This is a genomic window from Deinococcus koreensis, assembly GCF_002901445.1.
In the GTDB taxonomy this organism is placed as follows: domain Bacteria; phylum Deinococcota; class Deinococci; order Deinococcales; family Deinococcaceae; genus Deinococcus; species Deinococcus koreensis.
Map to the genome: position 1 here is coordinate 2,200,059 of NZ_PPPD01000001.1, position 54,957 is coordinate 2,255,015.

Sequence of the window (54,957 nt, forward strand, 5' to 3'; positions counted from 1 at the left end):
CGGCGCTGGTGGGTTCGTCCAGTAGCAGGACGCTGGGGCGGGCCAGCAGCGTGCGGGCAATCGAGAGGCGCTGGCGCTGGCCGCCTGAGAGCTTCACGCCGCGCTCGCCCACCACGGTGTCCAGTCCGTCCGGCAGCGCCCGCACGAACGCGAGCGCGTGGGCGGCGCGCAGGGCGTCCTCGACCTCAGCGTCTGTGGCGGCCGGCCGGGCGTAGCGGACATTGTGGGCCACCGTGTCGTGGAACAGGAAGGTGTCCTGCGCCATCACGGCCGCGTGCTGGCGCAGGCTGCCCAGGGTCAGGGCGCGCACATCCAGACCGTCCAAGCGCACGCTGCCCTGTTGCGGGTCGTGGCTGCGGGTGACCAGCCCCAGCAGCGTGCTCTTGCCCGCGCCGGATTCGCCCAGCAGGGCCACGCGCTGCCCGGCGGGGATGTGCAGCGTCAGATTCTGCAGGATCGGCCGGGCGGGGTCATAGCCGAAAGTCACGTGCTCGAAGGCGATCTCGCCGCGTACCGGGCTGGGCAGCGGGCGGGCGCCGGGGCCCTCCTGCACGCTCACGGGCGCGTCCAGCACCTCGAACACGCGCCGACCACTGGCCTGGGCGCGCTGCAGTAGGTCGCCGATGTTGACCAGATCGTCGATGGGGCCATAGAAATAGCGGCCGTAGCCCCGGTAGGCCAGCAGGCCGCCCAGCGTGAACTGTCCGGCCAGGATCAGCCACGCGCCGCCGCCCAGCATGATCACGTTGCCCAGGTTGCCCACGAAGCGCGCCCGTGGAAAGGCCCGGTTGCGGATGGTCACGGCCTTCACGCCCTCCTCGTAGAGCTGCTGGCCCAGCGCCCCGATGCGGGCGGTCTCGTCGCTCTCGCGGGCGAAGCCCTGCACGACCCTTATTCCGGCCAGGCGGTCGCCGATCAGGGCACTCAGGTCGCCCAGCCGCTCGCGCGCCGCGCGGTAGGCGGGCTGCACGGTGCGCCCGTAGCGCCACAGCATCGCGCCCACGGCGAGCATCGGCAGGGTGGTCAGCACGCCCAGCAACGGCTGCAGCGCGATGAAGATGCCCACCACGCCCAGAACCCGCAGCGCGTTCGCCAGAACGGCGTCGGTGCCGCGCACCAGCACGTCTTGCAGGGCGTCCACGTCGCCGGTCACGCGGGCGATCAGGTCGCCGCTGCGCTGGGACTCGAAATAGGCCGCCGACTGCCCCTGCAATTTGCGGTACAGGGCCAGTCGCAGGTCGCGCGTGAACGCCTGTCCGGCGCGTTCCAGCAGCAGGCCGCGCCACGCGCTCAGGAGTTGCTGTATGCCGAACACGCCCACCAGCAGCGCCAGGTGCCCCCCGATGAAGGCCCAGTCCCCAGCCGGCAGCCCCTGATCGACCACCCGGATCCACACCAGCGGCGGGTACAGCTCGGCGGCCACGCTGCCCAGCAGCAGCGCCAGCCCCAGCCCGACCGTGCGGCGGTAGGGGGTCAGCAGGCCGTACAGGCGGCGCAGGGGGGTGGGAGGAGAGGACGGCGCGGGCATCCCCCGGAGCGTAGAGCGCCCATCACGGTGCCGCGTGGGGAAGACCCACTATCCTGCCCGCATGACTGCCGCCGACCCCCAGCCCGACCAGCGCGTCCCCGTGATCGTCGTGGGCGGCTTCCTGGGGGCCGGCAAGACCACGCTGGTCAACCACCTGATCCGCAGCCTGCCGCACCGCCTGGGCATCATCGTGAACGAGTTCGGCGCGCAGGGCGTGGACGGCGCCCTGATCGAACGCTTGCAGGACGACGTGACCGAGCTGACCGCCGGCTGCCTCTGCTGCACCGGCCGGGACGACCTGCTGCGCGCCCTGGTGACCATCGCCATGCGCGAGCAGAAGCCCGACGCCGTGGTGGTCGAACTCTCCGGTGTGGCCGACCCGACCCCGGTGCTGACGACCCTGCTGGAACGCTCGGTGCGTGCCGCCTTCCGCGTGACCACCCTGGTCGCCGTGGTGGACGCCCGACACGCCCTGCAGACCCTGCGCGAGCACCCCGAGGCCGCGCGGCAGCTCGCCTACGCCAACGTGGTGGTGCTGAACAAGACCGATCAGGCCGATCCGGGGCTGCTGGAGCACGCTTCAGGGGTGCTGCGCGGCGTGAATCCGCTGGCCGAGATCAAGCGGGTGGAGCGCGGCCAGATCGACGCGGACGCCCTGCTGGCGCGCGACGATTTCGACCCACGGGTGCTGGACGGCGTGGACGAGAGGGCCGCGCACACGCCGGGGCTGACCTCCTTCACGCTGCGCGCGGGGCGGCCGCTCGATCCCTACCGCTGGCAGCGCTTCATGACGGACTTCCTGCTCTCGCGCCCGGCCGAGGTGCTGCGCGCCAAGGGCTTTCTCGATCTGCACGGCTACCCGCAGCGGATTCTCTTCCAGGCCGTGCGCGACCTGTTCACCACCGACGCCTGGGAGGAAGGAAACGGCCACAGCGAACTGGTGGTCATCGGGCGCGGGCTCGACCGGGCGGAGTTCGAGTCCGCCTGGGAAGGGTGCCTGATCCCCGACCCCGCCGAACTGATCCCGGACTGAGGGGCAGGGGCATGAATGCACCTGAACCTGCTTCCCACGCGGTCTGGACGGGGTGCGGGTAGGGTGGCCGCATCACAGGAGGCCCTTCATGTCCAGCCCTGCCACCCTCACCCTGCCCCAGCGTCGTCCGCCCCACGACCCACCCGCTCACGTCGTCGAGGACGCCCTGAGCAATCACGACGGGCTGGAGACGGTGGCCGACACCCTCCAGGGGCTGCTCCGGGGCGCCGAGGCCCACCTGCCCGCTGGCGTGATGAACGCCCTGCACGGCGAGTGGCTGGGCCACCCCATCCATCCGATCCTGGTGCACCTGCCGCTGGGGGGCTGGATGGTGGCGGCGGCGCTGGACTTCCTGCCGACCCGTCAGCCGGGGGGCAACGAGGCCGCCGCCGACCTCGCCCTGACCCTGGGCACGCTGGGGGCGGTCGGCACGATTGCCACCGGCTGGGCCGACTGGAGCACCACGCGTGGCGAGGCCCGCCGCACCGGGCTGATCCACGGCGCGCTGAACGAGACCGCCTTCGTCCTGAACGTCGGCTCCATCCTGGCGCGGCGGCGCGGGCGGCGGGGGCTGGGGAAGGCACTGTCCGGGGCGGCGCTGGGGCTGGCGGTCGCGGGCGGCTTCCTGGGCGGCGAACTGGTATACCGGCACGGGCTGGGCGTGGGGCGCACGATGGCCTGGCCTCAGGGATAATCTGCGCCCTGTGACCCTGCACCCCGACCTCTATCTGCCCAGTCCCGAGGAATTCGATGGGCTCAGCCCCCAGGCCCGCGCCGAGCGCCTGAACGGCCCCCACGGCGGCGGGCTGGACGGCACGCTGGGCCAGCGGCTGGGCATCACCTGGCTGAGGATCGAGCGGGACCGCCTGAGCGCGCGGATGCCCGTCGAGGGGAACCGTCAGCCCTCCGGGCGCCTGCACGGGGGCGCCAGCCTGGCACTGGCCGAGGAACTGGCGAGCATGGGCTCGTGGATCAATCTGGACGTCCGCAAGCAGGTGGCGGTCGGCGTGGATCTGAGCGGAACCCATGTGCGGGGGGCCCTGGGCGGCTCCGTGACCGGCGAGGCCACGCTGGCCTACCGGGGCCGCACCGTGATGGTCTGGACGGTGGAGATCCGCGATGAGCGCGGGCGCGTGACCAGCCTCGCGCGCTGCACCTGCAACGTGATCTCCACCGGCGGCTGAGTTCGGCAGGCTCAGCGGCAGAGGCCCACCCAGCGCCAGAAACCCAGCGCTGGAGCCCCAGTGCTAGAGCCCCAGCGCGCGGCTGAAACTCTCGGCGGCGCGCAGCTTCATGTCCTCGACCGCGCTCCAGTTGGGGGCCGTGCGGCGCAGCGCCTCGTCGGTCACGGCGGCGGGGTTCAGGTCGGTCGGGTGGGTGGGTGCCCCGGCGTCGTCGGCGAAGCCCTGCACCTTGGGGTCGTAGGCCACGGCGGAAAAGGGCGTGCCGGCCGCCGCCGCCAGGATGACGGCGTGCAGCCGCACCCCGATCACGTATCCGCTCTGGGCGATGGTGTCCAGGGCCAGCTGCGGGTCGCGGGTGCTGATCACCTCGTCGGCGCCCAGGGCGTGCGCGGCCGCGTCGTCGTGATCCGGCATGAAGCTCAGGGCGGTGACCTGCCGGCCCTCGGCCTGCAGGGTGCGGGTCACGGTCTTCAGGTGCCCGGTGGCGTCCGTCACGTCGCCGCGCGGAGCGATGACGACGCGGTGCGGGTTGCGGCTCAGGCCGGGCGTGGGCTCCAGCAGCAGGGCCGGGTCGCCGCCCAGTTCGCCGTGGATGCCCAGGCCCCGCAGGGTGTCCAGGCTGGTCTGGTCGCGCACGATCACCAGCGTGCCGCGCAGCGCGCCCGCCACCTTGCGCCCGCCCGCCGCGCTCAGCGGCCCGACGCTCTGGTTGAACACGACCACCCGTTTGCCCAGGAAGCGCGCGAGCCGGATCACGCTCAGGTAGTAGGTCAGCGTGCGGGCGCTGGTCTTGTCCTGCAGCAGCCCGCCGCCGCCCGAGAGGACGACCTGCGAGCGCAGCACGGCACCCAGCAGCGCGCGGGGTTCCATGCGCTGGGCGCTCTCGCAGCCGTAGAGCGCCGCACTCTCCTGGGGCGTGTTCGAGAGCAGCAGCGGCCTGACCTGCAGCTTCTTCAGCTCCCGCGTGATGGCCAGCGCGATGGCCTCGTCGCCGGTGTTGCCGAAGCCGTAATACCCGCTGACGGCCACCCTCATGCCCCGGCCTGCCTGCCGGCACCGGGGGCGCGGCGGGGAGCATTCCACAGCTTCAGGCCGAACTTCAGCGCCTCGATGGCGAGCAGGCCGAGCAGCAGGCCCAGGCCCAGGCCCAGGAAGCAGCGCGCGGCGCTGACCAGCAGCGGCGTATGGAAGTGCGAGAAGGTGTTCAGGATGCTCGACTGGCCCACCACCCCGCCCAGGATCAGCAGGCCGCTGAAGTAGCCCGGCAGCCGGCCACTGAGGCCCAGCAGCGCCAGCGGATGCGACGCCACCTCCTTGAAGCGCGGCCGGATGATCGAATCCTGCACGTCGCGGCGCAGCGAGGCCTCGAACTCGGTCACGGAGCCGCCCGTGGAGTTGCCCCGGCGCTCGAAGACCAGCGCCAGCAGCGCGAAGCCCAGCCCCATCACGGCCACGTCGCCCAGCCGGATCGGCGCCGCGTAGATGTCGGAGACCGTCTTGCGGATGTCCTGGCGGGGCAGGAAGCTGGCGGCGACCAGCAGCAGCGGCAGCAGCAGGGTCAGGCCCACGCCCCGGAACGGTTCCAGGCCCAGCGTGCTCTCGCGGCTGGCCCCCAGCGCCGAGACGAACAGCACGCCCACCAGACTGAGCCCGGTGGCCAGGAACCAGTCGCTGACCCGGTGGCGGCGCAGTACCAGTCCCAGCGCCGGGAAGGTCACGGCGGCGATCAGGGCCGCGCCCGAGAAGGGACTGCCGAAATTGAGCCCGAAGGCCAGCAGCCCGGTCACGCCCGCCGCCGCCAGCCCCAGGCGCGCCAGCGGGAAGCTCAGGCCCAGCAGCAGCAGCGCCGCCAGCGGCCCGATCATGCTCAGGGCCTTCAGCAAGGGGCTAGGATTGAAAAGCGCCACCTGAGGCGTGCCGATCTTCACGCCCGATCTCGTCAGCAGCGACCCGGCGCGGCCCAGCATGGCCTCGGTCTCGTTGATGGTCGGGTAGGGGCGCAGGTACATCAGCCGCATCCCGCGCTCGCGGCCCGCTAGGTTGTACTTGCTCGCCACGTCCAGCGGGTCGAGCTGGTTCTGCCAGCTCGGCGCCAGCGCGAACAGCCGGGCCCCGCCGTGCGCGACCACCAGCTGATCGAGCCCCTTCTGGATGTTGCCCTCAATGATCGCCGGCATCCGGTTGCCCAGCGCGGTGTTCACCTGCGCGAGCAGTTCCGGGGTGCGGGCGCCGATCACCTCGTCGCCGGTGAAGGCCACGAAGGGCACGTCCGGCCAGTCGGCGCCCACCTTCGCCTGCGGCACGGCCTCGTCCTGGTAGGGGCGGTAGACCAGCACCAGGCCCTGCTTCCTGAACTCGGCGATCTGCGCCGCGTTCGGGCCGGCGGGCAGGTAGCTGGGATCCGTGGGCCACTCGATCCATTTCTGGCCGCCCACGCTGACCTCACGGGTCGGGATGGTGTAGCGGGTTCGCAGGGCCGCCGTCACGTCCGCCTCCACCGCGCGCATGTACACCGCGTTGGGCTTCACGCCTGCGCCGGGGAAATCGGCCGCCAGATCGGCGCCGTTCTTCAGGTACAGCTCCCCGCGCTGCTGCAGGCTGGCGATGGTGTCCTCGTAGACGGCCACGCCGTTCACCCCGAGTTTCTTGTAGCGGTCGAGCAGGGCCTGCGGCTCCAGCCCGTAGCGCCGCGCCTGGGTCACCAGCGCCGGGTAGTCCATGACCAGCGCCGCCGTCTTCTGCGACTGCTCGTACTGCACGCGTGCGGCGGCCAGCAGCAGCGCCGGGATCAGCGACAGCGCGATCAATCCCAGCAGCGCCCGTGTCCAGGGATGACGGGTGGAGGGCGGCACTGTCGTGGAGGGCACCGTGGCGGACAGGGGTGGGCCGGCGGGGGAGGGGTCGCCCACGCCGGTCACCGGACGGGAGGAGAGTGGATCAGTCACAGGGCACATCCTAAGGGCGCGGTGTGGGAAGGGGGGCCAGTGGGGAAGCCGGGGCCAGGGGGTGTGCCCGGCCCGGCGGCCGGTTCAGGGTAGGGTCACCGGGCGCCCGGGCTCGTCCATCCAAAGGTGGGGGCCACGGCGGCGGGCGCTCTTAAACCGTGGTGCGGATGCGGGCGCTCAGCATGTCCAGCGCGGGCTCGTTCATGCCGCCGTGCGGAATGATCACGTCGGCGTAGCGCTTGGTGGGCTCCACGAAGCTCAGGTGCATGGGGCGCACGAAGTCCAGGTACTGCTGGATGACGCTCTCGGGCGTGCGGCCGCGCTCCTGGGTGTCGCGCTGCAGGCGGCGGATAAAGCGCACGTCGGCGTCGGCGTCCACGAAGACCTTGAGGTGCATCCGGCCGCGCAGGGCCTCGTCGTACAGGGCGAAGAAGCCCTCCAGCACCACCACGTGCCCCGGCAGGATGGTGGTCGTCTGGGCCGAGCGCGTGTGCCGGGTGAAGTCGTACTCGGGCATGTCGATCGGCACGCCCGAGAGCAGCGCGTCCACGTGCTCGCGCAGCAGCGCCCAGTCGAAGGCCGCCGGGTGGTCGTAGTTGGTGGTCAGCCGGGTCTCGAAGGGGATGTCGGACTGGTCGCGGTAGTAGTTGTCCTGGTTGAGCACCGCCACGCCCTGAGACCCCACGGTCTCGATCACGCGGCGGGTCACGGTGGTCTTGCCGCTGCCCGAGCCGCCGGCCACGCCGATCACGAAGGGCGCGCGGGCAGTGGTCTGTGCCCCGGCCTCCGGCATCAGGCGTGCCCCAGGGAGCCGATCAGGTCGATGCGGCGCTCGGCCATGCGGCGGGCCACCAGATGCGGCACCTTGTCGTACTGCTCGGCCACCTGCACCACCCGGGTCACGATCTGGTAGACCCGTTCGGCGGCCTGGTTCATGTCCGCGCCGGTCGCGGCCGCGATCAGGCCCGCCGAATTGATGGCGAAGTCCGGCATGTACACGATCCCCGCCTCCTTGACGGCCGCCTCGCCCCGGCGGGTCAGCGGGTGGTGCTCGCCCCCGGCGATCAGGCGGCACTGCAGCCGCGGCACCGAGTCGCTGGGAATGGAGTGGCCGAAGCCGCAGGGCGCCAGGATGTCACAGGGCGTGTCCAGCAGTTCGCTGCAGCCCACGACCTGCGCGCCGTCCAGCTCGTTCGCCAGCGCTTCGGCCCGCTCCAGGCGCGAGTCCGCGATGGTCAGCCGGGCGCCCTCGCGGTGCAGGTGCTGGGCCAGCGTGCGGCCCACCGCGCCCACCCCCAGGATCGCCACCCGTACGCCCCGCATGCTCTCCGAGCCCAGCGCGAAGCGGGCGGCGGCCTTCATGCCCCGGTAGACCCCGTAGCCGGTCACCGAACTGGTGTCGGTGTGCATCCCCAGCGTGGCGGGCGTCTCCTGCGCCAGGAACGAGATGTCGGCCGGGGTCACGCCGATGTCCTCGGTGAGCACCACGCGCGTGGCCAGCGGGCGCACCTGGCGGCCCAGCGCGCGGAACAGCGCCTCGCGGGCGTGCGGGTCGTCCACGCCGGCCTCCGGCATCATCAGCACGCAGGCGCCGCCGCCGTAGTTCAGCCCGGCCAGCGCGGCTTTCAGGGTCAGGCTCTCGGACAGCGCCAGCGCGCCGCGCACCGCCAGCTCCTCTTCCTGTTCACGGAGTCTCACGCCGGCGATGGCCGGCCCGAGGACGGTCGAATGGATGGCCATGGCGGCCCGCAGGCCGCTGGGCGCATGGTGAAGCAGGGTCAGGGCCTCGTGCCCGCGCGTCTGCATCTCCTCAAGTATCAGCATCAGGACTCCTGTCGGCCTCGCCGGGGTTCGGCGGGCGCACACGTCTAGGGAGGCTACCACCAGACCCGGTGGCATATGGCCTCCGGGCGCCTATCCGGGACTGCGGCCCGCCTGCGACCCACGGAACGGGCGGCCTCCGCCTTGAAAGAACGCTGTCATAGGCGCCGCGTCAGGCTGCAGCCAGACACGGCTTGGTGTTCGGCGCCTACATCTTCGAATCACGAGGGTGCGCGAAAGGGGAATGGAATGGAACGGATTGCTCCGCTGGCCAAGATTCTGGCAGAGGCGAACGGGATTGACTGGCAGACCCTCAGGGGTTCGGGCGAAGGCGGCATGGTCGTCGAGCAGGACATCCTGAATTACCTCTCGCGCATCATGAGCGGGGAGGAGGAGCCGCCGTCCACCCCGGTCGACGTGCCGCCCGCCGACTGGAACGGCGACGTGAACGCCATGCCCGACCTGAGCGGCATGAGCTCCGAGCAGCTCAGCCGCGCGGGCGTGGACTCCGATATGGCGGCGCTGCTGAACCAGGCCCGGCCCCCGGTGTCCCCTGAAGTGCCGTCCACTCCGGCCACGCCCGAACTGGACGCCGAGGACATGGACTTCGAGCTGGACGACGATGTGACTGGAGAGATGCCCGGCGAGGCAGCTGCGCCCGCCGCGCCGATGGCCCCCGTGGCCGCCACGCCGGCCATGCCCACCTGGGACTTCAGTGCGCCCGCACCGCAGGCTGCGGCCCCGACGGCTGCTCCCTCCATGCCGGCCGCCCCGATGCCCGAGGTGCCGATGCCTGACCTCCAGATGCCGGCGGCCACGGCGCCCGTCGCGGCGGCTGGTGTCGCGGCGGCCGGTGCCGGGCTGGGCAGCCTGCTCTCGCGCCTGTACCAGCAGACCCCGGCGCCGGCCGCGCCCCTGGAACCCGCGGAATCGGCCCCGGCCCACAGCGAGACCGCCCACAGCGAAAGTGCCCACAGCGAAAGCGCCAGCCCGGACGAGGCCGCTGCAGACGCCGGCGCCTTCTCCTCCGAGGAGGCCCATTCCGGCGCGCCCCACTCCAGCTTTGAAGTCTCTGACCACACGGACGACGCCCAGGAGCAGCCCGCCCTGGCCGCCGAGCCCGTGGTGATGGACACGCCCGCCATTGAGGCCGGTACCGTAGAGGCCACCACCGGCGAGACCAGCACCGCTGAAGCCAGCACCGGGCCCGACGAGCGGCCCGCGCCGGAGCCGGTCGCGGCGGCCGAGGAGCCCGAGGCCCCCGCCGAACCCCAGGCCCAGACGGCGCCCCAGGACGCCCAGGCCGAGCCCGCCCCCGAGGCTGAAGCGGCCACTGCTGCTCCCGCCCCCGCCGCCCAAGCCTCCGGCGCGGTGTGGTTCGGCACCTACCTGCGCCGCTCTGTGGACTTCGGCGCCGCCAGCGCCCTGCATGGCCAGCTGAGCCGCGCGCTGGGTCAGGACGTGCCGCTGGCCTTCCTGGTGGCCCGCGCCGTCCAGCGCCACGCCGCCGCCCTGGGCCTGAGCTCGGTCGCCCTGCACGACAACGCCCAGAACCGTGCCCGCAGTGTGGCCGGCGAGCATCTGCGCGCCGCAGTGGACGCCCTGGCCCACACCTACGAGGGCACGCCCGATCTGCTGGTCGTCGATGCCGGGGCGCTGGATCTGGATGACCTGCACTACCCGCACACCGTGACCCTCAGCGTGGGCCGCGTGCATGACGGACGCGCCGCCCTGACCCTCAACGGCCCGGTGGACGCCGCCCAGGGCGCCCGCTTCCTGGCCGATCTGGACGCCACCCTGCGAGAGCCGATCCTGCTGGTGCTGTAACCCCTGTAACCCACTTCTACAACCGAAAGGGGCGCTCCGAATGGGCGCCCCTTCCTGTCGTGAGGTGTGCTTCAGGCCCCGCTGCTCAGATTGGCCTTCTCCCACTCGTAGAACTCGGGTTTGTAGAACTCCAGCCGCACCTTCTTGTATTCCTTGGTGGAGTACAGGATGGCGTGCGGGGTACCCGGTGCCACCTCCTGCTCGATGGCCGCGATCTTGCCGAAGGCTTCTTCCTTGCTGCGGCCGTGCACCATGGTGAAGATCGTGTAGGGCCACTCGGGGTAGGTGGGGCGCAGGTAGCAGTGCGAGACCGCCTTGAAGCCGGCCATCTGCCGCCCGACCTCGGCCACGTCGCCCTCGGGTACGGCCCATACGCCCATGGCGTTGAAGGTGAAGCCCGCCTTCTGGTGGCGGAACACAGCCGACACCCGCCGCAGCGCGCCCGCCGCCTTCATCTTCACGGCGTGCTCGGCGACCTCCTCAATGCTCAGGCCCAGGGCCGCGCAGGCCTGGGCGTAGGGCTCCTCGGTGACTGGCAGGTCTTTCTGGAACTCGGTCACGAAGGCGCGGTCGAGGTCAGTCACGGCGTAGCCGATGTTGCGCTGCTCGCTGGTGTACTGCGGAGCGGCCTTGGCGTTCCAGTCCTCCTTGCCGGTCATGTCGAACTCCACGCCGATCTTGAAGAGGTGCAGGGTCGGCATCAGCCGGGTCAGGCGGGCGCCGCTCAGGTCGTGGAGCCGCTGCACGTGCGCCTCCAGGTCGCTCTCGGGCGGCACGGCGATGGTGTACCACAGGTTGAAGTCGTGGTTGCGCTTGTAGTTGTGGCTCACGCCGGGATGGCCGTTGACGACCTCGGCGCCGGCGTCCAGCTGATCCTCGTCGTGCACGGCCGCCACCAGGCTGCTCTGGTAGCCCAGCGTACGGGTGTCGAAGATCGCGCTGACCTGCCGCAGCACGCCCTGAGCCTTGACCTCGCGCAGGATGTCCAGCGCCTGCTCCTCGCTCAGGCCGACCTCCTGCGCGATCACCGCGTAGGGGCGGCGCACGATGGGGATGTCGCGCTGGATGCGGTTGAGCAGCTGCTCGCGTGGGGTAGGCGGCGCGGGGGTCGCCGGAGGCGTCACAGTCTGGGCGGGAGCGGTCATACCCGCCACCATACGCCGGCCGGAGCGGTAAAAGGTCCCCGAACGAGCGGTCAGACCGGGCGTGGGCCGGCGCCCGGCGCTGCCCCTGAACCTTCCCCGGGGCCTACCCGCCGGGCGCCGACCGGGCGCACAATGGCCCCTATGGAGAGAAGGCGATGGTAACCGCGATCGTGATGGTTCAGGCCGAGCGCCACAGCATCCAGACGACCGCCGAGGCGCTGGCCGGCGTGCCCAGCGTGCGAGAGGTCTATTCCGTGACCGGCGAGTGGGACATCGTTGCCATCCTGAAACTGGCGCAGTATGAGGAACTCGACGACGTGGTGACCGGGCATCTTCGCAAGGTGCCGGGCATCCTGCGAACCCACACCATGCTGGCCTTCCGCACCTACAACGAGGCGCTGCTCGATCAGGGCTTCGGCGTGGGGCTGGATGAAGGCCAGGGTCGCTGAGGCGCTGTCCTGAGCGTGGGCTGGCCACCGTGCCAGCGTGACGCCGGACACCACCCGCAGGCCGCACGCCGATTCACCCTGAGCCGGACGTAGACCCCCGAACCTCTTGAGGCCGCGTGGCATCTGCTGACTGGAGACGAGGTTCGGGCCATTGACGGGTCTGGAAATCCCTGCAGCCGCCCGGTGCCTGGGTCTCCGGGCCGAACTGTAGCCTGAACGGCCGCACGATTGAATCCGGACTCCTCAGCGCCTTCTCAGAAACCCACTGGAGTCCACTGGAGCCGGGAAAGCGCTGCGACGTCCCGGGTTCGGCTCAGTCCTGTTCGCCCTGGTGTTCGCGGCGCCCGGCTTCTTGTTCGATCCGGCGGTGTTCTGTATCAAATGCTGTATTCACTGAAATTCAGGGGCCATGTCGCAGTGTCGATTGCGGCGTGGCCCTCCGAAATTCGCCGGAGCGCCGCTCCGCAGCGGAAACTATCGTTGAACGGGCCCGCGCGTTTCGTGATCCGGCCTCCGTGTTCGTGCTCATCCACTTTACTTTCATGTTCTTTTGTGTCCATACTTTATGTCGGAGGGTTCCCATCATGTCTTATAGAAAACTCAGCGAGCAGGTACATAAACTCAGCAATGCACAACGCAGTGACACCTTTGTAAAGATGTTCCGCGACGCAGTGCGCGACGGCAAATTCGAGGCCGCGTACATGCCCGAGCGCTTCACCCTGCCCAAGCAGTTCAGCCGCCGCGGCGACAGCGACACCTACCAGCGCGACGCCAAGGAAATGCTGTTCCAGGCGACGCCCGCTTTCGAGAAGTGGTTCGAGCAGACCAACCGTGAGCTGGCCTCGGCCCGCAAGGGCGGCAGCATCAAGCCCAGCCTGGAGAACATCGAGGCCGGACTGGTGGACTTCAAGACGATGGCCGCCGAAACCCGCAAGAAGATGCAGGCCAGCTACGAGAAGGGCCGCGCGCTGGGCAAGGGCCGCGCCAAGACCAAGCGCAAGTAGGGAAACGCCGGTCAACGCCGAACTCTGTACTTCTCAGGCGGAACGTTCCCTCGCGGGGCGCTTCGCCTGTTCTCTTTCCGGGGGCGGGCGGGTATCGTTGCGGGAATGACTGTGGCTCAGGATGCTTCCCTCCCTTCCCCCTCCCCCCGCCGGGGCCTGCTGATGGTGATTACCGGGGCGTCCGGCGTCGGCAAGGGCACCTTGCGCGAGCGCTGGCTCGCGGGCCAGGACGTGTTCTACTCGACCTCCTGGACGACCCGTGAGGCCCGCCCCGGCGAGCGCGACGGCGTGGACTACATCTTCGTGACCCCGGAGGCCTTCGAGGCCAAGGCGGGGCAGGGAGGCTTCCTGGAGCACGCCGCCTTCGTCGGCAACCGCTACGGCACGCCCATCGAACCCATCGAGGCGGCGCTGGAGCGCGGTCAGGACGTGATCCTGGAGATCGAGGTCGAGGGCGCCATGCAGGTCAAGGCGCGCATGGGCGACGAGGCCATCCTGGTGTTCATCATGCCGCCCAGCCTCTCGGAGCTTCGCCGCCGTCTGGAGGGCCGCGCCACCGAGACCCCGGAGCGCATCGAGGGGCGCCTGGCGCGCGCCCGCGAGGAAATCCGCGAGGCGCACGAATTCCGCTATGTGGTCGTGAACGACGATCTGGAGCGTGCGGTTGCCGAGATGCACGCCATCCAGACCGCCGAGCGCGCCCGCCAGCTCCCCGAGAGCGAGTGGCAGGAGCGCGACCGCGAGGCCCGCGTGCAGGCCGACCACCTCCGCAGCTACACCCTGACCGACACCGACCTGCAGCGCATCGTGGAGTCATAGACCGTGGAGTCGTGAAGGAGACCGTATGCCGCTGGAACTGATCCAGGGAGACATCGCCGCGCAGACGACCGACGCCATCGTGACGGCGGCCAACAGGGAACTGATGGGCGGCGGGGGCGTGGACGGCGTGATCCACCGCGCCGCTGGCCCAGAACTGCTGCGCGCCCTCCGGCAGATCGGCGGGACGCCCACCGGCACCGCCGTGATCACCCCTGCCTTCCGGCTGCAGGCGCAGGGCGTCCGCTCCGTGATCCACGCCGTCGGGCCGGTCTGGCGGGGCGGGCACTCGGGCGAGGCGGAGCTGCTGGCCGGCGCCTACCGCCACAGCCTGGAACTGGCCGCGCAGGCGGAGTGTGGGAGCGTCGCCTTTCCCTCGATCAGCACGGGTGTCTACGGCTATCCGCTGGAGAAGGCGGCGCCGGTCGCCCTGCAGACCATCCTGGCATTCCTGGTCGACCACCCGCCGCTGAGTGTCCGGCTCGTGCTGTATGACGTGGGCACGCTGAACGTGTTCCGGCAGGCACTGGCACGCCTCGGAGCCCATCGGGACGCATAGGTTGACCCAGGCTGCATAGCGCGCTATATTTTCCCAATCACCGCCTGAGAGGGCGGATTTTTTATGCCTGCGGAGCACCGGGATACTCCTCCGGTCTATGCACCCCGCGACCGGATACCTGCTGAGAAAAGCCTGTGCTGGACGCCGTTTTCCGGTTGGTCTGCATGGAGTTGACTTCACCTGCATGGCACGCTATCTTTTCCCTATCACCGCCGAAGAGGGCGGGTTTTTTGTTTTATGTGCTGCGGGCCGCCGCCTGTACTGCGTTAAGGCGTCCTGAGCCGCCCGCCATCCAGCCCCGCGCGGGCACGCGCAAGCTGTGGGCATGAGTGACGACCCGAAGACCGGCTACGACCCCGCCGACCAGTCCCCCGCCGAGGGCCAGAGCCACCCCATCCCCGACGCGGCCCGCGGCCAGAGCACCGGCGTCGATCCGGCGGCCAAGGACGAACCCGCCGAGGGCGGCCGGGACGAGGTCGAGGACACCCCCACGTCAGGCCGTGAAGGCTGAACCCCTGCTGGGGGCGGCTGCGCCGCTCGCAGAGGCAGGAGGCCCGGCTCTGAACGTGGCGCGGCCCGATGCCGAGCGGGCCGAACTGCTCGCATGGGTCAAGGACACCCTGCGCGCCGAGTACGGCGAGCGGCCCCTGAGCCCGCGCCGCGACCCGCTGCACGAACTCATCAGCACCATCCTCTCGCAGCGCACCAACTGGCGCGACGAGGACGCCGCCTACCAGGAACTGCGCGGGCTGGGCGACTGGGACGCGATCATCGCCGCGCCCACCGAGGCCGTGGCCCACGCCATCCGCCGCAGCAACTACCCCGAGAGCAAGGCCCCGCGTATCCAGGAGACCCTGCGCCTGATCCGCGACGCGCCCGGCGGCTACAACCTCGATTTCCTGCAGGAACTGCCCATCAAGGACGCCCTGAAATGGCTGACCGACCTGCCCGGCGTCGGGGTGAAGACGGCCAGTCTGGTGCTGCTGTTCAACTACGCCCGACCGGTGTTCCCGGTCGATACCCACGTCCACCGCATCACCACCCGCCTAGGCGCGATCCCGAAGATGGGCGAGCAGGCGGCCCACCGGGCGCTGCTGAAGGTGCTGCCGCCCGACCCGCCCTTTCTGTACGAGATCCACGTGAACCTGCTGCGGCACGGACAGCAGGTGTGCTCATGGACGGCGCCCAGATGCGGCGTCTGCGTGCTCCGGGAGCGCTGTGACGCCTTCAGGGTCCACGACGGCAAGGTGCCCAGCTGGAAAGCCTGAGCCCGGCTGACTCGGGACACCGGCGAAAGGGCAAGATGGGGTATGCCGCCCATCTTCCTGATCCTGGGGACACCCGCCGCCGGGAAGAGCACGGTCGCCCGCGCGCTGATGGAGCGCTTCGGGCGCGGCCTGCACCTGCCGGTGGACGACCTGCGCCACATGGTCGTCTCGGGGCTGGCCGAGCCGGGCTTCGAATGGACGGACGAACTGAAGCTGCAGCTCCGGCTGGCCCGCGGGGCGGCGGCGCGCACGGCCCTGGCCTACGCGGGAGCGGGCTTCGCGGTCGCCATCGACGACTTCTGGCAGGGCGAGACCCCCGACGCGGACTATGGGCCGCTGCAGGGGCACGGCGTCCACCGCGTCCTGCTGCAGCCCTCGCTGGAGGCGACCCTGGCGCGGCTGGCCGCCCGCCGCCCGGACGAGGCCAGCTTCAAGGGTGTGCTGGCGCAGGCCACCCTTCTGATCCGCGCCGACATGGACAGGCACCCGAAGACCGGCTGGCAGGTGGTGGATTCCAGCGACCTGAGCGTGGGGGAGACGGTCGACCGGATTCTGGAGCAGGCACAGGTCGTGCCGACCGGGTGACCTCAGGGTGAGGTGAGCAGGCGCCGGGCCAGGTGCGCGAGAGTCAAGGTGCCAGGGCTCTCGACCGACCAGTCGAAGGTCGTCGGATGCTGGCAATACAGCGCCAGCACGAACGATCGACCCTGCGGATCGGTCACGATCCCCACGTCGGCCCGCAGATCCTCGTTGCTGCCGGTCTTGCCGCTGTATATCCAGTCCGGCTGCAGGAAGCGGGGAATCATCGAGCGGTCGTGCTGCGCGCCAAGCATCCCCAGGATCACGCTCGACGACGCGGAGGAGCACAGCTCGTGCAGCACGATGCCCCGCAGGAGCCGCGCCATCTCGGCCGGGGTCGTCACGCCCACGGCCAGGGGAGGGCGGCCCCCGGCGCCGGGCGCGGCGTGCTGGGGCAGAAGCCGCGTCTGCTCGAAGCCGAGTCCGGCCAGTCGGCGGTTCACCCCGTCCAGGCCCAGCGTGTCCAGCAGGAGGTCAGTCGCCGTGTTATCGGACAGCGCCGTCATGAGGTGGCAGAGGTCACGAAGGGGGAAGGTCAGGCCCACGGAGAGGTCTCTCAGCACGCCGCTGCCCCAGCTTTTATGCCGGTCTTCCAGCGTGAAGGGCTGGGCCCAGCTCAGCGCCCCTTCCTCCACCAGCAGCGCGATATGCAGCAGAAGGGGCAGTTTGTACGTACTGGCGGTGGGCACCACTTCATCAGCCCGCTGCGCCCTGATCATTCCGGTGCCCAGCTCGTGCACGCAGAAGGCCACCCGGCCCCCAGGCCCCGGTACCTGCCCAGACTCAGGTAAGGTCACCCCGACCCCACGGCCCTCAGCCCCGTTCGCGTTCGCGCAGGATCAGCTGGATCAGGCCGAGCAGCACCAGTTCGTCGTCCTCAGGCTGGCTGGGGCGCAGTTCCTCGATGGTGAAGCGGCGGGCCAGGAAGCTGCGCTTCTTGTGAACCCGGTAGGTGGGCAGGCCGTCGGCGCCGCTCACGGTGTAGGTGGGATTCACGAGGTAATCGAAGCCCATGGCGATCAGGTCGCCGATGAAGGGCACCGCGCCGATCACGCCCTCGATCACGCCCAGCCAGGGATGGTCGTCGCGGATGGTGAAGCGCGGCTGACCGTCCGGCCCCAGCAGGTCGTAGGCGGCGCCCCAGAGGGTTCGCAGTCCCTGGGCCTGCAGGGCGCCCACCGGGCTGCCGCCCGTTCGGCTGATCAGGCGTTTGGCCCGCCAGTCGAGCGCGCCGGCCATGAAGCCCTGGGCCTTCATGCCGTGGGTCTGGCGCGTGCGGGTCTCGTCGCTGAAGACCCGCACCTCGTCGCGTACGCTGAAGGTCTTTTCCTTGACCACGGCGATCAGGCCCCCGCCCGCATCGTGCACGCGCAGTTCGGTGAACAGACTGAACTTGAAGGTCACGGTCAGCGGAAAAGTGAGGTTCACCCTCCGGGGTACGGGGTCAGGGGCGGGGCGGTTCCCAGACGTCCAGGCGCGCGCCGGGCTGGATGCCGGCCGCCTGGGCCCAGAGATGCGCCGGCTGGGCCTTGCGGGCCTCGGGCTGCACGCTGCGGATCAGCACCGCGCCCTGGCCGCAGGCGACGCTCAGGCCGGCCTCCGAGACGTCCAGCACCTCGCCGGGCTGGCCCCGGCCTTCCGTCACGCCCAGGCCCTCCAGCTTCAGGCGGGCGCCCTGCAGGAAGGCGGTCGTCTGCGGCCACGCGGCCACGCCCCGGTATCTGTTCACCACCCCGGCGGCGGTGTCCGTCCAGCGCACGAAGCCGTCCTCCTTGATCAGCATCGGGGCGTGGGTGGCCCGGGCGTCGTCCTGCGCCCTGGGGACGAGGGTGCCGATGCGGAACAGCGCCTCCACGATCAGCCGGGCGGCCTGGGTGCTCAGGGCGGCCGAGAGTTCCAGGCTCGTCCAGGCGGGCTCGATGGGCATCTCCTCCTGCAGCAGGATCGGGCCGGTGTCCATGCCCACGTCGGTCTGCATGATAGTCGTGCCGGTGACCGTCTCGCCCCGGATCAGCGCCCACTGGATCGGCGCGGCGCCCCGGTAGGCGGGCAGCAGGCTGGTGTGCGTGTTCAGGAAGCCGGAACTTGGCACGGCCAGCAGGGAGCCGGGCAGGATCTTGCCGTAGGCGCAGGTGACCGCCACGTCCGCGCCCGAGTCCCGCAGCGTGGCCTCGAAGTCTGTGTTGCGGCGGAGCTTCTGCGGCTGCGCCAGCGGCAGGCCCAGCTCGGCGGCTCGGGCGGCCACGGGCGGCGGGGTCAGCCGCAGGCCCCGGCCCACCGGCTTGTCGGGCTGCGCGACCACCAGTACGACCTCGAACTGCTCGCGGATGGCCTCCAGCACCGGCAGCGAGAAGGCCGGCGAGCCGAAGAAGGCCACGCGGGGGGAGGCGGGCCCCGCCGTGGACGGCGCCGGCTGCCCTTGCACCGCCGCGCGCCCGCCGGCCGGGTTCGTCACAGGTTCTGCTCCAGATGCCGCGCCTGTTCCCATTTCGCCAGGTCGCTGAGCAGGGCCTTGGACTTGTGCTGGATGGCGAGCAGCTCCTTGCGGTAGTCCTCGGTGACCTCGGCCGGCAGGCGATCCAGGAAGAGCACGCCGTCGAGGTGATCGGTCTCGTGCTGGAAGACGCGGGCCAGATAGTCGTCGGCCTCCAGCACCTGCCCCTGGCCGTCCAGATCGGTGTAGCTGACCTGCACGGCGCGCGAGCGGGCCACCCCCTCCTCGTAGATGCCGGGAATGCTCAGGCAGCCTTCCTGGTACGAGCGGTCTTTCTTCTTGTCGATGACCTTCAGTACCGGGTTGATCATCACGAAGTCGCGCAGCACGCGCGAGCGCAGGGGCCTGTCCTGGCCCTCGTGCTCCTCCTCGTCGTCCTCGTATTCCACGGCCACGAACATGCGGACGGGCAGGCCCACCTGGGGAGCGGCCAGCCCCACGCCACGCGCCTCGAACATGGTCTCCAGCATGGTGTTCGCCACCTCGCGCACGCTCTGGGGGCCGAAGCCGGGAACGCTCAGGATCTCGCCGGGGCGCAGCGCCTTGGCCTTGCGGCGCAGGATGGGATCGCCGTACAGGCGCAGCGGATACACGCGGGGAGAGGCAGGGTCGCTCACAATGCCTCCTGTTTTACCAAACCCGGCCGGGGGGCCACCGTCGGCCCACACAGTCTGTCTTCTGTGCCATCTGCCGGGCCGTCTGCCGGGCTGACCACCGGAACGCCTGACGGGGTGGCCGGCGTGGTCAGGGCCGGACGCCGCCCACCACCCCACCCCCCGCTCCGGGCAGGCCTTCGGCAAGCTCTCATATTGTCGGCACTGCCCCCGCTTAGGGTCAGGGGAAACAGCGTCCCCGGAGGTTCCCCCATGTCCAAGCATCTGACGTTCCCGTCCGCCCGAACAGCCCTGCTCAGCCTCGCCCTGCTTTCCGCACCGCTGGCGGCAGCCCAGGACGCGGCGCCGGCCCAACCGGCTGCACAGCCTGCCGCCCAGCCGGCCACACCAGCCCCCACCGGCACCCCCGCCTCGCTGGCGGCGCAGGCCCGCTCCCTGGCCGAACAGGCCCGCGCGACCTATCCCAAGGGCAGCGCGAACATCGACCAGACGCTCTGGAAGCAGGCCGCCGCCGCCGCCGAGGCCGCCGTGGGTGCCCAGCCCCAGAACGCCGAGTACCTGCGGCTGCGCGCCCAGATCTACACCGAGGTCGGCTTCTGGCGCCAGGCCGAGCGCTCCTGGAACGCCCTGTTCAAGGTGCAGGCCCCCACGCCCGGCAGCGATGACACGAAGGCCGCCGCGAACGCGCAGTACAACCTGGGCTACGCCGCCTACACCCTGAACCAGCCCAGCCAAGCCGAGGCCGCCTTCAAGACCTGCCTGGAACTCGATCCGCAGAACCTGCTCTGCCTGACCTGGGCCGCACGCACGGCGCTGGAAGCTGGCAACTACGCCCAGGCGAGCGCGCTGTACGACCGCGCCCTGGCCCAGAAGGCGGGCGACAAGACCCTGGTCTACTTCCGTGGGCTGGCCCAGAGCGCGTCCCGCTACGGGCCGGCGGCCACCCGCGCGTTCAGCCGCGCCTACGGCGACCGCGACGCGGGCCGCAAGCCCAAGGCCCTGGCCGGGTTCCAGGAGGCCGCCCGCAGCGCCCCGAACTTCACCGAGGCGTGGCGTGAGGGTGGCCGTCTGGCGCTGGAACTGAACGACGCCCCCGCCGCGCTGGCCGCCTTCCAGGGGGCCGTGGCCCTGCCCGGAGCCAGCGCCGCCGACCGGTTCAACCTGACCCTGGCGCAGGAGGGCGTGCAGTACGGCCTGGGGGCAGTGCGCGCCTACCGCGCGGCCTACGCCAAATACACTGCCGGCGACAAGCCGGGCGCCGAGGCGGGCTTCCTCGACGCCGCCACCCAGAACCCGAACTACGCCAAAGCCTGGGCGTGGCTGGGCCGCGTGCGCTACGAGGCCAAAAACTTCACCGGGGCGGCCGAGGCCTACGGCCGGGCGGTGGCCCTCGACCCGAACGACAAGGGCAGCGCCTACTACCTGCGCCTGGCCGGCCTGGGCAAATAGACCCCCGCGCCGCCTCCCGAACTCCCGTCCGTGTGGCGGGAGTTTTCCACATGCGGCCGGCGAAGGGGCTGTGGAAAACTCCCGCTGCCTGTGGATAACTTCAAGCGGATGCTGGACGGAGCGTCCGGAGAAGCCGTCTGCACTCCCTCTGGGACGAACATTCCTCCCCGGTGAACGCTCCCTGCCGGATGCCCGCCGGTGGGGGGAAGTTATCCACAGGGCAGTGTGGATAACCGGTCTGCAGGCCGCGCCGGTCGTGGCTGAATCCACCCCAGCCTTCAGTTTCAGGGCAGGTGGCCGCTCGCCCCGCCTCTTCACCGTTCCATCACCCTGGGCACCTGGGCTTGGATCGGCTCCGCCAACCCCCCATAACGGGGGAGATGAAAAGTGCGTTGCCCCGGCCCCACCCGACGCTGCTGCCCCGGGGCACGGTGATCGTCCTGCTGGCGGGTCTGGCGGCGCTGTGCGGTGTGGCCGGGTACCTCGCGGTCGGCGGTGACCTGTTGCGCGGCGCACTGGCCTATGCCGGGGCGATCCTGACGGCGGCCTCGCTGGAACAGACCGGTGTCGGCCCGCTGCGCCGCTGGGCGCTGGCCCTGCCGGTCGGCGGCGCGCTGTACGTGCTGATGCTGTCGCTGCGCTGAGGGCCGGCTGTCTGATCCAGCTGCCTGGCCCGGCGGTCGGCCAGAGGCGGCGGGGTCAGAGGTCGCAGAGGAGCTGACCCCCGCGCGCTACCCTTCACCCCATGACCCAAGCGCCCTCCCGTCCCCGCATCCTCGTCGCCAACGACGACGGCATCTTTTCTCCCGGCATCAAGGCGCTGGGCCTGGCCATGAGCGACTTCGCCGACGTGACCGTGGTGGCCCCCGACGTGGAACAGTCGGCCGTCGGGCACGGCATCACCATCCGCCGGCCGCTGCGCTTCCGGCACACCGCCAGCGCGGGCTTCGGCGAGGTGCCCGCCTACCGCGTGGACGGCACGCCCGCCGACTGCGTGGTGCTGGGCGTGCATCTGCTGGGGGCGCCCGATCTGGTGGTCAGCGGCATCAACCTCGGCCCCAACCTGGGCGACGACCTGACGCACTCGGGCACGGTGGCCGCCGCCATCGAGGCGCTGGCGCTGGGTGTGCCCTCTATCGCCTTCAGCCAGCGGCCCTCGGAGAGCGGCGAGTACGATTTCGCGGCCGGCGCCCAGTACGCCGCTCGGCTGGCCCGCGAGGTGCTGCAGCGCGGCCTGCCCCACCGCACGCTGCTGAACGTCAACTTTCCCCGGGAGACGGCGCGCGGCGTGCGGGTCACCCGGGTCGGCGAACACCGCTGGGAAGATTCCATCGTGACCCGCAAAGACCCCGAGGGCCGCGAATACCACTGGGTCGCCGGGGTCAGCCGCGCCCCCGACGCCCAGGACGAGAGCACCGACTACGGCGCCGTGCAGGCCGGCTTCGTCAGCGTGACGCCGGTGCGGATCGACCTGACGGCCCGCGATCTGCTGGAGGAAGTCGGCGGCTACGTCCCGCAGCTCTGATCCGGAGTCCGTCCATTCCCGGAACCCGTGGGAGGTCGCACCCGCTCCGCTCGGACAATGTCCATTCTGGAACGGATATTTTCGGATTCCGGATGATCCGGCCCGCCGTCCCGGTCAGGGCGCCTGATTCTTCTCGCACTCGGCGTTGATCTCGTCGGCCTGCGCCAGTGCCTGAGCAATAGGCGGCACGTCGTATCGGGCGCGCTCCCGGTCGGTGGTGGCCGGGTCGTAGGGTTCAAGCTGGAACTGGCAGCCCTCGCCCACGCTGACGTACTGCGTGCCGTACTTCTGCGGCTGGCCCAGGCTGCGCTGCCAGCGGTCGTAGGTGGCGGCGTATAGCCAACGCGCCCGCTCGTCGCCACGGGCGATGGCCTGCGCCGAGAGCAGGTTCGCCAGCCGGTAATGCTGTGGGCAGTTGCCGTGCTGGAACAGGAAGGCGGCGCCCACCAGATCGGTCGGGGTGGTCAGGCGGCCCGCCCGCAGCAGCGTCAGGGTCTGGGCGCGCCGGGCCTCGTCCTCGCGCGCCACGGTGCTCCAGTCGATTGCGCTCATGTCCACCTGGCGGGCCGCCTGGTCGGCCGCGAAGAGCTAGGCCATGCGCCGTGACGCCGCCGCGTCTGGCTGGACGCCCACCGTGATCTGTCCCAGCGCGGGGCGGCAGCCGCTGCCCGCGAACTGGAAGGTCGTGGCTGTGCGCTGAGCGCCGCCGGCCAGAGCGGCAGAACACAGCGCCAGCGTGCCCATCATCCATAGCTTCATCTTCTCTCCTCGCTCGCCAGCACGAAGGCCACCGCGCCGGGAAATTCCTCCTGCCAGATGAGCCCGTCGTGGCCGCCCACGCGCCCCACCTGCCGCACCGCGCCGCCGCGTGCCCGGATGCTGGCCGCATAGGTGCGCGAAGCCTCCAGAAAACCGGGCTCCAGCGTGCCGCCCGAGGTGAACACCCGGGCCTGCGGGTGCGGCAGCCCCTGCGCTCCGGGCAGGTTCGACGGACTGAGCGCGATCACGCCCCGGAAGGTGTCCGGATGCCGCGCCGCCATACTGATCGCCCACGCCCCGCCGTTCGAGAAGCCGCCCACCACCCGCCCCTGGGCCGTGCCCCGCACACCGAAGCGTCGCTCGATCTCCGGCAGGACGGTGTCCAGCAGAAAGCGCTCGTGGGCCCTGAAGGCGGCCTCACCGCCGGTGTAGCCATCCAGATATTCCTGCGCGCGGCGATCCTGGGCCGGGTCGTAGGCCTGACCGGTCAGGGCGGAGGGGGCGCTCTCGATGCCGACCAGCACGACCCTGGGCGCTCGCCCACTCTGGATCAGGGGCTCCAGGGTGGTGGCCATGCCGGGCGCGGCGCCGTCGGCCAGGTAGACCACGGGCAACGGCTCGGCGGCGCTCCAGCCGGGCGGCGTGTAGACCGAGAGCTGCCGGGTGCCGATCAGCGGGAGTCCCGACTCCAGTCCAAAGGTCTGTACCCGGCCCAGGAGCTGTCCGGTGGGCACGGCCTTCAGGGCCGGCGGCGCCTGGGCCCCGCGCCAGGTCTGGAGATCCTGCCCGAACTGCCCGTCCCGGAAGACCCCGATGGTCATGGCGAGCTGTTGCACCTCGGCCACCCGCGCCGTCACGCCCCACAGGTCGGTGCCGGGTATGGGCGAGAGGGGCAGCTGCAGCCCGCAGCACACAGATGCCTGCGTGATGCCGGCCGGTGCGCGGTACACCACGGAGACCTGACCCGGCCCCGGCACCACGCGCCACTCGCCCACCTTGAGGGCCGTCACCGGGGGCAGCGGCGCCCGCAGGCGGCAGCCCTGGGCCCCGGAGGGCTGGACATCGCAGTCTCGACTGAAATCACCAGCTCTGGAGAAGTCCGGCACCAGCGGGCGCGGCCCCCCTCCGCCGGCCCAGGCGACCCCGCCCAGCGCCAGCGCCAATAGCCCGGCGCGCGTCACCCCCGACTTCACGGTCGCGGCCTCTCGAATCCCTTCAGGTACTCCTCGATGGGTTCCAGGCCGACGTTCGCCCGGCGCGCGTTCACTCCGGCCGGATCGTCCAGCATTCGCGGCGACGCCTTGCCCTGCACGTCGTCGTACATGACCTGCGTGCCGTAGACCTGGGGCTGTCCCTGTGCCAGCCGCACCCGGTCGGTCAGGTAGGCGAGATTCCGGGCCTCGGCGGGCGTGCTCCGCTGCTGCGCCAGCAGATCGAGCACGCAGGCCTGCAGCGAGGGCCGCAGATCGGCGTGCTGGGCGAGCAGCCAGGCATCGAAGGCCAGCTCAGGGTCGCTGCGGTTGGCGCTGGGCCATCCGCGTTGCCGGAGCACTTCCTTGAGCCAGAGGGTCGATTCCCTGTCCACCTCCGACATGCTCCGCGCGCCGGGTTGCCCCGTCCGGCTCGCCTGATCCTGCTCGACCAGCCGGGCCGCCTCATTCGCCAGAGAACCGATCTGCGCGGCGGTCAGCGGCGTGTTCAGCGCGGCGGGGGTGGTGAACGGCTGGCAGACCGGCCGCACCACCACCGGGCGCCTGAGACCGGGGGGCGCCTTGGGGGGCGGCTGCTGCGCCTGGACGCGGGTCAGCTCCTCGGCCAGAGGGGGCAGGCCCAGCCCGGCGCGGCGGGCATCGACCCCCGCCGCGTCCTCAATGGGCAGTGGCGTGACCCGGCCGCGCCGAACCGAGAAGGCCGTGCCGTAGCGCTGCTTCCCTCCCAGCCCAGTCAGGCCCTGGTCGATCAGGCCAGCCGCCTGCTGGCGCTCGGCCGGAGTGGTGGCGGCGCTCAGGGCGAGCGGCCCGGCGCACCATTTCAGCGTCGGTGTAAGGAGCAGTTGGCCCACGGCAGCGCGGCCGGCCGGATCGGCCGGCCAGCCCCAGGTGCCCAGCAGACGATCCACATAGCCGGTGAGTTCACGTTCCAGCGGCTGCAGCTCACGAACCTCGGCTGGGGTGAGCGGGCGCAGCGCCATCCGCCGATAGATCCCCTGAACCTGCCCAGCATAGCTCTGGGTGGTGGCCCGCACGGCCAGGGTCAGCTCCGGGCTCATGAGCCGGGTCTGGGGGGCGATCAGGCGGGCGCAGGCGGCCGGATCCGGCAACGCCGGACTCTGCGCGAGGGCTGGGGCGGGAAGGCCCAGAAGGGCGAGGATCAACCACGGGCGCATGGGGCTCCTGTCGGGTGGGAGGTGTGGGGAGGGCGTGCCCCATCTTGTCAGGCCGGCCCGCTGTTCGTGTCCCCATGTGCGGCCGTGTCCTAAGGAGCGCTGACCAGCTGAAGCTGCGCGGTGGGCACGGGCGTGAGCTGGAGGTGGCGCAGGTCGGAGGCGTCCAGCGCGAAGACCATCAGCGCCGACTGACCGCGCCGCGCCTGGGCGAGCAGGGTCTTCAGGCTGTCCGTCTGCGTGAACGGTGTGGATCGGCAGTCGCAGGGCAGTTCCAGTCGTCCGGCCCGGACAGCCCGCACGGCCAGCCCGATCTCACCGTTCATGCTGCCGACCAGAGCGTACACGGCCCCGTCCTGGGCGTTCACCTTGAGCTGACTGTATCCGGCATGGGGGCCATCGTCGGGCGACAGACCCAGTCGGGGTGCAGGAGCGGAGGCGGGCGAGTCCAGGCGCATCAGTCTGGTGACCTCCTCGTACACGGCCCACTGGTACAGGTTGGTGGCCCGCACCGGCCGCTGCGTGGTGCCCACCTGCATCTGGGCCGGGCCGATGTGCAGCGTGGGATTCACCACCCCGCTCAGCCGGAGCGGCCCCTTGAAGCTGTAGAGCAGTTGGCTAATGAGATTCTCCGCGTAGACGTAGGGCTCCGTGCGGCTCCCTGGCTTCGCCGCAGTTCCTGGCCCAGTGGGCAGAAAGTGAACTGCCTCGTTGAGGTTCAGCCCCTGCCAGTCCTCGCCTGGCACCTTGAGTTGCACAAAGGCCTCAGTGCCCGGAATCGTCCGGGCCTCGACTTGGGCCATCCGCAGGGCAGCAATCAGGTCGCTCAGGCGCAACAGGCTGTTCAGCCCGGTGTCCGGTTGCCTGACCCGGCAGGCCGCCTCGTACTGCTCGCGCCCGCCGGCCGCCTTGATCCGCTCGCGTATCCTCAGCTGATCCTCGGGAAAAAACCGTGCCAGGGCCGATTCATCGAAGGTGCAGAGCTGTCCCACGGGCACTGGCGCCGCCTGGATCGTCGGCAGTTGCGCCGCTGCCTGAATGCCCAGCAGGCCGGTCATGCCCGCCAGGAGCGTGGCGCGCAGCAGGCTGGGCACCGTATGCACCCGCCCCAGCTCCCGCGCGATCACCGCCGGACTCCCCAGGTCACGCAGCGCCGCCGTGACGGCCTCGCCCTCACTCAATCCCGAGAGCTGGTGGCGGTACACCTTGTCTTCCACGGCGCCGCGCAGTTCGGTCAGGGCGTCGCGTTTCTTCTGACCCCACAGGCCGTGCGTGGCGCGCCGCAGGTAGCGCTCGACCGCGTTCATGCGCCGCCGCCGATCACGCCGCGCACGGCGCCGCTGAAGCGCTCGTAGCGCTGGCGCTGCTCACGCAGTTCGCTGTGGCCGCTGGGGGTCAGGGTGTAGACCTTGACCGGACTGCCGCCGCGGGGCAGCACCTGGAACTCGCCGCTGATCCAGCCGGCCTTCTCCAGCCGGTGCAGGGCGGGGTACAGGGTGCCCTCGCGCAGGCTGAAATAGCCGCCTGTGCTGGCCTGCACGTCCGCGATGATCTGGCCGCCGTAGCGCGGGCCGTGTTCCAGCGTGGCGAGGAGCAGGAGGTCGAGGTGGCCTTTGAGCTGTTGAGCGTCCATACGCGTTCCTTCGCCGTCGCCTGAGTGGAGCGACATCGCTTGTCGAGGTATAGACATCGTAAGCCTATGGGCATCGGAAAGCAAGGGGGGTGGTCTGGGCTGGGGTCAGCGCGCCGGGTGACGCTCCTCCAGGGTCTCGAAGGCCCAGGCCCGCACGCCGTCCGGGAGGGTCAGGGGAGGGATGGGCGTGTCCCAGCGGCTCATGACCAGATACAGGCCCGGCTGATCGGGGCTGGAGAGCAGTTCAGCGCTCAGCAGGCCGGGCTGGGTGCCCAGAGCGTCGAGAAACTCCCGCAGGGTCGCCAGGGCGCTGTCGCCCCGCGCTTCGGCGTAATGCACATGGCTGGCCATAGGTGTCCACAGTGCGCCCGGTGGCCCGCACGAGTCAAAGGGCCGGGGAGGAGTCGCGGCGCTCAGTCGTACAGGCTGAGCGGGTCGCGCGGGCTCCAGCGCAGGTAGGTGCCGAAATGCAGGTGTGGGCCGGTGCTGCGCCCGGTGTTGCCGACCCGGCCGATGCCCTGCCCGCGCACCACCAGTTCGCCCTGTTTCGCCAGATTGACGCTCAGGTGGGCGTAGCGGGTAATCCAGCCGTCCGGATGCTCGACCACGACCGTCCAGCCCCAGCCCCGGTCGTAGTCGGGGCGCGACTCCAGCACGCGGCCCGAGCGCGCGGCGCGCACCAGCGTGCCCGTCGGGGCCACGATGTCGATGCCGTAGTGAACCTCGGTCTCGCCGCCCAGCTCGCGCTCGCCGAAGCCGCTGCTGATGGTCTGGTGGCCCGGCAGCGGCCACAGCCAGCGTCCCCCGGAGGCCGCGCTGCGGGCCGGACTGGAGGTGCTGGCGGCGCGGACGCTCATGCCGCCGCGGGCGGGGGCCGAGCCGCCGGCGTGGGCGGTGCGGGCGGGAATGGTCAGCACGGCGCCGGCCCACACGGGTTTGCCCCCCTGGTAGCGGGGGTTGGCCCTGACGAGCTGGCTCAGGGTCAGGCCGTATTTGCGGGCGATCACGGTCAGGTTCTGGCCCTCGGTGACCCGGTGGGTCGAGGCCGGCAGGCGGCGGTCGGGGATCGCCAGCACCCAGCCGGCCTGCACCTGTGCGCTGCCCCTCAGGCGGGCGTTGACGGCGCGCAGCTCGGCCATGCTCACGCCGGAGCGCGCGGCGATCTCACTCAGCGTGTCGCCCCGCTGCACCCGGTAGGACGATCCGGCCTGCGCGCCGCTCCAGAGCAGGGCGGCGGCCAGCAACGCCGGAAGATGACGGTTCACACGCCAGATCATAGCGGGTCAGCTGGCATTTCCATGAGAAAGCCCGTCCGGCACGGCTGCGCTACGCTGTCGGGGTGAGCGCCGAACCGCCGCAGGATCAGCCGGAGTCCCGGGCACAGTACCAGCCCCCGGCGGGCTTCCGGCGACTGCGGCTGCGCCTGGCCTGGGACGGCGCCCCCTACGCCGGCTGGCAGTCCCAGCCGGCCGCGTCCAGCGTGCAGGACACGCTGCTCTCCGCCTGCGCCCGCCTGGGGGCCGGTTCCTTCCGCGCAGTCGCCGCCGGCCGCACCGACGCCGGAGTCCACGCCGAGGACATGCCCGCGCACGTGGATGTGTCCGAAGATTTCGGGGTGCCGCCGGGCAAGCTCGCCCGCGCCCTGAACGCCTGGCTGCCGCCCAGCGTGGCCGTCCTGGCCGCCGCCGAGGCGCCCCCCGGCTTCCATGCCCGCTTCTCCTGCACCGAACGCCGCTACGTGTACCGCCTGCTGGCCTCGCCGCAGCGGCATCCGCTGTGGGCGGGCCGCGCCCTGCATGTGCCGCAACCCCTGGACGCTCAGGCCATGAGCGCCGCCGCCGCCCACCTGACCGGCACGCACGACTTCGCCGCCTTCGCCACCCAGGAGGAGCGCCAGACGGTGCGGGAACTGCGAGCGCTGGAGATCGTGCCCGGCCCGCACATCTGGGAGATCCACGTACACGGCGAGAGTTTCCTGCGCCACATGGTGCGCGGGCTGGTGGGCACGCTGCTGCTGGTCGGGCAGGGGAGACTGGCACCCGGCGAGGTGGCCGAGATCCTGGCCAGCCGCAGCCGGGCCCAGGCGGGCGCGAACGTGCCCGCACACGGGCTGTACTTCGCGGGGGCGAGCTATGGCGGGCCGGCCAGCACCACAGAGCGTTCCTCACGGTAGGGGAGGCCGCGACTCGTGGCCCCGGCATCCCAGTCCTCTGATCGCGCGACCTCACCCATGAATTCGCAGCGAAGCTGCCAGTCCTCCCAGGTTGGGGCCCAGGCCCGCACCGATGCCCGCCACTCCCCCAGGATGTCCCAGCCGATCCTGCCCAGGCGCTGGGGCACCTGGGGTACGTCCAACGTCGGCCCGACGTACAGGAAGTGCGCTCCAGGCGCGGCAACGGCTGGCAGGTGGTCGATCACTCCCGTCGGCCCTCGCCGCGAGACGATCAGGTCGAAGGGGCCACGCAGGGCCAGGGGCACCTCGCTCTTGCCGTCCCACTCCGCAAATTCGGCGTGCGGAGCATTCTGGCGCGCCAGTGCCAACAGTTCGGGCGAGCGGTCGTAGGCGGCCCAGCGCGCACACCGGCTCCCGAAGCGCGCCGCGTCCGGGCCATGCCCGCAGCCAGCCTCCAGTACACGTGACGTTGGGCTCAGGTGCTCCATGAGCAGGGCGTCGAAGCTCAGTTCCGGGTCGGGGCCGTCCAGCACGCGCCTCCAGGGGTGACGATAGCCGCCCAGCTCGCGGGCCAGGTGGGCGTACCACTCGCGGGAGTGGGGGGTCTCGGTCATGCCCGGCCCACGGCCAGCACATGCGCGCTGATGCTCAGCAGGGTCTCGTCCAGCTCGGTCAGGCGCAGGGCGGCCAGCAGGCCATCCCGCGCCACCGAGTCGGCCATCACCGCCTCGGGGTCGCGCAGCAGGTTCGCTGAACCTTCCAGGGCGTACAGAACGACCCTGGCGAAGCCCGCGGCCTCCAGTTCGGCGCGCAGTTCGGCCGGGTCGTGGAAATACGCGGTGGTGAAGTAGCCGGGCCGGGCCTGCGGGTTGTGGTATCGACCGCTCTGGTAGGCTTCCTCACGGATGGGGCGGCCGTAGTCCTCGTCGTTCAGGCCGCGCGTAAAGTCACCGCAGATGGCCGCCGCCCGGGGAATGGCGGCGGCGCAGACGAGGCCGCCGGGCCGCAGGACGCGCCGCGCCTCAGCCAGCGCGGTGGCCCGGTCGGCGGCCTCTGGAAGGTGATAGAGCGGCCCCAGCAGCAATGCGGCGTCGGCGCCCGCGTCCGGGTAGGGCAGCGCGCGGGCGTCGCCCAGAGTCAGCGAGGCGAGGGACGCTAGGGTTTCGTCCCTCCGCGCCCGCTCCACATGACCGGGCATGGCGTCCAGCAGATGAACCCTGTAACCGCGTCCCAGCAGCTCGCGCGCATAGATCCCTGCCCCGCCGCCGATATCCAGCAGCGTCCCGTCCGGCGGCAGCACCCGCGTCAATACGTCCAGCGTGCGGACGAACTCGACCTGGCCCAGGCCGCGGGTCAGTCGGTCGTGTTCCCGATCCTTCTCGTAATAACGGGCAATTTCACGCATGGGTCAGGGTAGCGGCGGCCATCCGCGCTCAGCATCGGCCAATCGGCCCATCCCTACGCCAGCAAGTCCCGCGCGATGATCAGTTTCTGAATCTCGGAGGTGCCCTCGTAGATCCGCAGCAGGCGCTGGTCGCGGTAGTAGCGCTCCACGGGCGAGTCCTTCATGTAGCCCATGCCGCCGTGCACCTGCACGGCCTTGTCGGCCACCTGCGAGAGCATCTCGGTGGCGTGGTACTTGGCCACGCTCGCCATGCGGCGCACGTCCTGGCCCCCGTCGACCATCCAGGCGACCTTCTGCCACAGCACGCGGCTGGTCTGGATCGCGATCTCCATCTCGGCCAGCATGAACTGCACCGCCTGGAACTCGGCGATGGGCTGCCCGAACTGCTCGCGCGCCTTGGCGTGGGCCACGCTCAGTTCCAGCAGCCGCTGCATGGCCCCGGTGCTGCGGGCCGCGATGCCCACCCGGCCGTTGGTCAGGATGCCCAGCGCCTCGCGGTAGCCCAGGTGCTCCGGGCCCAGCAGGTTGGCGGCCGGAACCTCGGCGCCGTCGAAGATCACCTCGGCGCTGAGCGACCCCTTCTGGCCCATCTTCTCGTCGATCTTGCCGATGCTGACTCCGGGCGTGCTCTGCGGCTCGACCAGAAAGGCGCTCATGCCCTTCGTCCCTCTGCTGGCGTCGGTGACGGCGATCACCGTGAGCAGCCCCGCGATCGGCGCGTTCGAGATGTAGTGCTTGGTGCCGGTCAGCACGTACACGTCGCCCCTCTTCTCGGCCCGCGTGCGGATGTTCGCGGCGTCCGAGCCGCTGGAGGGCTCGGTGATGGCGAAGCCCGCCACGCACTCGCCGCTCGCCATGCGCGGCAGGAAGCGGCGTTTCTGCTCCTCGGTGCCCAGCCTCACCAGGCCCGACGTGCCGATGCTGGCGTGGGCCGAGATCACGCCGCCGAAGCCCATGTGGCCCATGCCCAGCGCCTCGTAGGCGGCGCAGCGGCCCAGGGTGCTCAGGCCCACGCCGCCGTACTCCTCGGGGATGCTCAGGCCGAAGAGGCCCAGCCCGGCGGCCTCGCTGAGCAGTTCGGGCGGCACCCGGTTGGTCTCCTCGATCTCGTGGGCGCGGGCCTCCACGCGGCTGAGCATGAAGTCACGGATGGTGGCCTGCACCTCGCGCAGGTCTTCGGGCAGCTGGAAATCCATGTGTGCACAGCCTACGCCGCTCGGGGCCGCGGCGCGGGTGAATGTCGTCATAGGGGGCCGGCGGGGGAGGCATGGTGGCTGGCTGCCCACGGTGCTGCCCACTTCGCTGAGGGCAGCTTCATGTCCGGCGGATTGACACCCTGCCCGCCCGCGTCTAGGATGTGTGGGCCTGAGAAGGCGCGTGGTGGGTTTAGCTCAGTTGGTTAGAGCGCCGCTCTGTGGAAGCGGAGGCCGGGGGTTCAAGTCCCCTAATCCACCCCATCCCCCCGGTTCTGGCGCACCTGCCGGGCCGGGGTTTTCTTTGACTGTGCGGGGATGGCGGAACTGGTAGACGCACCAGACTTAGGATCTGGTTCCCGTAGGGAGTGAGGGTTCAAGTCCCTTTCCTCGCACCACACAGGCGCTCGGCCCCGCTCCGGCGGGGTTTTTCGCTGTCGTTCCCGGCCGGGGTGCGGGCGTGGCTCAGGCCCCTTCCCCCCCGGATCTGGTGCCCCTCGCCGCGCTTGAGCGAGGTCACGGACTTGGACGATCTGCACCGGAGGCGCGTCCGTCTCCAGTCCGCCTACAGCCAGCCGCGCCAGCGCCCCAGCGCCACCACGAGCACGCTCAGGCCCGCGCTGAACAGCAGCACGTCGCGGAAGCCGGTGTTGCCGGCCTTGAAGATGTCGGCCTGGAAGTTCATGCCCATCACGCCCGCCACGGCCGCGATGATCCCCAGCGTGACGGTCACCACCGTCAGGGCGCGCATGACGTCGTTGGTGCGCTGCCCGGTGCTGCTCATCAGCAGGTCGAAGGTGCCCAGCACGGTTTCGCGGGTCTGGCCGACCGCCTCCTGGGTCTGCTCGAACTGCCGCAGCAACCGGGTCAGCATGGCTTCGGGCTGGTCATCCTGGAAGATCAGGAAATCCGGGCTCGCCAGCCCGACGTAGACCGGCCGGTGGGCGCCCAGCAGGCGGCGCAGCTCGCTCACGCGCCGGCGCAGGCCCACCAGGGTCTCCAGGTGCTGACGCTCGCGCCGCTTCTCGCTCAGGATGCGCTCGTCCAGCCGGTCGATGTTGTCTTCCAGCGGCGCGAGCTGCAGGACGTAGCCCTCGATGTGCTCGGTCAGCAGCACGGCCAGGAAGGCGGCCGAGTCGAGCCGGCCCAGCTGGGTGTCGGTCTCCAGCCGGCCGCGGAAGGCGGTAAGGAAACTGACCGGCTCCTCGTGCGCGGTGCAGACGATGTTCTCGCTGACGGCGATCTGCACGGCGACCGGGCGGTAGTGGTGCAGCCCCTTCTCGACCGCGCTGATCCGCAGGTGGACGCCGGAGTCGTGGCGGTGCAGCGACGGCCGGCCTCCCGGAGACAGCAGGGCCGAACAGGTGCGCTCGTCGAGCGGCAGCGCCCGCAGCAGCGTCTCGACCGGCGCCCCGGGTTCGCCCTGGATATCGATCCACAGCAGCTGATGCTTGTCCAGGGCCGGCAGACCGCCGCCGAGGTCGATCTCGGAGTCCTGACCTTGGGCGTCGAAGAGCAGGGCGGAGATGGGCATGGCGTGAGGATAGATCAGTCTGCTCAGCAGGAGATGGAAAGTAGTTCACTCACGAAATGCCGTCCCATTCGTCTTCGATTGTAGGAATAGTTGGAGACAGGAAGGGGTCAAAACGTGTCGTTAACTCCCCACGGGCCATCACTATGACCTGAAAGTTATTTGCCTCAGCAGGCGGGTCACCCTCGTCATCTCGCCAATAAAGTAGGCCAAACGAGCCAGGGGCCTCACGGCAAATCCACTCCAAAAGGGTTTGAATGTCATCCCAATATGAAGATCGGTGGTTTTTGTGACCGCGTAAGTGTATAAAACATGAACCATTCATATAACCGATGTCTAGCACAGCGTTTTGATCGGATTGAACGTGATGTGATGAGTTGTTCACTGTCCACTGGAATCCACCAGTCAACCGTTCGAGGCCACCGAAGATCTCGTTTTCCCTACTATTTTCTCCAGGCCATTGAGGGGACTCCCGAATATTGAACCAGCCGTGGAACTCAAACACGCTCTTTCCTGAAGCCGTCCGGGTGCCCCCGGTGCCAGTTCCAGGCGGTCTGCACGATCTCCTTCAGGTCGGTGAACTTCGGGGAGAAGCCCAGATCCTGCACGATGCGCGAGGCGTCGGCCACCAGGCGGGGCGGGTCGCCGGCGCGGCGGTCGCCCACCTCGCGCCTCAGGGGCGTGCCGACCACGGTGTCCACGGCGTCCAGCACCTCCTTCACGGAAAAGCCGTGGCCCAGGCCCACGTTGTAGGTCGCGGCGTCGTGTCTGCCGGCCTGCAGCGCCTCGAGGGCCAGCACATGCGCGTCGGCCAGATCCTGCACATGTACGTAGTCGCGGATACAGGTGCCGTCGGGGGTAGGGTAGTCCTCGCCGTAGATCATCATCTTCTCGCGCACGCCCAGGGCGGTCAGGCAGGCCAGCTCGATCAGGTGGGTCTGGCCTGCGTGGGCCTCGCCGATATCGCCGACAGGAGAGGCGCCGCACACGTTGAAGTACCGCAGGATGGTATACGGCAGGCCGTGCGCCACGTGGAAGGCGTGGATCATGCGCTCGGTCATCAGCTTGGTCTCGCCGTACACGCTCTCGGGCTGCATGGGCGCGTCCTCGGGGATGGGCACGGCGTCGGTGGTGCCGTACACGGCGGCCGTGCTGGAGAACACCAGCGGAATCTTGCGGGTCTCCACGATGGCCTGCAGCAGGTTCAGGCTGCCCACCACGTTGTTGCGGTAGTAACGCCCCGGCGCGCGCATACTCTCGCCCACCTCGATCAGCGCGGCAAAGTGGATCACGGCCTCGGGCTGATGGGCCTGGAGCGCGGTCTTCACGGCCCCGGCGTCCAGCAGGTCGGCCCGGACGAGTTCCACGCCCGCCGGCAGCGCCTCGGCGTGCCCGCTGCTGAGGTTGTCCAGCACCACGACCTCATGTCCCGCCGCCCCAAGTTGACGCACCGTGTGCGACCCGATATACCCCGCTCCACCGACCACCAGAATCTTCATGGAGGTCAGGCTAGCAGGGGAGGCGCGCGGCCTAGCCGTCCGTCCCTATGAGTTCCGCAATGTTCCGCACGCCGTCGCGCTCCAGCATCCGGCTCAGGCCCCGGTTGAGTCCGCGCACCAGACCGGGGCCGCCGTACACCAGCGCGGTGTAGACCTCGACCAGATTCGCCCCGGCGCGCAGCTTGGCGTACACGTTCTCCGGCGTGAACACGCCGCCCACGCCGACAATCGGCACGCGCCCACGGGTCAGGCGGTAGGCGTCCCGCACGAGCCCCGTCGAGCGCAGGGTCAGCGGCTGCCCGCTCAGGCCGCCCGCCTGCTCCCGGTGGGGGTGGCCCAGCCCCTCGCGGCTCAGGGTGGTGTTGGAGAGGATCAGGCCCTGGGCTCCAGCCTCCAGGGTGGCCCCTACGCTGGCCTCGAAGTCGGCGGGGTGCAGATCCGGGGCCAGTTTCACGAGGACAGGCGGGGCGCGCAGGGCCGCCACCCGGCCCGCCTCAACCTCCTGCACCACCGCGCGCACCAGGGCCCCCAGCTCGTCGGCGGCCTGGAGGGCGCGCAGCCCCGGCGTGTTCGGGCTGCTCACGTTGACCACGAAGGCGTCGGCCACGCCCTGCAGGGCCCGCACGCACTTCAGGTAGTCCAGGGTGGCCTCGTCGTTCCCTGTGGCCTTGTTCCGGCCGATGTTCACCCACACCGGCACGTCTCGCGTCCGCAGGGCCGCCAGCCGGGCGTGCAGGGCGGCGGCGCCCTCGTTGTTGAAGCCCATGCGGTTGATCAGCGCCTGATCGCTGGGCAGGCGGAACAGCCGGGGCCGGTCGTTGCCGCTCTGGGGCAGCGGCGTGACCGTACCGACCTCCAGAAAGCCGAAGCCCAGCGCGGCGAAGGCCGGCACCGCCACGCCGTTCTTGTCCAGCCCCGCCGCCAGCCCCACGGGCGAGGCGAAGGACTGCCCCCACAGGGTCTGCGAGAGCCGGGCGTCGGTCGGCGCGCTCAGGCGCCGGGCCAGGGCGGGCCAGGCGGGCACGCGCGAGGCGGCTTCAAGCGCCCTGATCGTCAGGTGGTGGGCGTCCTCGGCGTCGAGGCGGAAGAGCAGGGGTCGGGCGAGGCGGCGGTACATCAATGCCCAGGATAGGGCGCTCTGGGGGTTATGAGGCTGTGGCTCAGAACCCGGGGGCTCAGCCCTCGGCCTCGCGGCTGATGGCGGCCTCTCCGCCGATGCGGGCGGAGGCGCGGGCCAGGGCCACCAGCACCACGATGGCCAGGACGGTCGCCAGGACGGCGTAGGTGTAGAGCCCCGCCAGACTCTCGCCGGTATTGAACAGCACCTTCAGGGTGGTCTTGATCGCCTCGTTCCAGGCCAGGGCCGCCACGAGGCCCAGGCTGGCGCTCGCCAGCGTGATCATGGTCTGCAGCATCGCGCGTGAATTGTTCATTGATCCTTCATAACAGGCCGGAGGCGGCCTGACAATCGGGCAAATGGGGGGAGCAGCGACGGGTCAGCGGGCCGGCGCCAGGAAGGTCGGCTCCAGCTGCACCAGTCGGGCGTGCTGGGCCCGCTCGCTCTCCTCGATCAGATCCTGCAGGGTGGTGCCGCCCAGCACGCCGCGCAGGGCCGCGTCGACCCGGAACCACAGATCCTGGGTGCCACACACGTTCTGATGGTCGCAGGCGTGGTCGTCCTCGACGCAGGACACCGGAGCGATCGAGCCTTCCATCGCCGTCACCACGTCATAGGCGTTGATCTCGGTGGCCGGGCGGGCCAGCCGGTAGCCCCCGTGGGCGCCCCGCACGCTGCGGATGAAGCCGGCGCGGCGCAGGTTGCTGGCGATCTGCTCCAGATAGTGCTGGCTGATGCCTTGCCTCTCGGACACGTCCTTGAGCGGCACGGCAGCGCCGCCCTCACGCCCGATCTCGATCAGGGCGCGCAGGCCGTACTGGGCTTTGGTAGAGACCCACATGGGGCCAGTCTAGCGCTTAATTCCGGGTGGAGTGTAGGGATTTAGGGGATTGTGGCTAGGAAGGCCGCTACACCGACGCTGCGCCTTCGGGGAGCGTCCTCCGATCGGAGGTGATGCCTCCGCCCTGGCCGCGTCGGTCGCTGCTCAAATCCCTCTCTGTGTTCAGGATGACTACTGTGCTGACGCTTGCGTACAGCTCATGACCCAAAAAAAGGAGCGCCGGGGAGTATCCGGCGCCACTCTTCCCGCAATTGTCTGCTCAGTGCCCGTTCTGGCCGCTGCGCTCGCTGCTCAGGCGCCCGCCCCCCTGCACGTCGTCCAGCCTGACCGCGCCGTGGCGTTTCATCAGGCTCAGGGCCTCGTCGCCGCGGGCGCCGCTGGGATCGCGGGCGATGACCAGGGTGTGGCCGCTACGCAGGGCCGCCTGGAAGCGCTCGGCCTGCGAGGCCGGCACGCCCATGGCGCGCAGCAGTTTCACGTAGTCGCCGTGGTCGCTGCCGGCCAGCGCGCCGAAGAGCCCGCCCAGCGCCCCGCCGCCGATGACCCCGAACAACATGCCGTACAGCCCGCCCACGTGCAGCGAGTTGGTGGCCGGAATGATCCACAGCAGGAACCAGATCGGCACGGTCAGCACCAGGCCGGCGGCGATGCCCACCAGGGCGCCCTTGATCACGCTGCCCGAGCCGCCGGGAGCGCCCGCCTCGGGGCTCACGCCGGTCGCCTGCGCGATGGTGTCCTCGGCCACCACATCCGACAGGGCGAAGCCCAGGTGATCGCGTTCGAACCCGCGTGATTTCAGGGCCTCCAGAGCAGTCTGGGCCTGCGAGGGCTCGCGGAAGAGGGCAACGACGCTTTCCATACCCTAGATGTTTAGCATGTCGGGCCCCCGGGCGGGGAGGGACAAACGCGCCGGACGCTGAGCGTTCTTTTGCCTTTGGGGGCCTCGTCGGGGGAAGAGGGACGTCCGGGCGCTCCACAGGTACGTTTGCCTGCCAGGCGCTCCCTATACTGCGGACATGACCGCCAGGGCAGCTCTCAGCGTGCCGGACGCCGCCTTCGAGGCGCGGCTGCGCGAGGTGCTGCGTTCGAAGGTGGAATTCATCGAACTGATCGGAGAGGATCTGGTCGCGGCCGGCGGCAAGCGCACCCGGCCGCTGATCACCTTCCTGTCGGCGCAGCTGCTGGGCGCCTCGCCCGGCGGGCCGGACTGGAAGTATGTGCAGGACGTCGGCGTGTGCGTGGAGCTGCTGCACTCGGCCTCACTGCTGCACGACGACCTGATCGACGACGCCGACACCCGGCGCGGGCATCAGGCGGCCTTCCGGCGGTTTGGCAACGTGGTCAGCGTGATGAGCGGCGACTTCATGCTCTCGCGGCTGCTGATGCTGCTCTCGCAGATGCCGGGCAGCGCGCCCCTGACCCGCGCCTTCGGCGAGACCGCCTCGGTGATCTGCGAGGGCGAGGTGCTGCAGTTTCAGGTCGCGGCCTATCAGGACTACTCGCTGGAGCACTACCTGAGCGTGATCCACGGCAAGACGGCCGCCCTGACCGAACTGGCCGCCCGCAGCCCGGCGCTGCTGCTGGGTGCCCGGCCCGAACAGGCCCAGGCCCTGGCGACCTTCGGCCTGGAATACGGCCTGGCCTTCCAGATGCAGGACGACCTGCTCGACCTGGCCGGCGAGGAGGCGCTCATCGGCAAGCCCGTGGGCGGCGATCTGCGCGAGGGCAAGGCAACCCTGCCGCTGCTCTACCTGCTGGACGGCCCGCACGGCGCCGAGGTGCGCGCCGTGCTGGAGCGCCGCGCCGCCCAGGACGGCGACGTCGCCCGCGTGCGTGAGCTGGCCGTGCAGGGCGGCGCCTTTACGCGCACCCGTGAGGAAATCCGCCGCCGCGCCGCGCTGGCTGCCGCCGCCCTGGGGGTCTTCCCGCCCTCCGAGGCCCGCGAGGGGCTGGAACGGCTGGCTCATAAGGAGATCGAACGCGCCCGGTAAAGGCGGCGCCTTCAACCTGCGCTCAACCTATGCCTGTCATCACCGCGCTTGATGGATCCGTGCCTGTCCCTCTGAACCCCCACACGGTCTCCCTGAACGGAGTGGAGGGTATCGCCCAGGCCTGCCCGAGTTTCCCGCATCGGCCCGATCCGATCTCCAGTCAGGTTCGCGTGGCCCCGTCCTGATCCGGTGGACGGCCGCTCCTCCCCGTCGCCTGGCAATCGCCAGGTTCGCCTGCCCTCCTGCACGCATCCCGATACTGGAACCGCTTCCCCTGCAGCGCGTGTCTGTCGCTGAAAAAGGCGGCAGCCCGGTGGGGTTGACGCTGACCTCACGGCCCGGCTAGAACGGTGGACGGTTTGAGCATCCAGACCTACCCGGAGCACCCTCCTTTGCCCTCTCAGGTTGTCTATGCGAGTCGGGCGGGGCGTGTATGCTTCGGGGGTCAGCAAAGCCATCCAGAGCGCCGCGTACCGTCGTGGCCGGCAAGAAGGAGACCCACACATGCGGGCATCAGGACTCAACTGGCAGGGCCTCATGGAACAGCTCCAGCAGGCACTGCCCCACTGCGAGGTGACCGATCAGTCGCTCGCCTATTTCAAGTATCCCCGGCGCACCGTGTCGCTGAACCTGCCGGTTCGTATGGACGACGGCTCCGTGCGGATGTTCCGGGCCTACCGCTCGGTACACAGCAATTCGCGTGGCCCCGCCATGGGCGGCGTGCGCCTGAAAGCCGGCCTGAACGCCCACGAATGCGAGGTGCTGGCCGCCATCATGACCCTGAAAGCGGCCGTGGCCGACCTGCCCCTGGGCGGCGCGAAGGGCGGCGTGGACGTCGATCCGGCGACCCTCAGCGAGCATGAGTTGCAGGGGCTGGCCCGGCGCTATTCCAGCGAACTCGTGAAGTTCATCGGACACCACGAGGACATCCTGGCCCCCGACGTGGGCACCGACGAGCAGGTCATGGCCTGGATCCTCGACGCCTACGCCGAGAACACCGGCGAGACCCTGAGCGGCGTGGTGGTCGGCAAGCCCATTCCGCTGGGCGGCTCCTACGGCAGCAAGGACGCCCGGGGCCGCTCGGCCGCGCTGATCACGGGGCGCGTGCTGGAGGAGGCCGGGCGCACGCTGAACCACGCCCGAGTCGCTGTGTACGGCTTCGGCGCGGTGGGTCGCCGGGCCGCGCAGAGCCTGGCCGAGCAGGGCGCGCTGGTGGTCGCCGTGAGCGATCAGGGCGGCGCCACCTACGCCAGCAGCGGGCTGGACGTGGCCGCCGTGACCGCCCACCGCCAGCGCCACGGCTCGGTGCAGGGCTACGCCACCGACATCACCCCCGACGAGCTGACCGAGCTGGACGTGGACGTGCTGATGCTGGCCTACGACTACGGCGCCATCAACGCGGGCAACGCCCACGCGGTACGTGCCGACTACGTGGTCGAGGCCACCAACCGCGCCGTGCTGCCCGAGGCCGAGCGCTTCCTGAAAGAGCAGGGCGTAACAGTCCTGCCCGATCTGGTCGCCAGCATCGGCGGGGTCGTCGTGAACTACCTGGAATGGGTGCAGGACGCCAGCAACTTCTTCTGGACGGAAGAGGAGATCGAGTCCGCCATCGACCAGCGCGTGAACCCGGCCCTGGACGCGGTGCTGGCCTTCATGCGGACGCGCGGCACCGATATGCGGACGGCCGCCTACGCCATCGCCCTGAACCGCCTGCACGACGCGACGGTGATGCGCGGGGTGTATCCCTGAAGCGGTGAGCTCTGGGCTCTGAGCTTTGAGCCAGAAGCCCGACACCTCCCCTTCGGACAGATCTTTTTCCCTTTCATAGCCCAGAGCTCATAGCTCCTCACCCATCGCCCCTCCGAAGGAGGCCCCCCATGACCGCCACGCAAGACCCCAAAACCCCCAAAGACCTGGGGCCGCACGCCATCCCCAGTTACCTCGACCCCAACAACATCGGCCCCTACGAGATCTTTCTGGAGCAGGTGAACCGCGTCACGCCGTACCTGGGCAAGCTGGCCTTCTGGGTCGAGACGCTCAAGCGGCCCAAGCGGATTCTCGTGGTGGACATCCCGGTGCACCTCGACGACGGCTCGGTGGCGCACTTCGAGGGCTACCGCGTGCAGCACAACACCTCGCGCGGGCCGGCCAAGGGGGGCGTGCGCTACCACCAGGACGTGACCCTGAGTGAAGTGATGGCGCTCTCGGCCTGGATGACGGTCAAGAACGCGGCCGTGAACCTGCCCTACGGCGGCGGCAAGGGCGGCATCCGCCTCGACCCGCGCAAGTACTCCACAGGCGAGCTGGAGCGCATCACGCGGCGCTACACCTCCGAGATCGGCCTGATCATCGGCCCGGACAAGGACATCCCCGCGCCCGACGTGAACACCGGCCCGCAGACCATGGCCTGGATGATGGACACCTACTCGATGAACGTGGGCCGCACCGCCACCGGAGTGGTGACCGGCAAGCCCGTGGCGCTGGGCGGCTCGCTGGGCCGCGCCGACGCGACCGGACGCGGCGTGTTCGTGACCGGCGCCGAGGCCATGAAGAAGCTGGGGATGCCCATGGAGGGCGCCCGCATCGCCGTGCAGGGCTTCGGCAACGTGGGCGAGGCCGCCGCGCGCATCTTCCATGAACACGGCGCGAAGATCGTCGCCATTCAGGACGTGACCGGCACCATCGCCAGCGAGGCCGGCATCGACCCCGGCGTGGCCCTGGAGCACCTGCGCCGCACCGGCAAGATCACCGACCTGCCGGGTAGCGAGGAAATCACCCGTGACGAGTTCTGGGGCGTGGACTGCGACGTGCTGATTCCCGCCGCGCTGGAAAAGCAGATCACCCTGCACAACGCCAACCGCATCAAGGCCCGCCTGATCATCGAGGGCGCCAACGGCCCCACCATCCCCGCCGCCGACGACCTGCTGGCCGACAAGGGCGTGACCGTGGTGCCCGACGTACTCGCCAACGCGGGCGGCGTGACGGTCTCGTACTTCGAGTGGGTGCAGGACTTCTCCTCCTTCTTCTGGACGGAGGACGAGATCAACAAACGCCTCGACCGCATCATGAGTGAGGCCTTCCAGAGCCTCTGGGCCGTCAAGGAGCAGCACGGCGTGACCCTGCGGACGGCGGTGTACATCGTGGCCTGTACGCGCGTGCTGGAAGCCCGGGCTTTGCGGGGGCTGTACCCGTGAGGATGTAGAAGGTCTATGGATGATGGTCGATGGAGAAGCACGTTCCATCGACCATCACCTTTCGGCCATTCCCTCAGTACAGCTTGTCCAGGACGTCATCCTTCATCACGAAGGAGTTCTCCTTGGTCGGGAACTGGCGGGCCCTGACCTCGGCGGCGTAGTGCTCGATGGCCTCGCGGGCCACCTTGCCGACCTCGGCGTAGCGCTTGGCGATCTTCTTCTCCTCGCCCTCGTAGACGCCCAGCAGGTCGTGGGTCACCAGCACCTGGCCGCCGCAGCCCACGCCCGCGCCGATGCCGATGGTGGGGATGTGCAGCTTCTCGCTGATCAATCGGGCCAGACGGGCGGGAATGGCCTCCAGCACGATCCCGAAAGCCCCCGCGCGTTCCAGGGCCAGCGCTCCGTCCAGGGTCAGGCGGGCGGAGTCGTCGTCCTTGCCCTGCACCTTCAGGCCGCCCTGGGCGGTGGCGGTCTGGGGCATCAGGCCCACGTGGCCCATCACGGGAATGCCGTTGCGGGTCAGGGTGTCCACGACCTGCAGGATCTCGGCGGTGGCGCCCTCCATCTTCACGGCGTCGGCGCCGGTCTCCTGGATGATCTTCACGGCGTTGCGCATGGCGTCCTGCACGCCCGTGTGGTAGGTGCCGAAGGGCAGGTCGACGATCATGAAGGTGTCCGGGGCGCCCCGCCGCACCGCGCGGGCATGGTGGATCATGTCGCCCAGCGTGACCGGCGCCGTGGAGTCGTAGCCCAGCACGACGTTGCCCAGCGAGTCGCCCACCAGGATCAGGTCGACCCCCGCCGCCTCGGCGTGCCGGCCGCCGGGATAGTCGTAGGCGGTGACCATCACCAGCGGAACTTCGGAGTGCTGCAGCTCCGGAATACTGCGTTTCATAGGCGGAGGGTAGCAAAGGGGCAGCCGGGACAGGGCCCTGCCCGCTGCCGTGAGGCCCACCCACCGCCCGCCCCACCTGCCGGGGTGCGACCACCGGCGCTGCCTTATGCTGGATGTATGCCTTCACACGATGCTGCCCCAGCGGTCTCCGGGCCTCCGCAGCAGGAGGGGCGGGCGGCAGAGCGCTCGGAACTGCACGCGCGGGCCTGGTGGCGGGTCACCCAGGCGCTGGGCGGGGCCACCCTGCCCGACGAGGTGATCCGGGTGGTCGTGCAGGAGGGGGTGCGGGCCATGGGCGCCGACGCCGGCTCGGTGATGCTGGTCAGCGCCACCGCCGAGGAGCTGGTGATCCAGGGTTCGGTGGGCTACGACGCCGATCTGATCGACCTCTGGCGTCATCTGCCGCTCTCCCGGCACACCCCCGCGACGGTGGCCTTCACCAGCCGTACGCCGGTTCTGATCGAGACCATGCAGCAGGCGCTCGAGGCTTACCCGGTGCTCGCCCCGGTGCTGCGCGCGACCACCGGCAGTCTGGCCGCCCTGCCGCTGCTGGTCTCCGACCGGAGTCTCGGGGTGCTGACGCTGTCGTTCGCGCAGACGCGCTCCTTCGACGACACCGACCGCACCTTCCTGCTCTCGCTGGCGGCCCAGTGCGCGCAGGCCCTGCAGCGCAGCGCGGCGCTGCGGGAAGCCGAGGTGCTGAACACCCAGCTGTCGTTCCTGGCCGAGGCCAGCGCGGTGCTGGGCCGCTCGCTCGACCTGACCACCACGCTGGACAGCATCGCGCGCCTCACCGTGCCCCGCCTGACCGACTGGTGCGTGATCCACCTACCTGCCCCGGAAGGGCGGCTCAGGCCGGTGACGGTGGTGCATCAGGATCCGCAGATGGCCACGTTCCTGCGCGAGTTCATCGAGCGCTACCCCTCGACGGTCGACAGTGAAGGCAGTGTGGGGCGGGTGTTCCGGAGCGGTGAAGCCGAGGTCATGACCGAGATCAGTGACGACCTGATCGAGGCCATGCCGATGTCCGAGACCTGGAAGGGCGAGATTCGCCGTCTTCAGATGCGCTCCGTGATCACCGTGCCCATGAAGGCCAGCGGCACGGTGGTCGGCGTGCTCGGCATGGCGAGAACCAGCCTGGAGCGGGCCTACACCCAGGGCGATCTGGCCTTCGCCCAGGAGGTCGCGGCCCGTGCCGGTAACGCCGTGGAGCACGCCCGGCTCTACCAGCAGCTGCAGCAGGAGCTGGCCGAGCGCAAGCGGGCGCAGCAGGCCCTGGACGCGGCCAACGCCCACCTGGAGGAGCGGGTCGAGGAGCGCACCCGCGAACTGGCCGAGGTCAACGAGGAACTGCGCGCCTTCACCTACTCCGCCTCCCACGACCTGCGAACCCCGATGCGCCACATCAGCAGCTTCGCGGACATCCTCGAGCGGCGCTGGGACGGCTCGGACGAGCGCTCACGGGCGGCGCTGGGACAGATCCAGCAGGCGGCCCGGCGGATGCACGCGATCATCGACGGCCTGCTGAGCCTGTCGAGGTCCAGTCAGCTGGCCCTGGAACCGGCCCCGGTGGCGCTGGGCCCACTGGTGCAGGGAGCCATCGGCGCGCTGGAGCTGGAAACCCAGGGCCGCTCCATCGAGTGGCGGGTCTCGGCCCTGCCGGAGGTGCCGGGCGACTCCGGCCTGCTCTCGCTCGTGCTTCAGAACCTGCTGAGCAACGCGGTCAAGTACACGCAGCGCGAGCCCAACGCCGTGATCGAGGTGTCCGCCGAAACCCAGAGCGGCGAGGTGAGCGTGACCGTGCGCGACAACGGCGTGGGCTTCGATCCCGCCTACGCCCACAAACTGTTCCAGCCCTTCCAGCGCCTCCACCATCCGTCCGAGTTCGAGGGCACCGGGATCGGGCTGGCCACCGTGCGGCGCATCGTCTCGCGGCACGGCGGGCGGGTGTGGGCCCAGAGCATGCCGGGTCAGGGGGCCACCTTCTCGTTCAGTCTGCCGCTGTAGTCCTGCCGCTATAGGCCGGAAGCTCAGTCCTCGGCCACGTCCGTCAGATCCATCGCCCGCAGTTCGGGGGCCAGATACGCGGTCACGGCCACCACGACCAGGGTCACGATCCCGCCCAGCCACACCGAGCGGGCGGTGCCCAGCAGCCGGGCGGCCACGCCGCTCTCGAAGGCCCCCAGTTCGTTGCTGGCCCCGATGAACATGCCGCTCACCGCGTTCACCCGCCCGCGCATGTGGTCGGGCGCCCGGATCTGCAGGGTGGCGCTGCGGATCACCATGCTGATCCCGTCGAAGAGGCCGGCGGCCACGAGCGCGGCCACGCTCAGGGCGAAGTTCTTCGAGAGGCCGAAGACCAGCATGGACATCCCGAAGCCCGCCACCGCCGCCAGCAGCGTGCGCCCGGCGCCCTTGCCCGGCGGGTGCTTGGTGGCGTACAGCATGACCGCCAGCGCCCCCACGCTGGGCGCCGCGACCAGCACACCGAGTCCCGTGGGCCCGGCCGCCAGGATGTCGGACGCGAAGATGGGCAGCAGGGCCACCGCGCCGCCAAACAGCACACTGAACAGGTCGAGGGCCATGGAGCCCACCAGCACCTGCCGCCGCATCACGAAGGCCAGCCCCGCCTTCACGCTGTCCCAGACCGGCTCGCCGGGAGTGAAGCGGGGTCTGGGTTTGGGCTTCACGTAGGCCACGCAGGCCAGCGACACCACGAACAGCACGCCGCCGAACACGTAGGCGCCCGCCGCCCCGACCGAGGCGTACAGCACCCCACCCACCGCCGGCCCGGCGATGGCCGCCGCCTGCCACGCGCTGGAACGCCACGCCGAGGCCCGCAGCAGCAGTTCGCGCGGTACCACCTGCGCCTGGAAGGCGGGCAGCGCGGGGTCGGAGAAGCCGCGCGCCACCCCCAGTGTGAAGATCAGCGCCAGGATAGGCAGGATGCCGTGCTGAACGGCGTGTGGGGCGTACAGCGCGAAGCAGCCCGCGCAGACCACCTCGACGGAAATGGTGCCCAGCAGGATCAGGCGGCGGTCGCTCCGGTCGGCCACCACGCCACCGAAGAGGGCCAGGCTGAGCGCCGGAATGGCCTCGACCAGCCCCAGGATGCCCAGCGTCAGGGGGTCTTTGGTCAGCTGGTAGAGCTGGTAGGCCACCGTCAGGGCCACCGCGCGGCCCGCCAGGGTGGAGCACACGGCGGCCAGCAGCATGGCGCGGAATTCGGGGAGCGCCAGCACGGCGCGGCTGGAATCGGGGGCTGAAGAGTGGCGACTCGAACTCACTGCGGCAGTCTAGGCCGGGCTCCAGGCCGATCTGGCGGCAGAGCTGATAGTCAGCCCTCAGCCCTTCACGACCTCGCCCCAGCGGCCCAGCACGAGGTAGATGATCCAGCCGGTGACCGCCACGTACAGCCAGACCGGCACGGTCCAGCGCACCCAGGCGCGGTGCCTGTTGAACAGGCCGCGCGCCGCCGGGGCGTCGATGTTGCCCAGGTTTCCGGCGGCCTTCAGGCCCTTCCAGGCGTTGTACAGCGCCCCCAGCGCCAGCGGCAGGTTCGCGGCGGCCAGGATGATGTGGCTGATCAGCAGGGCGAAGTACGCCGGGCGCCACTCGTCCGGCCCCACGTATTTCTTCTCGTAGCCCAGGCCCAGCCGGGTCAGGTACAGCACCAGGAAGATGGTCGCCAGGGCACTGGCCGTGAGCATGGCGCGCATATGCGCCTCCCGGTTCCCGTTCCGGATAAACAAGACGCCGACCACCAAGGCCAGCCCGCTCAGGACGATCGTAATGACCGCCCACTGATTGATCGTTTGCGCCAACACGGGATCAGTGTAGGGGTGGGGGGCAGGGCAGGTGTCCGTGCTCCGGGACACCGCACAGGTCGCAGGATGACCTGGTGGATGGCGCCTGCGCATCAGGGGACAATCCTCCGGCCCCCCCGGCGCCTAAAATGGCGCAGGACTTCGCCCCGTGGGCGGCGGAGGCAAGGGACGGTGAGGAAGTGAGTGGAACGTTGACGGTTCCCCGCGCGGTTGCGGGCGCCTGGTTGCCCCGGCTGGCGTGGGCGGCACTGATCTACAACGTGCTGGTGATCCTCTGGGGCGCGGTCGTGCGGATCACCGGGGCCGGCGCGGGCTGCGGCGAACACTGGCCGCTGTGCAACGGCGTGGTGGTGCCGCAGAGTCCCACCCTGCACACCGTCATCGAATTCAGCCACCGCCTGACCAGCGGCGCGAGCGGCCTGCTGGCGATCGGCCTGGTCGCGCTGGCGTTCCGGGTCACGGCCAGGGGGCATCCGGCGCGTTTCGGGGCGCTGCTCAGCCTGGGCCTGATCATCCTGGAGGGGCTGGTGGGCGGCGTACAGGTGCTGCTGGGCCTGACCGCCGACTCCACCGACCCGGCGCGCGGTTTCGTGCAGGGCGTCCACCTCGCCAACACCTTCCTGCTGCTGGGCGCGCTGCTGCTCACGGCGCTGTGGGTCTCGGGCGCCCCGGCCCCCCGGCTGCGCGCCCAGGGCTGGGTCGGCGCCTGGAGTTACCTGGCGCTGGGGCTGCTGCTGGTGCTGGGCATGGCGGGCGCGGTCACGGCGCTGGGCGACCTGCTGTTCCTCCCGGCCGACGGCACGCCCATCGACACCGTGAAGCGCGACTTCGGGGCCACTGCCAGCGTGATCGAGAACCTGCGCGTGCTCCACCCCATGCTGGCGGTGCTGGTCAGCGCCTTTCTGGTGTGGCTGGGCGTGTTCCTGCGCCGCGAGCGGCCAGGGGCGGACGTAGCCCGCTGGAGCGGCGTGGTCTGGGGACTGGTCGCCGCCCAGATGGCGCTGGGCTTCCTGAACGTGGCCCTCAAGGCGCCGGGCTGGATGCAGCTCTCGCACCTGCTGCTGGCCTGCGTGCTGTGGCTGGCGACCGTGCGGCTGGTGTACGCGGCGCTGGTCGCCCCCCAGGCCCGTGCGGCGTCCGGCGGGCTGGAGGTGGGCGCGTGACCTCGGGCCGCGTGCAGACCCCGGAGGCCCGCCCCCCCTCTGATAGCGTGAAGGCTATGACGAAGGCCGCGCCGATCCGCGCCACCTGGCGGGATTACCTGGCCCTGACCAAACCCAAGGTCATCAGCCTGCTGCTGTGGACTACCGTGACGGCCATGTTCATGGCGGCGCGCGGCTGGCCGGGGCTGGGGCTGCTGCTGGTGGTCAGCGTGGCCGGCTACATGTCGGCGGGTTCGGCGGGCGTGTTCAACATGATCATCGACCGCGACATCGACCTGAGGATGGCGCGCACGGCGGGGCGGCCCACCTCCAGCGGCCTGATCGGAGGGCGCGAGGCCGCGCTGTTCGGCGGCGCCCTGCAGATCCTCTCGTTCCTCATGCTGTGGATCTGGGCCACGCCGCTGGCCGCCTGGATGAGCCTGGCGGGCTTCGTGACCTACGTGGGCGTGTACACCGCGCTGCTCAAGCGTCACACCTGGCACAACATCGTGCTGGGGGGCGCGGCCGGCTGTTTCCCGCCGCTGGTGGGCTGGGCCGCCGTGACCGGTGACCTGAACCTCTTCGCGTGGTTCCTCTTCGCCATCATCTTCTTCTGGACGCCCGTGCACTTCTGGGCGCTGGCCCTGATGATCAAGGAGGAATACCGCGAGGTCGGCATTCCCATGCTGCCGGTGGTGCACGGCGAGAAGCTCACCGTGGCGCAGATCGGCCTGTACGCCATCTACACGGTGGTGCTCTCCTTGATGCCGGTGTTCCTGCGCGAGGTCGGGGCGATCTATTTCGTGTCGGCGGCGGCCCTGGGCGGCTGGCTGCTGGTGCTGTCCTGGCGGCTGTACCGCCATGTCATGACCGGTCACACGGTCGAGCGCAAGGTGGCCGTGCCGCTGTACCTGTATTCCATGCTGTATCTGGCCCTACTGTTCGCCCTGGGTGCGCTTGACCGGGCCGTGTTCGCCGCCCTGGGTTGACAGCTCTGGGCTGGGCCGGCTGAGCGGACGGCCCCGGCCACGTGGCCCCTCCACTGGAGCCCCTTCACTTTTCCTTCGGCAGGACACTTTGCCCGCGCTTCATGGTGTCTCATGCGGAAGCGACCTAACCGAGCGGTCGGGCGGGGCGTCCCTCATCCCAGCCGGGGTTCCGGCGCACCCTGGTCATCTGGACGCTTTAAACTGTAGGGCAGAAGAAAGGAGTCATGTTGAATACCACCCAAGACCGCCACAGCGGCACACGGAGGCGCTCCGGCCGCGTTCCCGCCATCGCCGCGATCCTGGGCATGGCGCTGCTCAGCGGCTGCCAGCAGGTTCGCCAGTCCATTTCCATCGGGGACATGTCGTCGGGGTACAACCGCGAGATCTGGTGGATGAGTCTGTGGGCCATCGCCCTCTCGATCATCATCTTCATCGGGGTGTCGTACGCCCTGTTCTACACGGTGAACAAGTTCCGTGAGGACAAGCACGAGGCCCCGCCCGCCCAGTTCCACGGCAACAACCGCCTGGAGATCGCGCTGGTCGGCGTACCCGTCATCATCGTGATCTTCCTCAGCGTGCTGACCGTGAAGAGCCTGGCGGTCGTGAACGCGGTCGATGCCCAGGCCCCCAAGATCGACGTGCTGGGCCGGCAGTTCTGGTGGAACTTCTCGTATCCGGCCGCCAAGGCCCAGGCCGGCGGCGTGGTCACCAACGGCAACGAGATGCTGATGCCCGCCGGACAGGACGTGACCCTGACCGTGACCAGCGGCGACGTGATCCACGGCTTCTGGGCGCCCAACATCGGCGGCCAGCGCGCCGCCATGCCTGCCGTGCAGAAGACCTGGACGGTCGACACCAGCCGGCCCGGCGCGTACCAGGGCAACTGCTCGCAGCTGTGTGGCGCCAGCCACGCCAACATGCGCTACAAGGTCGTGGCGCTGGAGCAGGCCCGCTACGACGCCACCCTGGCCGCGGCCCAGGTCTACCGTGCCCCCGAGCCGGCGCCCGGCAGCGCCGAGGCGCGTGGATACGCCATCTTCATGCAGGGCAAGGGCAGCACGGGCGCGACCGCCTGCGCCGCCTGCCACCGCGTGCAGGGCACGCCCGCTGCCGGCGTGAACGGCCCGGATCTGAGCTTCTTCGGCACCCGCCGCACGCTGGGCGCCGGCATGTGGGAAGCCATGAGCGAGCAGCAGTGGGAAGAGCCCGGCGCCGCCCGCGCGCTGCACGAATGGCTCAAGCACAGCCCCAAGGTCAAGCCCGGCAGCCTGATGCCCACCTATGACGGCAGCGAGTACATGGTGCAGGGCCGCAAAGCCAAGGGCGGCGTGCTGACCGACGCTGAGATCGACGACGTGGCCGCCTACCTGCGGAGCCTCAAGCTGCCCGAGGAAGCGGACTACTGGAAGGGCACACGCGTCATGGGCGCCCCGAACGCCGCCGTACCCAGCAGCTCAGCTCCCGCCGCCACAGGAGGTACGCAGTGACCGTTCAGCACGCTCCATCACCGCAGTCTGTCGCGGCTCCGCGTCCCGGCGTCTGGGAAGTCCTCAAGGACTATATGATGACCACCGATCACAAGAAGATCGGGACGCTCTATATCCTCACCAGCATCATCGGCTTCGCCATCGCGGGGCTGCTGGCGGTGGGCCTGCGGATCCAGCTGGCCGTGCCGAACAACACCTTCCTGGTCGGCAACCTCTACAACCAGGTGCTGACCCTGCACGCCGCCCTGATGATCTTCTTCTTCCTGATCCCGATTGGGCTGTTCGGCTTCGGGAACTGGTTCCTGCCGCTACAGCTGGGCGTGCGCGACGTGGCCCTGCCGCGCGTGAACACCTTCGCGGTGTGGCTGTTCATCTTCTCGCTGATCCTGGTAATCCTGGGTCTCGCCAACGGCGGCGCGCCCGGCGTGGGCTGGACCTTCTACTACCCGCTCTCGGTGGACGCCAACCAGACCGGCGTGGCCGTGCTGATGGTGGCGCTCACCCTGAACGGCATCGCCTCGCTGCTGGGCTCGGCCAACTTCGCCGCGACCATCGTGAACATGCGCGCGCCCGGCATGAGCCTGTGGAAGATGCCGATCTTCTGCTGGAGCATCTTCGCCACCTCCATCCTGCAGCTCATCTCGCTGGGCGGCCTGACAGCGGCGGCGCTGGTCACCTTCCTGGAACTCAAGCTGGGCCTGAGCATGTTCAACCCCGGTACCGGCGGTGTTCCGGTGATGTTCCAGCAGTTCTTCTGGTTCTACTCGCATCCGGCCGTGTACGTTATGCTGCTGCCCTACCTGGGCATCGGCGCCGAGATCGCCTCCACCATGGCCCGCAAGCCGCTGTTCGGCTACCGCGTGATGGTCTACTCGATCCTGGGCATCGTGCTGGTCTCGCTGCTGGTGTGGGTTCACCACATGTTCGCGGTGGGCCTGCCCGACGCCTGGCAGATCGCCTTCATGATCGCCACGCTGATCGTGGCCGTGCCGACCGGCGTCAAGATCTTCAACCTGATCGGCACCCTCTGGGGCGGCCGCATCCTGATGAAGACGCCGACCTACTGGCTCGTGGGCTTCATCTTCAACTTCCTGATCGGCGGCATCACCGGCGTGGCGCTGGGCATGATTCCCTTCGACTATCAGGTCACCATGTCGTACTTCGTGGTGGCCCACTTCCACAACGTCATGATGTTCGGCACCGCCTTCCTGGCGATGGCCGGGCTGTACTACTGGTGGCCCAAGATGACCGGCCGCTTCCTCGACGAGAAGCAGGGCCTGTGGCACTTCTGGCTCTTCATGATCGGCTCGTGGATGACCTTCCTGCCGCAGTACATCCTGGGCCTGCTGGGGATGCCCCGGCGCTACTACACCTACCCCGACGGTAACTTCGCCTGGACGGAACTGAACTTCATCTCCACGCTGGGCGCGCTGACCCTGCTGGCCGGCGGCGCCGTGTGGTGGTGGAACATGTGGTACTCGTTCAAGAAACCCGCCACCGCCTCGCCCAACCCCTGGGGCGGCTTCACGCTGGAGTGGACGGCCGCGTCCCCCCCCGCCGCCTACAACTTCGCCCACGAGTTCCCCTCCACCTTCCCCACCGAGCGCCCGCTCTACGACTGGGAGAAGAACGGCGACACCCTGACCCCGGTCGACCCCAAGACCATCCACCTGCCGCAGGACTCCTGGGGCCCCTTCATCACGGCCGTGGGCACGCTGATGATGGGCTACGGACTGTCTTTCGGCTGGTTCACCAACTACACCCCGGCTGGCGGCCTGCAGCCCTTCTTCGACGCCAGCCCGGCGCACATCCTGGCCAGTATCGTGCTGTACCTGAGCTTCCCGGTGTTCTTCTACGGGCTGTTCAAGTGGGCCGGCACCCGTGAATACGCCGTGCCCGTGGAACACCACCACCTGACCAAGTACGACAACGGTTTCATGGGCATGGCCTGGTTCATCATCTCGGAAGTGGGCCTGTTCGGCGTGCTGATCGCCGGCTACGTGTACCTGCGCGTGATCGGCGCCGCCGAGCCGCCTGTGCTGCGCCCGAACATCTGGCTGGCCGCGCTGAACACCCTGATCCTGGTCAGCAGTTCGTTCGTGATCCACCGCGCCGAGCAGGACAACCACCACGGCAAGTTCACCCGCTTCCGCCTGGGCCTGTTCATCACGCTCGTGCTGGGCGCCGCCTTCATGCTGTTCCAGGTCTACGAGTTCGCGCTGTTCGGGGTCGAGAGCGACTGGAAGCAGAACCTCTGGCAGGCGTGCTTCTTCATCATCGTGGGCCTGCACGGGCTGCACATCCTGATCGGCGGCACCGGCATCGCCCTGCCGTACTTCCAGGCCATGACCGGCAAGATGGACAAGTACAACCACGGCTCCATCACCCCCGCCAGCCTGTACTGGCACCTGGTGGACGTGGTGTGGCTGTTCATCGTGGCGATCTTCTACGCCTGGTAGGCAAGGGTTGATGGTCGATCGGTGATCGTTGATGGATCACAGACAGTGAAAAGGAGGGGCACCCGCGCAGGGAGGGGGTGCTCCTCCTCTTTTCCCTATCCACCATCACCTCTCTCCACCCTCCCAGGGACACCTCACCCGCCGGGCCGTTCTAGGCTGCGCGTATGAAGTGGATCACGGCGGTCTTGCTGGCAGTGGCGGCGGTTCTGGGCGGGGTGCTGCTGTTCCGGCAGTCGTCCCCGGCGGTCACGGGCGGCGACGCGCTCGATGCGCCGCGCCCGCTGCCCGCCGTGGCCCTGGTCACCGACCGGGGCGCCCCCACCACGCTGGCCGCCTCGGACGGGCGGATGCGGCTGGTGTTCTACGGCTTCGTGCGCTGCCCCGACGTCTGCCCGGCGACCCTGGCGAGTTTGAAGAGCACGTATGCGAAGCTCACGCCCCAGCAGCGGGAGCGGCTGCAGGTGCAGTTCATCACCGTCGACCCGGAGCGTGACCGCCCAGAGGTCGTGCGCGCCTACCTGAACCGCTTCGACCCCGCCTTCAGCGGCCTGACCGGCACCAGCGTGGCGGTCAACGAGGCGGCCAGGGCGATGTTCGTCGGCATCGTCAACGACACCGGCCTGAACCCGGAACATGGTGGGCACACGGACGGCGCCCCGGCTTCGGCGGAGGCCAAGGAGGCGCCCGTCGGCGCTGCCGAGGCGGCCATCATCCACGGCGATCAGGTCGGCGTGGTCGATGCGCGGGGCCGCTTCGTGCGCGTTTATGGCAACGGCGCGGTCATCGACGGCACGCTGGAACGCGACCTGCCGGGGCTGATCCGCCAGTACGGGTCGTGAATCTCAGGGGGTCTGGCTGAGCTGGATCACGCTGAACACGGCGTTGTCAGGGTCGCTGAGCACGGCGATGGTGCCGTAGGGGGACTCGAAGGGGGGCACACTCACCGTTCCGCCGGCATCGGCAGCCACCCGCACCGCCTCGTGCACGTCGTTCACGGCGAAATAGGGCATCCAGTGCGAGGGAATACTGGGGGGCCAGTGCTCCTCGTCCATCTGTAGGATGCCGGCGATGTCGTCGGGGCCGTGTTGAAGCATGTAGTAGTAGTCCACACCAGTCAGGGGCTGGCTGGTCGCACCCAGGAGCCCTGTGTAGAACGTCAGCGCTTGGCCCGAGTCGCGCGTGTTGACCTCCTGCCAGGTCATGGAGCCGTGCTCGCCTTCCAGCGCTGAGCCGTGGAACTCCAGCGGCTGCCACATCCCGAAGACCGCCCCGGTGGGATCGCTGGCGACCAGCATGTGCCCCAGCTCCATGACCTGCATGGGCTCCACCATGACCTGGCCGCCCAGGTTGCGTATTCGGGTGGCGTCGGCCTGCGCATCGTCACTTCTGAAGTAGACCGACCACGCGCTGGGCATGCCGGGCATATCCGGCGATTTCGGAACCAGCCCGGCCACGTCCGCACCCCCAACGCGCGCCCGGTGATAATGGCCCAGCGCGGGGCCGTAGTCCTCGAAGTCCCAGCCGAACAGCGCCGTATAGAAGGGCTTGACCTCCTCGGGTCTGCCGGTAGTGAGATCGAACCAGGTGGGTGTGCCGGCGGGGCGGGCGCTGACCTCGGGCATGGGAAACCTCCGTATTCGGTGGGCTGCTTCAGGCCACAGGCAGACCTTCTCGCACACAGCGGGCGAGAGGGGAGCGGCAGGCGAACGGGCCGGAATCATCTGCTTTCTTACAGTTCAAGCGTACTCCTGAGATCGTGTGCTGTCAAATTTACCCAGTTCAGTTCCGTTCACAGCTAAACTGCGCTACACTCTGTCTATGACCGAGCCGCACGATCCCGCCCTGCGTCCCAAGACCCTGACGGAGTACGTGGGCCAGGAAAAACTCAAGGACAAGCTGACCGTGTACCTGCAGGCCGCCAAAGGCCGCCGCGAGGCGCTCGACCACACCCTGCTGTTCGGGCCTCCCGGGCTGGGCAAGACCACCCTGGCGCACATCATCGCCGCCGAGCTGGGCGTGAACATCCGCGTGACCTCCGGCCCCGCCATCGAGAAGCCCGGCGACCTGGCGGCCATCCTGACCAACTCGCTGGAAGAGGGCGACGTGCTGTTCATCGACGAGATCCACCGCCTGGGCCGCGTGGCCGAGGAACACCTCTATCCGGCGATGGAGGACTTCAAGCTCGACATCGTGCTGGGG

At 69.8% G+C, this 54,957-nt stretch carries 57 protein-coding genes and 2 tRNA genes (2 of these 59 running past the window's edge); 27 read left to right on the plus strand and 32 right to left on the minus strand.

Features of this window, described 5'->3' with window-relative positions; genetic code table 11:
• Positions 1-1,528: the 5' portion of an ABC transporter ATP-binding protein gene (locus CVO96_RS10425; protein WP_103312178.1), read on the minus strand. The gene continues 236 nt to the left of window position 1, outside the view; the window shows 1,528 of its 1,764 coding nt (coding positions 1-1,528); its start codon is at positions 1,526-1,528; its stop codon lies beyond the left edge, outside the window.
• A 61-nt stretch (positions 1,529-1,589) separates the two neighbouring features.
• Here CVO96_RS10425 and CVO96_RS10430 point away from each other — a divergent pair, with 61 nt between their 5' ends.
• The 3 genes from CVO96_RS10430 (at position 1,590) to CVO96_RS10440 (ending at position 3,745) form a co-directional block, all read left to right on the plus strand.
• Positions 1,590-2,561, plus strand: a complete 972-nt coding sequence (locus CVO96_RS10430) for a CobW family GTP-binding protein (protein ID WP_103313418.1) — start codon at positions 1,590-1,592, stop codon at positions 2,559-2,561.
• 88 nt (positions 2,562-2,649) lie between these two features.
• The gene (locus tag CVO96_RS10435; protein WP_103312179.1) at positions 2,650-3,255 is read left to right on the plus strand and encodes a DUF2231 domain-containing protein; all 606 of its coding nucleotides are present in this window, start codon (positions 2,650-2,652) and stop codon (positions 3,253-3,255) included.
• A gap of 10 nt (positions 3,256-3,265) precedes the next feature.
• Positions 3,266-3,745 carry a PaaI family thioesterase gene (locus CVO96_RS10440; RefSeq protein ID WP_103312180.1) on the plus strand — a complete coding sequence of 160 codons (480 nt, stop codon included), beginning with the start codon at positions 3,266-3,268 and terminating at the stop codon, positions 3,743-3,745.
• A 63-nt stretch (positions 3,746-3,808) separates the two neighbouring features.
• On the opposite strand, the gene csaB is transcribed toward CVO96_RS10440, so the two are convergent.
• From csaB to CVO96_RS10460, 4 genes are all read right to left on the minus strand, one after another.
• Entirely contained in the window at positions 3,809-4,780 is a 972-nt protein-coding gene (gene csaB / locus CVO96_RS10445; protein ID WP_103312181.1) for a polysaccharide pyruvyl transferase CsaB, read from the minus strand.
• Entirely contained in the window at positions 4,777-6,699 is a 1,923-nt protein-coding gene (locus CVO96_RS10450; RefSeq protein ID WP_243398282.1) for a DUF5693 family protein, read from the minus strand. The genes csaB and CVO96_RS10450 overlap by 4 nt, the downstream gene beginning before the upstream one ends.
• A gap of 142 nt (positions 6,700-6,841) precedes the next feature.
• Positions 6,842-7,483, minus strand: a complete 642-nt coding sequence (gene udk / locus CVO96_RS10455) for a uridine kinase (RefSeq protein WP_103312182.1) — start codon at positions 7,481-7,483, stop codon at positions 6,842-6,844.
• Complete coding sequence (locus CVO96_RS10460; RefSeq protein ID WP_103312183.1) at positions 7,483-8,514, minus strand: Glu/Leu/Phe/Val dehydrogenase family protein; 1,032 nt, start codon at positions 8,512-8,514, stop codon at positions 7,483-7,485. Before CVO96_RS10460 ends, udk begins: the two co-directional genes overlap by 1 nt.
• Positions 8,515-8,760: 246 nt before the next feature.
• Here CVO96_RS10460 and CVO96_RS10465 point away from each other — a divergent pair, with 246 nt between their 5' ends.
• A complete protein-coding gene (locus CVO96_RS10465) occupies positions 8,761-10,338 on the plus strand; it encodes an E3 binding domain-containing protein (RefSeq protein ID WP_103312184.1) in 1,578 nt (525 codons plus the stop codon).
• A gap of 71 nt (positions 10,339-10,409) precedes the next feature.
• On the opposite strand, the gene ahbA is transcribed toward CVO96_RS10465, so the two are convergent.
• Complete coding sequence (ahbA, locus tag CVO96_RS10470) at positions 10,410-11,483, minus strand: siroheme decarboxylase subunit alpha (protein ID WP_103312185.1); 1,074 nt, start codon at positions 11,481-11,483, stop codon at positions 10,410-10,412.
• 155 nt (positions 11,484-11,638) lie between these two features.
• On the opposite strand from ahbA, the gene CVO96_RS10475 reads away from it, so the two are divergent.
• From CVO96_RS10475 to CVO96_RS10505, 7 genes are all read left to right on the plus strand, one after another.
• Positions 11,639-11,932 carry an Lrp/AsnC ligand binding domain-containing protein gene (locus tag CVO96_RS10475; protein WP_103312186.1) on the plus strand — a complete coding sequence of 98 codons (294 nt, stop codon included), beginning with the start codon at positions 11,639-11,641 and terminating at the stop codon, positions 11,930-11,932.
• Positions 11,933-12,516: 584 nt separating this feature from the next.
• The gene (locus CVO96_RS10480; RefSeq protein WP_103312187.1) at positions 12,517-12,936 is read left to right on the plus strand and encodes a hypothetical protein; all 420 of its coding nucleotides are present in this window, start codon (positions 12,517-12,519) and stop codon (positions 12,934-12,936) included.
• A 105-nt stretch (positions 12,937-13,041) separates the two neighbouring features.
• Positions 13,042-13,755 carry a guanylate kinase gene (gene gmk / locus CVO96_RS10485; protein WP_103312188.1) on the plus strand — a complete coding sequence of 238 codons (714 nt, stop codon included), beginning with the start codon at positions 13,042-13,044 and terminating at the stop codon, positions 13,753-13,755.
• Between the two features lie 25 nt (positions 13,756-13,780).
• Positions 13,781-14,311 (plus strand): macro domain-containing protein, encoded by a 531-nt coding sequence (locus CVO96_RS10490; protein WP_103312189.1) that lies wholly within the window; start codon positions 13,781-13,783, stop codon positions 14,309-14,311.
• 325 nt (positions 14,312-14,636) lie between these two features.
• Positions 14,637-14,822 carry a hypothetical protein gene (locus tag CVO96_RS10495; protein WP_103312190.1) on the plus strand — a complete coding sequence of 62 codons (186 nt, stop codon included), beginning with the start codon at positions 14,637-14,639 and terminating at the stop codon, positions 14,820-14,822.
• 55 nt (positions 14,823-14,877) lie between these two features.
• Entirely contained in the window at positions 14,878-15,579 is a 702-nt protein-coding gene (locus CVO96_RS10500; protein WP_243398284.1) for a monofunctional DNA glycosylase, read from the plus strand.
• A gap of 42 nt (positions 15,580-15,621) precedes the next feature.
• On the plus strand, positions 15,622-16,164 hold the full coding sequence (locus tag CVO96_RS10505) for a phosphotransferase-like protein (protein ID WP_103312191.1): 543 nt from the start codon (positions 15,622-15,624) through the stop codon (positions 16,162-16,164).
• Between the two features lie 2 nt (positions 16,165-16,166).
• On the opposite strand, the gene CVO96_RS10510 is transcribed toward CVO96_RS10505, so the two are convergent.
• The 4 genes from CVO96_RS10510 to def all read right to left on the minus strand — a co-directional run bounded on the left by CVO96_RS10510 (position 16,167) and on the right by def (position 19,269).
• The gene (locus CVO96_RS10510) at positions 16,167-16,955 is read right to left on the minus strand and encodes a serine hydrolase (RefSeq protein ID WP_133161788.1); all 789 of its coding nucleotides are present in this window, start codon (positions 16,953-16,955) and stop codon (positions 16,167-16,169) included.
• Between the two features lie 16 nt (positions 16,956-16,971).
• Entirely contained in the window at positions 16,972-17,586 is a 615-nt protein-coding gene (locus tag CVO96_RS10515) for a hypothetical protein (RefSeq protein ID WP_103312193.1), read from the minus strand.
• Positions 17,587-17,602: 16 nt separating this feature from the next.
• Positions 17,603-18,535, minus strand: a complete 933-nt coding sequence (gene fmt, locus CVO96_RS10520) for a methionyl-tRNA formyltransferase (RefSeq protein ID WP_279327016.1) — start codon at positions 18,533-18,535, stop codon at positions 17,603-17,605.
• Between the two features lie 74 nt (positions 18,536-18,609).
• Complete coding sequence (gene def / locus CVO96_RS10525) at positions 18,610-19,269, minus strand: peptide deformylase (protein ID WP_243398286.1); 660 nt, start codon at positions 19,267-19,269, stop codon at positions 18,610-18,612.
• A 249-nt stretch (positions 19,270-19,518) separates the two neighbouring features.
• On the opposite strand from def, the gene CVO96_RS10530 reads away from it, so the two are divergent.
• The 3 genes from CVO96_RS10530 to surE all read left to right on the plus strand — a co-directional run bounded on the left by CVO96_RS10530 (position 19,519) and on the right by surE (position 22,240).
• On the plus strand, positions 19,519-20,715 hold the full coding sequence (locus CVO96_RS10530) for a tetratricopeptide repeat protein (protein ID WP_103312195.1): 1,197 nt from the start codon (positions 19,519-19,521) through the stop codon (positions 20,713-20,715).
• 380 nt (positions 20,716-21,095) lie between these two features.
• Positions 21,096-21,359 carry a hypothetical protein gene (locus CVO96_RS10535; protein WP_133161789.1) on the plus strand — a complete coding sequence of 88 codons (264 nt, stop codon included), beginning with the start codon at positions 21,096-21,098 and terminating at the stop codon, positions 21,357-21,359.
• Between the two features lie 101 nt (positions 21,360-21,460).
• A complete protein-coding gene (surE, locus tag CVO96_RS10540) occupies positions 21,461-22,240 on the plus strand; it encodes a 5'/3'-nucleotidase SurE (RefSeq protein WP_103312197.1) in 780 nt (259 codons plus the stop codon).
• Positions 22,241-22,354: 114 nt separating this feature from the next.
• Here the strand turns inward: surE and CVO96_RS10545 are convergent, their stop codons facing one another.
• The 8 genes from CVO96_RS10545 to CVO96_RS10575 all read right to left on the minus strand — a co-directional run bounded on the left by CVO96_RS10545 (position 22,355) and on the right by CVO96_RS10575 (position 28,280).
• On the minus strand, positions 22,355-22,792 hold the full coding sequence (locus CVO96_RS10545; protein WP_103312198.1) for a hypothetical protein: 438 nt from the start codon (positions 22,790-22,792) through the stop codon (positions 22,355-22,357).
• Positions 22,793-22,828: 36 nt separating this feature from the next.
• A complete protein-coding gene (locus CVO96_RS21090) occupies positions 22,829-22,999 on the minus strand; it encodes a hypothetical protein (protein ID WP_165795273.1) in 171 nt (56 codons plus the stop codon).
• Entirely contained in the window at positions 22,996-24,192 is a 1,197-nt protein-coding gene (locus CVO96_RS10550) for an alpha/beta hydrolase (protein WP_103312199.1), read from the minus strand. The genes CVO96_RS21090 and CVO96_RS10550 overlap by 4 nt, the downstream gene beginning before the upstream one ends.
• Complete coding sequence (locus CVO96_RS10555; protein WP_103312200.1) at positions 24,189-25,385, minus strand: DUF6624 domain-containing protein; 1,197 nt, start codon at positions 25,383-25,385, stop codon at positions 24,189-24,191. The genes CVO96_RS10550 and CVO96_RS10555 overlap by 4 nt, the downstream gene beginning before the upstream one ends.
• Before the next feature lie 89 nt (positions 25,386-25,474).
• Positions 25,475-26,689: a permease prefix domain 1-containing protein gene (locus CVO96_RS10560; protein WP_103312201.1), complete on the minus strand. Its 1,215-nt coding sequence runs from the start codon at positions 26,687-26,689 to the stop codon at positions 25,475-25,477.
• Positions 26,686-27,015, minus strand: coding sequence for a PadR family transcriptional regulator (locus CVO96_RS10565; protein ID WP_103312202.1), 330 nt, complete (start codon positions 27,013-27,015; stop codon positions 26,686-26,688). The genes CVO96_RS10560 and CVO96_RS10565 overlap by 4 nt, the downstream gene beginning before the upstream one ends.
• Before the next feature lie 105 nt (positions 27,016-27,120).
• The gene (locus CVO96_RS10570) at positions 27,121-27,366 is read right to left on the minus strand and encodes an antibiotic biosynthesis monooxygenase family protein (protein WP_103312203.1); all 246 of its coding nucleotides are present in this window, start codon (positions 27,364-27,366) and stop codon (positions 27,121-27,123) included.
• Between the two features lie 62 nt (positions 27,367-27,428).
• Positions 27,429-28,280, minus strand: a complete 852-nt coding sequence (locus CVO96_RS10575) for a LysM peptidoglycan-binding domain-containing M23 family metallopeptidase (RefSeq protein ID WP_243398288.1) — start codon at positions 28,278-28,280, stop codon at positions 27,429-27,431.
• Between the two features lie 74 nt (positions 28,281-28,354).
• Here CVO96_RS10575 and truA point away from each other — a divergent pair, with 74 nt between their 5' ends.
• Complete coding sequence (gene truA / locus CVO96_RS10580; RefSeq protein WP_103312205.1) at positions 28,355-29,188, plus strand: tRNA pseudouridine(38-40) synthase TruA; 834 nt, start codon at positions 28,355-28,357, stop codon at positions 29,186-29,188.
• Here the strand turns inward: truA and CVO96_RS10585 are convergent.
• Genes CVO96_RS10585 through CVO96_RS10595 form a run of 3 tightly spaced genes read right to left on the minus strand, consistent with a single transcriptional unit; the run spans position 29,146 to position 31,789 of the window.
• Entirely contained in the window at positions 29,146-29,802 is a 657-nt protein-coding gene (locus tag CVO96_RS10585) for a class I SAM-dependent methyltransferase (RefSeq protein ID WP_103312206.1), read from the minus strand. The genes truA and CVO96_RS10585 overlap by 43 nt on opposite strands.
• Positions 29,799-30,593 (minus strand): class I SAM-dependent methyltransferase, encoded by a 795-nt coding sequence (locus CVO96_RS10590; RefSeq protein WP_103312207.1) that lies wholly within the window; start codon positions 30,591-30,593, stop codon positions 29,799-29,801. The genes CVO96_RS10585 and CVO96_RS10590 overlap by 4 nt, the downstream gene beginning before the upstream one ends.
• 53 nt (positions 30,594-30,646) lie before the next feature.
• Positions 30,647-31,789: an acyl-CoA dehydrogenase family protein gene (locus CVO96_RS10595; protein ID WP_103312208.1), complete on the minus strand. Its 1,143-nt coding sequence runs from the start codon at positions 31,787-31,789 to the stop codon at positions 30,647-30,649.
• Positions 31,790-31,973: 184 nt separating this feature from the next.
• Here CVO96_RS10595 and CVO96_RS10600 point away from each other — a divergent pair.
• Positions 31,974-32,050: transfer RNA gene (locus CVO96_RS10600), tRNA-His, on the plus strand.
• 48 nt (positions 32,051-32,098) lie between these two features.
• Positions 32,099-32,184, plus strand: a tRNA-Leu gene (locus CVO96_RS10605).
• 167 nt (positions 32,185-32,351) lie between these two features.
• Here CVO96_RS10605 and CVO96_RS10610 read toward each other — a convergent pair.
• The 7 genes from CVO96_RS10610 to CVO96_RS10640 all read right to left on the minus strand — a co-directional run bounded on the left by CVO96_RS10610 (position 32,352) and on the right by CVO96_RS10640 (position 37,633).
• Positions 32,352-33,320, minus strand: a complete 969-nt coding sequence (locus CVO96_RS10610; RefSeq protein ID WP_103312209.1) for a magnesium transporter CorA family protein — start codon at positions 33,318-33,320, stop codon at positions 32,352-32,354.
• A gap of 49 nt (positions 33,321-33,369) precedes the next feature.
• On the minus strand, positions 33,370-33,822 hold the full coding sequence (locus tag CVO96_RS21705) for an Imm7 family immunity protein (protein WP_103312210.1): 453 nt from the start codon (positions 33,820-33,822) through the stop codon (positions 33,370-33,372).
• The gene (galE, locus tag CVO96_RS10620) at positions 33,815-34,816 is read right to left on the minus strand and encodes a UDP-glucose 4-epimerase GalE (RefSeq protein ID WP_103312211.1); all 1,002 of its coding nucleotides are present in this window, start codon (positions 34,814-34,816) and stop codon (positions 33,815-33,817) included. Before galE ends, CVO96_RS21705 begins: the two co-directional genes overlap by 8 nt.
• Positions 34,817-34,847: 31 nt before the next feature.
• A complete protein-coding gene (locus tag CVO96_RS10625; protein ID WP_103312212.1) occupies positions 34,848-35,933 on the minus strand; it encodes a quinone-dependent dihydroorotate dehydrogenase in 1,086 nt (361 codons plus the stop codon).
• A 58-nt stretch (positions 35,934-35,991) separates the two neighbouring features.
• The gene (locus CVO96_RS10630; RefSeq protein WP_103312213.1) at positions 35,992-36,249 is read right to left on the minus strand and encodes a DUF5654 family protein; all 258 of its coding nucleotides are present in this window, start codon (positions 36,247-36,249) and stop codon (positions 35,992-35,994) included.
• A gap of 63 nt (positions 36,250-36,312) precedes the next feature.
• Positions 36,313-36,774: an Rrf2 family transcriptional regulator gene (locus tag CVO96_RS10635; protein ID WP_103312214.1), complete on the minus strand. Its 462-nt coding sequence runs from the start codon at positions 36,772-36,774 to the stop codon at positions 36,313-36,315.
• A 259-nt stretch (positions 36,775-37,033) separates the two neighbouring features.
• Positions 37,034-37,633, minus strand: a complete 600-nt coding sequence (locus CVO96_RS10640; protein WP_103312215.1) for a hypothetical protein — start codon at positions 37,631-37,633, stop codon at positions 37,034-37,036.
• Positions 37,634-37,790: 157 nt separating this feature from the next.
• Here CVO96_RS10640 and CVO96_RS10645 point away from each other — a divergent pair, with 157 nt between their 5' ends.
• From CVO96_RS10645 to CVO96_RS10655, 3 genes are all read left to right on the plus strand, one after another.
• Positions 37,791-38,765, plus strand: a complete 975-nt coding sequence (locus CVO96_RS10645) for a polyprenyl synthetase family protein (protein ID WP_103312216.1) — start codon at positions 37,791-37,793, stop codon at positions 38,763-38,765.
• Positions 38,766-39,269: 504 nt separating this feature from the next.
• The gene (locus tag CVO96_RS10650; RefSeq protein ID WP_103312217.1) at positions 39,270-40,514 is read left to right on the plus strand and encodes a Glu/Leu/Phe/Val family dehydrogenase; all 1,245 of its coding nucleotides are present in this window, start codon (positions 39,270-39,272) and stop codon (positions 40,512-40,514) included.
• A 128-nt stretch (positions 40,515-40,642) separates the two neighbouring features.
• Positions 40,643-41,959, plus strand: a complete 1,317-nt coding sequence (locus CVO96_RS10655; protein WP_103312218.1) for a Glu/Leu/Phe/Val family dehydrogenase — start codon at positions 40,643-40,645, stop codon at positions 41,957-41,959.
• A gap of 73 nt (positions 41,960-42,032) precedes the next feature.
• Here the strand turns inward: CVO96_RS10655 and panB are convergent, their stop codons facing one another.
• Positions 42,033-42,854, minus strand: a complete 822-nt coding sequence (gene panB, locus CVO96_RS10660) for a 3-methyl-2-oxobutanoate hydroxymethyltransferase (protein WP_103312219.1) — start codon at positions 42,852-42,854, stop codon at positions 42,033-42,035.
• 117 nt (positions 42,855-42,971) lie between these two features.
• Here panB and CVO96_RS10665 point away from each other — a divergent pair, with 117 nt between their 5' ends.
• Positions 42,972-44,861 (plus strand): GAF domain-containing protein, encoded by a 1,890-nt coding sequence (locus CVO96_RS10665; protein ID WP_103312220.1) that lies wholly within the window; start codon positions 42,972-42,974, stop codon positions 44,859-44,861.
• 23 nt (positions 44,862-44,884) lie between these two features.
• On the opposite strand, the gene CVO96_RS10670 is transcribed toward CVO96_RS10665, so the two are convergent.
• Both CVO96_RS10670 and CVO96_RS10675 read right to left on the minus strand, forming a co-directional pair.
• Complete coding sequence (locus CVO96_RS10670; RefSeq protein ID WP_243398290.1) at positions 44,885-46,141, minus strand: MFS transporter; 1,257 nt, start codon at positions 46,139-46,141, stop codon at positions 44,885-44,887.
• 57 nt (positions 46,142-46,198) lie between these two features.
• On the minus strand, positions 46,199-46,678 hold the full coding sequence (locus CVO96_RS10675) for a DUF420 domain-containing protein (RefSeq protein WP_165795372.1): 480 nt from the start codon (positions 46,676-46,678) through the stop codon (positions 46,199-46,201).
• A 182-nt stretch (positions 46,679-46,860) separates the two neighbouring features.
• Here CVO96_RS10675 and CVO96_RS10680 point away from each other — a divergent pair, with 182 nt between their 5' ends.
• The 5 genes from CVO96_RS10680 (at position 46,861) to CVO96_RS10700 (ending at position 53,597) form a co-directional block, all read left to right on the plus strand.
• The gene (locus CVO96_RS10680) at positions 46,861-47,844 is read left to right on the plus strand and encodes a COX15/CtaA family protein (protein WP_243398292.1); all 984 of its coding nucleotides are present in this window, start codon (positions 46,861-46,863) and stop codon (positions 47,842-47,844) included.
• Between the two features lie 56 nt (positions 47,845-47,900).
• On the plus strand, positions 47,901-48,812 hold the full coding sequence (locus CVO96_RS10685) for a heme o synthase (RefSeq protein WP_103312223.1): 912 nt from the start codon (positions 47,901-47,903) through the stop codon (positions 48,810-48,812).
• A 224-nt stretch (positions 48,813-49,036) separates the two neighbouring features.
• Positions 49,037-50,299 (plus strand): cytochrome c oxidase subunit II, encoded by a 1,263-nt coding sequence (gene coxB / locus CVO96_RS10690; RefSeq protein WP_103312224.1) that lies wholly within the window; start codon positions 49,037-49,039, stop codon positions 50,297-50,299.
• Entirely contained in the window at positions 50,296-52,758 is a 2,463-nt protein-coding gene (locus CVO96_RS10695) for a cbb3-type cytochrome c oxidase subunit I (protein ID WP_103312225.1), read from the plus strand. Before coxB ends, CVO96_RS10695 begins: the two co-directional genes overlap by 4 nt.
• A 164-nt stretch (positions 52,759-52,922) precedes the next feature.
• On the plus strand, positions 52,923-53,597 hold the full coding sequence (locus CVO96_RS10700) for an SCO family protein (protein WP_103312226.1): 675 nt from the start codon (positions 52,923-52,925) through the stop codon (positions 53,595-53,597).
• 3 nt (positions 53,598-53,600) lie between these two features.
• Here the strand turns inward: CVO96_RS10700 and CVO96_RS10705 are convergent, their stop codons facing one another.
• Entirely contained in the window at positions 53,601-54,380 is a 780-nt protein-coding gene (locus CVO96_RS10705; RefSeq protein WP_103312227.1) for a VOC family protein, read from the minus strand.
• A 196-nt stretch (positions 54,381-54,576) separates the two neighbouring features.
• Between CVO96_RS10705 and ruvB the strand changes: the two genes are divergently transcribed.
• Positions 54,577-54,957: the beginning of a Holliday junction branch migration DNA helicase RuvB gene (ruvB, locus tag CVO96_RS10710; RefSeq protein ID WP_103312228.1), read on the plus strand. It continues 612 nt past the right edge of the window; 381 of the gene's 993 nt are visible here — the first part of the coding sequence; the start codon lies at positions 54,577-54,579; the stop codon falls past the right edge of the window.

Bases quoted from the DNA above. Each gene is read 5' to 3' on its own strand.
- CVO96_RS10430 (WP_103313418.1), top strand. From the start codon at position 1,590: ATGACTGCCGCCGACCCCCAGCCCGACCAGCGCGTCCCCGTGATCGTC.
- CVO96_RS10665 (WP_103312220.1), top strand. From the start codon at position 42,972: ATGCCTTCACACGATGCTGCCCCAGCGGTCTCCGGGCCTCCGCAGCAG.
- ahbA (WP_103312185.1), bottom strand. From the start codon at position 11,483: ATGACCGCTCCCGCCCAGACTGTGACGCCTCCGGCGACCCCCGCGCCG.
- CVO96_RS10560 (WP_103312201.1), bottom strand. From the start codon at position 26,689: ATGAACGCGGTCGAGCGCTACCTGCGGCGCGCCACGCACGGCCTGTGG.
- CVO96_RS10650 (WP_103312217.1), top strand. From the start codon at position 39,270: ATGCGGGCATCAGGACTCAACTGGCAGGGCCTCATGGAACAGCTCCAG.
- CVO96_RS10465 (WP_103312184.1), top strand. From the start codon at position 8,761: ATGGAACGGATTGCTCCGCTGGCCAAGATTCTGGCAGAGGCGAACGGG.
- galE (WP_103312211.1), bottom strand. From the start codon at position 34,816: ATGAAGATTCTGGTGGTCGGTGGAGCGGGGTATATCGGGTCGCACACG.
- CVO96_RS10565 (WP_103312202.1), bottom strand. From the start codon at position 27,015: ATGGACGCTCAACAGCTCAAAGGCCACCTCGACCTCCTGCTCCTCGCC.
- CVO96_RS10555 (WP_103312200.1), bottom strand. From the start codon at position 25,385: ATGCGCCCGTGGTTGATCCTCGCCCTTCTGGGCCTTCCCGCCCCAGCC.
- CVO96_RS10480 (WP_103312187.1), top strand. From the start codon at position 12,517: ATGTCTTATAGAAAACTCAGCGAGCAGGTACATAAACTCAGCAATGCA.
- CVO96_RS10655 (WP_103312218.1), top strand. From the start codon at position 40,643: ATGACCGCCACGCAAGACCCCAAAACCCCCAAAGACCTGGGGCCGCAC.
- CVO96_RS21090 (WP_165795273.1), bottom strand. From the start codon at position 22,999: ATGAAGCTATGGATGATGGGCACGCTGGCGCTGTGTTCTGCCGCTCTG.
- CVO96_RS10610 (WP_103312209.1), bottom strand. From the start codon at position 33,320: ATGCCCATCTCCGCCCTGCTCTTCGACGCCCAAGGTCAGGACTCCGAG.
- coxB (WP_103312224.1), top strand. From the start codon at position 49,037: ATGTTGAATACCACCCAAGACCGCCACAGCGGCACACGGAGGCGCTCC.
- gmk (WP_103312188.1), top strand. From the start codon at position 13,042: ATGACTGTGGCTCAGGATGCTTCCCTCCCTTCCCCCTCCCCCCGCCGG.
- CVO96_RS10635 (WP_103312214.1), bottom strand. From the start codon at position 36,774: ATGTGGGTCTCTACCAAAGCCCAGTACGGCCTGCGCGCCCTGATCGAG.
- udk (WP_103312182.1), bottom strand. From the start codon at position 7,483: ATGCCGGAGGCCGGGGCACAGACCACTGCCCGCGCGCCCTTCGTGATC.
- CVO96_RS10685 (WP_103312223.1), top strand. From the start codon at position 47,901: ATGACGAAGGCCGCGCCGATCCGCGCCACCTGGCGGGATTACCTGGCC.
- CVO96_RS10535 (WP_133161789.1), top strand. From the start codon at position 21,096: ATGAAAAGTGCGTTGCCCCGGCCCCACCCGACGCTGCTGCCCCGGGGC.
- CVO96_RS10590 (WP_103312207.1), bottom strand. From the start codon at position 30,593: ATGCGTGAAATTGCCCGTTATTACGAGAAGGATCGGGAACACGACCGA.
- CVO96_RS10460 (WP_103312183.1), bottom strand. From the start codon at position 8,514: ATGCTGATACTTGAGGAGATGCAGACGCGCGGGCACGAGGCCCTGACC.
- CVO96_RS10630 (WP_103312213.1), bottom strand. From the start codon at position 36,249: ATGAACAATTCACGCGCGATGCTGCAGACCATGATCACGCTGGCGAGC.
- CVO96_RS10570 (WP_103312203.1), bottom strand. From the start codon at position 27,366: ATGGCCAGCCATGTGCATTACGCCGAAGCGCGGGGCGACAGCGCCCTG.
- CVO96_RS10645 (WP_103312216.1), top strand. From the start codon at position 37,791: ATGACCGCCAGGGCAGCTCTCAGCGTGCCGGACGCCGCCTTCGAGGCG.
- CVO96_RS10705 (WP_103312227.1), bottom strand. From the start codon at position 54,380: ATGCCCGAGGTCAGCGCCCGCCCCGCCGGCACACCCACCTGGTTCGAT.
- CVO96_RS10475 (WP_103312186.1), top strand. From the start codon at position 11,639: ATGGTAACCGCGATCGTGATGGTTCAGGCCGAGCGCCACAGCATCCAG.
- CVO96_RS10505 (WP_103312191.1), top strand. From the start codon at position 15,622: ATGCCGCCCATCTTCCTGATCCTGGGGACACCCGCCGCCGGGAAGAGC.
- CVO96_RS10545 (WP_103312198.1), bottom strand. From the start codon at position 22,792: ATGAGCGCAATCGACTGGAGCACCGTGGCGCGCGAGGACGAGGCCCGG.
- CVO96_RS10595 (WP_103312208.1), bottom strand. From the start codon at position 31,789: ATGGATTTCCAGCTGCCCGAAGACCTGCGCGAGGTGCAGGCCACCATC.
- surE (WP_103312197.1), top strand. From the start codon at position 21,461: ATGACCCAAGCGCCCTCCCGTCCCCGCATCCTCGTCGCCAACGACGAC.
- CVO96_RS10495 (WP_103312190.1), top strand. From the start codon at position 14,637: ATGAGTGACGACCCGAAGACCGGCTACGACCCCGCCGACCAGTCCCCC.
- CVO96_RS10625 (WP_103312212.1), bottom strand. From the start codon at position 35,933: ATGTACCGCCGCCTCGCCCGACCCCTGCTCTTCCGCCTCGACGCCGAG.
- CVO96_RS10585 (WP_103312206.1), bottom strand. From the start codon at position 29,802: ATGACCGAGACCCCCCACTCCCGCGAGTGGTACGCCCACCTGGCCCGC.
- csaB (WP_103312181.1), bottom strand. From the start codon at position 4,780: ATGAGGGTGGCCGTCAGCGGGTATTACGGCTTCGGCAACACCGGCGAC.
- CVO96_RS10435 (WP_103312179.1), top strand. From the start codon at position 2,650: ATGTCCAGCCCTGCCACCCTCACCCTGCCCCAGCGTCGTCCGCCCCAC.
- CVO96_RS10640 (WP_103312215.1), bottom strand. From the start codon at position 37,633: ATGGAAAGCGTCGTTGCCCTCTTCCGCGAGCCCTCGCAGGCCCAGACT.
- CVO96_RS10700 (WP_103312226.1), top strand. From the start codon at position 52,923: ATGAAGTGGATCACGGCGGTCTTGCTGGCAGTGGCGGCGGTTCTGGGC.
- CVO96_RS10530 (WP_103312195.1), top strand. From the start codon at position 19,519: ATGTCCAAGCATCTGACGTTCCCGTCCGCCCGAACAGCCCTGCTCAGC.
- CVO96_RS10450 (WP_243398282.1), bottom strand. From the start codon at position 6,699: ATGTGCCCTGTGACTGATCCACTCTCCTCCCGTCCGGTGACCGGCGTG.
- CVO96_RS10490 (WP_103312189.1), top strand. From the start codon at position 13,781: ATGCCGCTGGAACTGATCCAGGGAGACATCGCCGCGCAGACGACCGAC.
- panB (WP_103312219.1), bottom strand. From the start codon at position 42,854: ATGAAACGCAGTATTCCGGAGCTGCAGCACTCCGAAGTTCCGCTGGTG.